Source organism: Streptomyces sp. NPDC107765, assembly GCF_055657085.1.
Genome location: NZ_JBVKBL010000021.1, coordinates 55,427 through 111,981, shown reverse-complemented (window position 1 = coordinate 111,981; position 56,555 = coordinate 55,427). Strand labels below are relative to the sequence as shown.

Annotated in this window: 52 protein-coding genes (2 of these 52 running past the window's edge); 36 read left to right on the top strand and 16 right to left on the bottom strand. The window is 73.3% G+C overall.

All coding sequences use genetic code 11. The features are described from left to right. From ACZ7MX_RS35710 to ACZ7MX_RS35670, 9 genes are all read left to right on the top strand, one after another. Window positions 1-229: the final stretch of an NUDIX domain-containing protein gene (locus ACZ7MX_RS35710; protein WP_472138352.1), read on the top strand. The gene continues 398 nt to the left of window position 1, outside the view; only the last 229 of its 627 coding nucleotides appear in the window; its start codon lies beyond the left edge, outside the window; it ends in the stop codon at window positions 227-229. Between the two features lie 163 nt (window positions 230-392). Then, window positions 393-2,468 (top strand): tetratricopeptide repeat protein, encoded by a 2,076-nt coding sequence (locus tag ACZ7MX_RS35705; protein WP_472138350.1) that lies wholly within the window; start codon window positions 393-395, stop codon window positions 2,466-2,468. 168 nt (window positions 2,469-2,636) lie between these two features. Next, complete coding sequence (gene ald / locus ACZ7MX_RS35700; RefSeq protein WP_362148916.1) at window positions 2,637-3,752, top strand: alanine dehydrogenase; 1,116 nt, start codon at window positions 2,637-2,639, stop codon at window positions 3,750-3,752. A gap of 489 nt (window positions 3,753-4,241) precedes the next feature. Further along, window positions 4,242-5,258 carry a ParA family protein gene (locus ACZ7MX_RS35695; protein ID WP_030416497.1) on the top strand — a complete coding sequence of 339 codons (1,017 nt, stop codon included), beginning with the start codon at window positions 4,242-4,244 and terminating at the stop codon, window positions 5,256-5,258. After that, entirely contained in the window at window positions 5,243-5,893 is a 651-nt protein-coding gene (locus ACZ7MX_RS35690; protein WP_472138348.1) for a hypothetical protein, read from the top strand. The genes ACZ7MX_RS35695 and ACZ7MX_RS35690 overlap by 16 nt, the downstream gene beginning before the upstream one ends. Before the next feature lie 82 nt (window positions 5,894-5,975). Next, a complete protein-coding gene (locus tag ACZ7MX_RS35685) occupies window positions 5,976-7,238 on the top strand; it encodes a segregation and condensation protein A (RefSeq protein WP_472138346.1) in 1,263 nt (420 codons plus the stop codon). Next, complete coding sequence (gene scpB, locus ACZ7MX_RS35680) at window positions 7,235-7,981, top strand: SMC-Scp complex subunit ScpB (RefSeq protein ID WP_472138344.1); 747 nt, start codon at window positions 7,235-7,237, stop codon at window positions 7,979-7,981. Before ACZ7MX_RS35685 ends, scpB begins: the two co-directional genes overlap by 4 nt. Beyond that, complete coding sequence (locus ACZ7MX_RS35675) at window positions 7,981-9,132, top strand: pseudouridine synthase (protein WP_472138342.1); 1,152 nt, start codon at window positions 7,981-7,983, stop codon at window positions 9,130-9,132. The genes scpB and ACZ7MX_RS35675 overlap by 1 nt, the downstream gene beginning before the upstream one ends. A 257-nt stretch (window positions 9,133-9,389) precedes the next feature. After that, entirely contained in the window at window positions 9,390-10,424 is a 1,035-nt protein-coding gene (locus tag ACZ7MX_RS35670) for an ADP-ribosylglycohydrolase family protein (protein WP_472138340.1), read from the top strand. A 511-nt stretch (window positions 10,425-10,935) separates the two neighbouring features. On the opposite strand, the gene ACZ7MX_RS35665 is transcribed toward ACZ7MX_RS35670, so the two are convergent. Continuing rightward, window positions 10,936-11,631 (bottom strand): nucleotidyltransferase domain-containing protein, encoded by a 696-nt coding sequence (locus ACZ7MX_RS35665; protein WP_472138339.1) that lies wholly within the window; start codon window positions 11,629-11,631, stop codon window positions 10,936-10,938. A 205-nt stretch (window positions 11,632-11,836) separates the two neighbouring features. Between ACZ7MX_RS35665 and aroH the strand changes: the two genes are divergently transcribed. From aroH to ACZ7MX_RS35635, 6 genes are all read left to right on the top strand, one after another. Continuing rightward, complete coding sequence (gene aroH, locus ACZ7MX_RS35660; RefSeq protein ID WP_472138337.1) at window positions 11,837-12,199, top strand: chorismate mutase; 363 nt, start codon at window positions 11,837-11,839, stop codon at window positions 12,197-12,199. Continuing rightward, window positions 12,196-13,281 carry a prephenate dehydrogenase gene (locus ACZ7MX_RS35655; RefSeq protein ID WP_472138335.1) on the top strand — a complete coding sequence of 362 codons (1,086 nt, stop codon included), beginning with the start codon at window positions 12,196-12,198 and terminating at the stop codon, window positions 13,279-13,281. Before aroH ends, ACZ7MX_RS35655 begins: the two co-directional genes overlap by 4 nt. A 109-nt stretch (window positions 13,282-13,390) precedes the next feature. Further along, the gene (gene cmk, locus ACZ7MX_RS35650; RefSeq protein ID WP_472138334.1) at window positions 13,391-14,122 is read left to right on the top strand and encodes a (d)CMP kinase; all 732 of its coding nucleotides are present in this window, start codon (window positions 13,391-13,393) and stop codon (window positions 14,120-14,122) included. A 110-nt stretch (window positions 14,123-14,232) separates the two neighbouring features. Next, complete coding sequence (locus ACZ7MX_RS35645; RefSeq protein WP_234442383.1) at window positions 14,233-14,820, top strand: lysophospholipid acyltransferase family protein; 588 nt, start codon at window positions 14,233-14,235, stop codon at window positions 14,818-14,820. A 69-nt stretch (window positions 14,821-14,889) separates the two neighbouring features. Further along, window positions 14,890-16,350 carry a ribosome biogenesis GTPase Der gene (der, locus tag ACZ7MX_RS35640; RefSeq protein WP_261952284.1) on the top strand — a complete coding sequence of 487 codons (1,461 nt, stop codon included), beginning with the start codon at window positions 14,890-14,892 and terminating at the stop codon, window positions 16,348-16,350. Window positions 16,351-16,356: 6 nt separating this feature from the next. Further along, window positions 16,357-16,533: a hypothetical protein gene (locus tag ACZ7MX_RS35635; protein WP_472138332.1), complete on the top strand. Its 177-nt coding sequence runs from the start codon at window positions 16,357-16,359 to the stop codon at window positions 16,531-16,533. Between the two features lie 21 nt (window positions 16,534-16,554). Here the strand turns inward: ACZ7MX_RS35635 and ACZ7MX_RS35630 are convergent, their stop codons facing one another. Next, entirely contained in the window at window positions 16,555-16,890 is a 336-nt protein-coding gene (locus ACZ7MX_RS35630) for a hypothetical protein (RefSeq protein ID WP_472138330.1), read from the bottom strand. Between the two features lie 117 nt (window positions 16,891-17,007). Then, window positions 17,008-17,814: a hypothetical protein gene (locus tag ACZ7MX_RS35625; protein ID WP_472138329.1), complete on the bottom strand. Its 807-nt coding sequence runs from the start codon at window positions 17,812-17,814 to the stop codon at window positions 17,008-17,010. A 284-nt stretch (window positions 17,815-18,098) separates the two neighbouring features. Between ACZ7MX_RS35625 and ACZ7MX_RS35620 the strand changes: the two genes are divergently transcribed. Beyond that, complete coding sequence (locus ACZ7MX_RS35620; protein WP_472138327.1) at window positions 18,099-19,193, top strand: LysM peptidoglycan-binding domain-containing protein; 1,095 nt, start codon at window positions 18,099-18,101, stop codon at window positions 19,191-19,193. Here ACZ7MX_RS35620 and ACZ7MX_RS35615 read toward each other — a convergent pair. Beyond that, window positions 19,139-19,420 (bottom strand): hypothetical protein, encoded by a 282-nt coding sequence (locus ACZ7MX_RS35615; RefSeq protein WP_472138325.1) that lies wholly within the window; start codon window positions 19,418-19,420, stop codon window positions 19,139-19,141. The two genes, ACZ7MX_RS35620 and ACZ7MX_RS35615, sit on opposite strands and share 55 nt — an antisense overlap. Window positions 19,421-19,913: 493 nt before the next feature. On the opposite strand from ACZ7MX_RS35615, the gene ACZ7MX_RS35610 reads away from it, so the two are divergent. From ACZ7MX_RS35610 to ACZ7MX_RS35600, 3 genes are all read left to right on the top strand, one after another. Next, window positions 19,914-21,173 (top strand): glycosyltransferase family 4 protein, encoded by a 1,260-nt coding sequence (locus ACZ7MX_RS35610; protein WP_472138324.1) that lies wholly within the window; start codon window positions 19,914-19,916, stop codon window positions 21,171-21,173. Next, the gene (locus ACZ7MX_RS35605; RefSeq protein ID WP_472138322.1) at window positions 21,170-22,156 is read left to right on the top strand and encodes a hypothetical protein; all 987 of its coding nucleotides are present in this window, start codon (window positions 21,170-21,172) and stop codon (window positions 22,154-22,156) included. Before ACZ7MX_RS35610 ends, ACZ7MX_RS35605 begins: the two co-directional genes overlap by 4 nt. Before the next feature lie 478 nt (window positions 22,157-22,634). Beyond that, window positions 22,635-22,850, top strand: a complete 216-nt coding sequence (locus ACZ7MX_RS35600) for an I78 family peptidase inhibitor (RefSeq protein ID WP_472138320.1) — start codon at window positions 22,635-22,637, stop codon at window positions 22,848-22,850. A 138-nt stretch (window positions 22,851-22,988) separates the two neighbouring features. Here ACZ7MX_RS35600 and ACZ7MX_RS35595 read toward each other — a convergent pair whose 3' ends face one another. Beyond that, complete coding sequence (locus ACZ7MX_RS35595) at window positions 22,989-24,026, bottom strand: phosphatase PAP2 family protein (RefSeq protein ID WP_472138318.1); 1,038 nt, start codon at window positions 24,024-24,026, stop codon at window positions 22,989-22,991. A 307-nt stretch (window positions 24,027-24,333) separates the two neighbouring features. Further along, window positions 24,334-25,527, bottom strand: coding sequence for a hypothetical protein (locus ACZ7MX_RS35590; RefSeq protein ID WP_472138316.1), 1,194 nt, complete (start codon window positions 25,525-25,527; stop codon window positions 24,334-24,336). A gap of 210 nt (window positions 25,528-25,737) precedes the next feature. Between ACZ7MX_RS35590 and ACZ7MX_RS35585 the strand changes: the two genes are divergently transcribed. Together ACZ7MX_RS35585 and ACZ7MX_RS35580 are read left to right on the top strand one after the other, a co-directional pair. Then, a complete protein-coding gene (locus ACZ7MX_RS35585; RefSeq protein WP_472138314.1) occupies window positions 25,738-27,384 on the top strand; it encodes an MFS transporter in 1,647 nt (548 codons plus the stop codon). 140 nt (window positions 27,385-27,524) lie between these two features. After that, the gene (locus ACZ7MX_RS35580) at window positions 27,525-28,730 is read left to right on the top strand and encodes an acyl-CoA dehydrogenase family protein (protein ID WP_472138313.1); all 1,206 of its coding nucleotides are present in this window, start codon (window positions 27,525-27,527) and stop codon (window positions 28,728-28,730) included. Window positions 28,731-28,820: 90 nt separating this feature from the next. Here ACZ7MX_RS35580 and ACZ7MX_RS35575 read toward each other — a convergent pair whose 3' ends face one another. The 4 genes from ACZ7MX_RS35575 to ACZ7MX_RS35560 form a co-directional block, all read right to left on the bottom strand. Next, window positions 28,821-29,270 carry a cell division protein SepF gene (locus ACZ7MX_RS35575; RefSeq protein ID WP_472138312.1) on the bottom strand — a complete coding sequence of 150 codons (450 nt, stop codon included), beginning with the start codon at window positions 29,268-29,270 and terminating at the stop codon, window positions 28,821-28,823. A 246-nt stretch (window positions 29,271-29,516) separates the two neighbouring features. After that, window positions 29,517-30,470, bottom strand: coding sequence for an ABC transporter substrate-binding protein (locus ACZ7MX_RS35570; RefSeq protein WP_472138311.1), 954 nt, complete (start codon window positions 30,468-30,470; stop codon window positions 29,517-29,519). Next, entirely contained in the window at window positions 30,467-30,973 is a 507-nt protein-coding gene (locus ACZ7MX_RS35565; protein WP_472138310.1) for a GNAT family N-acetyltransferase, read from the bottom strand. The genes ACZ7MX_RS35570 and ACZ7MX_RS35565 overlap by 4 nt, the downstream gene beginning before the upstream one ends. After that, a complete protein-coding gene (locus ACZ7MX_RS35560) occupies window positions 30,970-32,058 on the bottom strand; it encodes an LLM class flavin-dependent oxidoreductase (RefSeq protein ID WP_472138309.1) in 1,089 nt (362 codons plus the stop codon). Before ACZ7MX_RS35560 ends, ACZ7MX_RS35565 begins: the two co-directional genes overlap by 4 nt. A gap of 523 nt (window positions 32,059-32,581) precedes the next feature. Here ACZ7MX_RS35560 and ACZ7MX_RS35555 point away from each other — a divergent pair. The 11 genes from ACZ7MX_RS35555 to ACZ7MX_RS35505 all read left to right on the top strand — a co-directional run bounded on the left by ACZ7MX_RS35555 (window position 32,582) and on the right by ACZ7MX_RS35505 (window position 44,904). Next, a complete protein-coding gene (locus ACZ7MX_RS35555) occupies window positions 32,582-33,472 on the top strand; it encodes an amino acid ABC transporter permease (protein ID WP_472138307.1) in 891 nt (296 codons plus the stop codon). Next, window positions 33,469-35,304, top strand: coding sequence for an FAD/NAD(P)-binding protein (locus ACZ7MX_RS35550; protein WP_472138306.1), 1,836 nt, complete (start codon window positions 33,469-33,471; stop codon window positions 35,302-35,304). Before ACZ7MX_RS35555 ends, ACZ7MX_RS35550 begins: the two co-directional genes overlap by 4 nt. Beyond that, complete coding sequence (locus ACZ7MX_RS35545; protein ID WP_472138305.1) at window positions 35,288-36,187, top strand: amino acid ABC transporter permease; 900 nt, start codon at window positions 35,288-35,290, stop codon at window positions 36,185-36,187. The genes ACZ7MX_RS35550 and ACZ7MX_RS35545 overlap by 17 nt, the downstream gene beginning before the upstream one ends. Beyond that, entirely contained in the window at window positions 36,184-36,954 is a 771-nt protein-coding gene (locus ACZ7MX_RS35540) for an amino acid ABC transporter ATP-binding protein (protein ID WP_472138304.1), read from the top strand. Before ACZ7MX_RS35545 ends, ACZ7MX_RS35540 begins: the two co-directional genes overlap by 4 nt. Before the next feature lie 2 nt (window positions 36,955-36,956). Further along, window positions 36,957-37,949 carry an ABC transporter substrate-binding protein gene (locus ACZ7MX_RS35535; RefSeq protein ID WP_472138303.1) on the top strand — a complete coding sequence of 331 codons (993 nt, stop codon included), beginning with the start codon at window positions 36,957-36,959 and terminating at the stop codon, window positions 37,947-37,949. Window positions 37,950-37,975: 26 nt separating this feature from the next. Next, the gene (locus tag ACZ7MX_RS35530; protein ID WP_472138302.1) at window positions 37,976-39,001 is read left to right on the top strand and encodes an LLM class flavin-dependent oxidoreductase; all 1,026 of its coding nucleotides are present in this window, start codon (window positions 37,976-37,978) and stop codon (window positions 38,999-39,001) included. Next, the gene (locus tag ACZ7MX_RS35525) at window positions 38,998-40,350 is read left to right on the top strand and encodes an NtaA/DmoA family FMN-dependent monooxygenase (protein ID WP_472138300.1); all 1,353 of its coding nucleotides are present in this window, start codon (window positions 38,998-39,000) and stop codon (window positions 40,348-40,350) included. Before ACZ7MX_RS35530 ends, ACZ7MX_RS35525 begins: the two co-directional genes overlap by 4 nt. Beyond that, window positions 40,347-41,132: a DUF1684 domain-containing protein gene (locus tag ACZ7MX_RS35520; protein WP_472138298.1), complete on the top strand. Its 786-nt coding sequence runs from the start codon at window positions 40,347-40,349 to the stop codon at window positions 41,130-41,132. Before ACZ7MX_RS35525 ends, ACZ7MX_RS35520 begins: the two co-directional genes overlap by 4 nt. A 265-nt stretch (window positions 41,133-41,397) precedes the next feature. After that, the gene (locus ACZ7MX_RS35515; protein ID WP_472138402.1) at window positions 41,398-42,306 is read left to right on the top strand and encodes a S1 family peptidase; all 909 of its coding nucleotides are present in this window, start codon (window positions 41,398-41,400) and stop codon (window positions 42,304-42,306) included. A 177-nt stretch (window positions 42,307-42,483) separates the two neighbouring features. Further along, window positions 42,484-43,467 (top strand): slipin family protein, encoded by a 984-nt coding sequence (locus ACZ7MX_RS35510; RefSeq protein ID WP_472138296.1) that lies wholly within the window; start codon window positions 42,484-42,486, stop codon window positions 43,465-43,467. 363 nt (window positions 43,468-43,830) lie between these two features. Continuing rightward, window positions 43,831-44,904 (top strand): S1 family peptidase, encoded by a 1,074-nt coding sequence (locus tag ACZ7MX_RS35505; RefSeq protein WP_472138294.1) that lies wholly within the window; start codon window positions 43,831-43,833, stop codon window positions 44,902-44,904. Between the two features lie 92 nt (window positions 44,905-44,996). Here the strand turns inward: ACZ7MX_RS35505 and ACZ7MX_RS35500 are convergent, their stop codons facing one another. From ACZ7MX_RS35500 to ACZ7MX_RS35490, 3 genes are all read right to left on the bottom strand, one after another. Then, the gene (locus ACZ7MX_RS35500; protein WP_472138292.1) at window positions 44,997-45,806 is read right to left on the bottom strand and encodes a metallophosphoesterase family protein; all 810 of its coding nucleotides are present in this window, start codon (window positions 45,804-45,806) and stop codon (window positions 44,997-44,999) included. Between the two features lie 84 nt (window positions 45,807-45,890). Next, window positions 45,891-46,331 carry a subtilase-type protease inhibitor gene (locus ACZ7MX_RS35495; RefSeq protein ID WP_472138291.1) on the bottom strand — a complete coding sequence of 147 codons (441 nt, stop codon included), beginning with the start codon at window positions 46,329-46,331 and terminating at the stop codon, window positions 45,891-45,893. Between the two features lie 410 nt (window positions 46,332-46,741). After that, on the bottom strand, window positions 46,742-47,425 hold the full coding sequence (locus tag ACZ7MX_RS35490; protein WP_472138400.1) for a TetR family transcriptional regulator: 684 nt from the start codon (window positions 47,423-47,425) through the stop codon (window positions 46,742-46,744). Window positions 47,426-47,569: 144 nt separating this feature from the next. Here ACZ7MX_RS35490 and ACZ7MX_RS35485 point away from each other — a divergent pair, with 144 nt between their 5' ends. Further along, window positions 47,570-48,340 (top strand): SDR family NAD(P)-dependent oxidoreductase, encoded by a 771-nt coding sequence (locus ACZ7MX_RS35485; RefSeq protein WP_472138289.1) that lies wholly within the window; start codon window positions 47,570-47,572, stop codon window positions 48,338-48,340. A gap of 38 nt (window positions 48,341-48,378) precedes the next feature. On the opposite strand, the gene ACZ7MX_RS35480 is transcribed toward ACZ7MX_RS35485, so the two are convergent. Continuing rightward, window positions 48,379-49,443, bottom strand: a complete 1,065-nt coding sequence (locus ACZ7MX_RS35480; protein WP_472138288.1) for a DUF3533 domain-containing protein — start codon at window positions 49,441-49,443, stop codon at window positions 48,379-48,381. Between the two features lie 249 nt (window positions 49,444-49,692). Here ACZ7MX_RS35480 and ACZ7MX_RS35475 point away from each other — a divergent pair, with 249 nt between their 5' ends. Beyond that, window positions 49,693-53,241 carry a DNA polymerase III subunit alpha gene (locus ACZ7MX_RS35475; RefSeq protein ID WP_472138286.1) on the top strand — a complete coding sequence of 1,183 codons (3,549 nt, stop codon included), beginning with the start codon at window positions 49,693-49,695 and terminating at the stop codon, window positions 53,239-53,241. Continuing rightward, window positions 53,238-54,353 (top strand): DNA polymerase Y family protein, encoded by a 1,116-nt coding sequence (locus ACZ7MX_RS35470; protein WP_472138284.1) that lies wholly within the window; start codon window positions 53,238-53,240, stop codon window positions 54,351-54,353. Before ACZ7MX_RS35475 ends, ACZ7MX_RS35470 begins: the two co-directional genes overlap by 4 nt. Window positions 54,354-54,373: 20 nt before the next feature. On the opposite strand, the gene ACZ7MX_RS35465 is transcribed toward ACZ7MX_RS35470, so the two are convergent. Continuing rightward, entirely contained in the window at window positions 54,374-54,985 is a 612-nt protein-coding gene (locus tag ACZ7MX_RS35465; protein WP_472138398.1) for a pyridoxamine 5'-phosphate oxidase family protein, read from the bottom strand. Between the two features lie 428 nt (window positions 54,986-55,413). Here ACZ7MX_RS35465 and ACZ7MX_RS35460 point away from each other — a divergent pair, with 428 nt between their 5' ends. Beyond that, window positions 55,414-56,265, top strand: a complete 852-nt coding sequence (locus ACZ7MX_RS35460) for an esterase/lipase family protein (RefSeq protein WP_472138282.1) — start codon at window positions 55,414-55,416, stop codon at window positions 56,263-56,265. A gap of 114 nt (window positions 56,266-56,379) precedes the next feature. Here ACZ7MX_RS35460 and ACZ7MX_RS35455 read toward each other — a convergent pair whose 3' ends face one another. Beyond that, a protein-coding gene (locus ACZ7MX_RS35455) for a TetR/AcrR family transcriptional regulator (RefSeq protein ID WP_472138281.1) crosses the window boundary here: on the bottom strand, window positions 56,380-56,555 show its 3' end. 412 nt of this gene lie beyond the right edge of the window; 176 of the gene's 588 nt are visible here — the last part of the coding sequence; the start codon falls outside the window, past its right edge; the stop codon is at window positions 56,380-56,382.

Genomic DNA, 56,555 nt, shown 5'->3' with positions numbered 1-56,555 from the left:
CCTGTCCGAGGCCGAGGGGGAGCGCTTCGAGGTCGCCGAGGAGGAGGCCGACATGGAGCTGGCGCGGGTACCGCAGGAGGAGCTGGTGCGCGGGGTGCTCGCCGGTGAGCTGCACAACAACTGCCTGGTCGTGGGCGTGCTGGCACTCACCGCGGCGCAGCGCGGCGCGGGCCTGGACGCGCTGCGGCCGGCCGATGCGCCCTGGCCGGCCCGCCCGTTCGAGGACTGACCGCACCCCCTGCCGCGGTCCGCCGGCGGCCGGTCCCGATCCGGTCGGGTGACCCAACCGCCCTGCTCCGCACGGCACGTGACGCCCCGTGAACTACGCTCGTAAGGGTTCCCGCCCGCGCCTGCGGCGGGGGCGTACGCGCAGGTGGACGGGAGCGTGACCGGTGACGGACCAGGCGGTGGGCACAGGCCGGCTCGCGCCTAAGACGGCGACGGCCCCCGCCGCCGCGGGCCCCACCCCCGCGACCGGCTTCACCGGGCGCCGCCGTGAGCTCAAGGCGCTGCACGCCGACATCGCCAGAGCCGGACTGGACACCCTCTCGGGGCGCAAGGGCGCCCGCAGCCGGGTGCTGCTGATCGCCGGCCGCCCCGGCTCGGGCCGTACCGCACTCGCCGAGCAACTGCTCGGCGAGCTGGCCGGCGATCACCCCGACGGGGTGCTGCGCGCCGCGCTGACCGGACCGGGCGGGGAGGTCGCCGACACCGGACGCACCGCCCGTGAGCTGCTGACCGCCCTCGGTGCGGACGCCCCGCCGGGCGCCGACGGGGACGAGCTGGCCGAGCGGCTGCGCGGGGCGCTCGCCGGCCGCCGCGCGCTGCTCTTCCTCGACGACGCACCGGGCGCCGACGCCGTCGAACCGCTGCTCCCGGACGCCCCGGACTGCCTGGTCGTGGTCGTCTCCCAGGGCCCGCTGACCGGCATCCCGGACGTCCGCCCGTGCACCCTGGGCGGGCTGGACGGCGCGGCCTGCGTGGACATCCTGGAGCGGTACGCAGGTCCGACCCGGATCACCGTCGACCCGCGGACCGCCGACAGCGTCGCCGAGGAGTGCGGCGGCCAGCCCGCCGCGCTGGTCCTGGCCGGCGCCTGGCTCGCCGCCCGCCCCAAGTCGTCGGTGGCCGATCTGCACCAGGCGCTGCGGGCGGTCCCGGTGCCGCCGGACCTGCCCAGCGGCGCCCGCCCCCTCTACCGGGCCTTCCGGCTCTCCTACGAGGCGCTGCCGGCGACCGCCGCCCGGATATTGCGGCTGCTCACCCTCGCCCCGGCCGGCCTCGTGGATGCGCACACCGCCTCCGCGCTGGCCGGCTGCTCGATGCCGACGGCCGCCGCCGCACTCGCGGACTTCGCCGCGCTCGGCCTGCTGCGGCCGGTCGCGGCGGACCCTGACGCCCCGCCCGCCGGCACCGGGACCGCGGACGCCGCGCGGCACCCGCAGTACCGCGTCCCCGGCTGCCTCGACCCGCTGCTGCGCGAGCTGCTCGGGGAGCACGAGCGGCCGGCCGAGCTCCAGCTGGCCCGCGCCCGGGTGCTGGAGCGGACCGTACGGCTGCTGCAGTCGTGCCGGGCGATGACCGAGCCGGCCGGATCCACCGCCCGGCAGAAGGCCGCCGGACTGCCCCGGTCGCTGCGCTTCAGCTCCCGGGGCACCGCGGCGCACTGGCTGCGCAGCCGCCGCCCGGCGCTGCTCGCCGCCGCCCGCGCGGCCGCCGCGGACGGCCAACTCGACACCCTGGACCGGCGGTTGATGGCCGCGCTGACCCGTACCCTGCTCGCGCACCAGGGCGCCGAGGCGGCCGCGCCGGACCTCTATACGGTGCACGGCCTCGTGCTGCGGGCCGCCGAGCGGCGCGGGCTGGCGCGCGAGCGGGCCGCCGCGCTGCTGAACCTCGCGGACCTGGACAGCGGTGCGGGGCGGACGGCCCAGGCGCTCGGCCGTTACCGGGGTGCACTGGAGGCGGCACGGTCGGTGGCGGACCCGGTGGCCACCGTCCGGGCCATGGAGTCGCTGGGCGGTACCTACGCCGAGCTGGGGGACGGGGTGCGGGCCGCCGACTGGTACGGGCGGGCGCTGGAGCTGCGGCTGGCGCGCGGCGAGGCGGCGGACGCGGCGCGGGTGCACGGACGGATCGGCGGGGCGCTGATGGCGTCCGGCCGGTGGGCGGAGGCGCTCAAGCAGTGGCGGGCGGCTGCCCGGACGTACCGCAGGCTGGGCGATCTCGCCGGCCAGGCGCGGGCGACCGGGGAGGCGGCACGGGTCCAGGAGTACGCCGGACGCCCCGAGGAGGCGCTGCGGACCTGTCTGGAGGCCCTGGAACTGGTCCGGAAGACGGACGACGGACGGCTCCAGGCGGCCCTCCAGCTGCGGATCGCGGACACCCTCGAACGGCTCGGGGACCCAAGCGCGGCAGGGCTCCACCGCGCCGCCGGGGAGCGACTCCTGGAAGATCACCCGGAGTGACCTACGAAATCGGTGGTACCTCTCTCAAGATTTAATGCTTTGCAAGGCTAGACAACGGGAGCTCCTTCAATAGACTGGCTGGGCCGCGTACGGCGCGGTCAGTTCCGTCATGCATCGCATGAGGGGATAATTCCTCCTGCACCCTCTCTTTCAAGGACCGTGATCGACGTGAAGGTCGGCATCCCCCGCGAGGTCAAGAACAACGAGTTCCGCGTGGCCATCACGCCCGCCGGAGTCAACGAACTCGTCCGCCACGGCCACCAGGTCTTCATCGAGAAGGACGCCGGCCTCGGCTCCTCCATCACCAATGAGGAGTACGTCTCCGCCGGTGCCACCATCCTGGACACCGCTGACGAGGTCTGGGGCACCGCTGACCTGCTGCTGAAGGTCAAGGAGCCGATCGCGGAGGAGTACCACCGCCTCCGTAAGGACCAGACCCTCTTCACCTACCTGCACCTGGCCGCCTCTCGTGAGTGCACGGACGCCCTCCTGGAGTCCGGCACCACCGCCATCGCCTACGAGACCGTCGAGACGGCCGGCCGCCAGCTGCCGCTGCTCGCCCCGATGTCCGAGGTCGCGGGCCGGATCGCCCCGCAGGTCGGCGCCTACCACCTGATGCGCCAGGCCGGCGGCCGCGGTGTGCTGCCCGGTGGTGTCCCCGGTGTCGCCGCGGGCAAGGCCGTCGTCATCGGCGGTGGCGTCTCCGGCTGGAACGCGGTGCAGATCGCCGTGGGCCTCGGCTTCCACGTCACCCTGCTCGACAAGGACATCAACAAGCTCCGCGAGGCCGACAAGATCTTCGGCACCAAGGTGCAGACGATCGTCTCCAACGCCTACGAGCTGGAGAAGGCCGTCGTCGAGGCCGACCTCGTCGTCGGTGCCGTCCTGATCCCGGGCGCCAAGGCCCCCAAGCTCGTCACCAACGAGCTCGTCGCCAAGATGAAGCCGGGCAGTGTCCTTGTCGACATCGCGATCGACCAGGGCGGCTGCTTCGAGGACTCCCGTCCCACCACGCACGCCGAGCCGACCTTCGAGGTGCACAACTCGGTCTTCTACTGCGTCGCCAACATGCCGGGCGCGGTGCCGAACACCTCCACCTACGCGCTCACCAACGCCACGCTGCCCTACATCGTGGAGCTGGCGAACCGCGGCTGGGTCGAGGCGCTGCGCCGTGACCCGGCGCTGGCCAAGGGCCTGAACACCCACGACGGCAAGGTCGTTTACGGCCCGGTCGCCGAGGCCCACGGTCTCGAGTGCACCGAACTGCGCACCCTCCTGGGCTGAGACGTCAACGAAGCGCGTCAACGCTGAGCATCCGGCCGGGCCTTGTCGACAGGGCCCGGCCGGTGGCGTGTGTGACGCACGGTGCACGCCGTTCCGGAACGTCGTCTCTCAACTCGCCGTGAACGTAACCCTTTAACCGATTCGCGCACCCCCGAAACATCGGTCCGATCCCGCTTGCGCCCTTGACATCAAGGGGTCCGGTTACCGACACATCGTGCCGGGTCCGGTGGATTGTGTTGCTGCGGACGCCCGACACGCCATAGAGTCGCCAACCGTCGGCATGGTGCCACGCTGACCTATCGATAAAGTTTCCTGGTCACGTCCAAGGAGGTAAGACGACTTGTGAATGAGTCGACATTTACTCCCGGGGGTGGTCAACCAGGAGCGGTTGCACGGGGCCAGGGTCCCTCGGGGTTCGAGGCTGTCGGCTCCGTCGCGATCCACACCTTCGCGGCCCATCAGAGCATTTCCACGACAGCCCACCAGAGCATGGACGGCCATCACGTGAACGCCATGGCCGGCGACCGGGGCAGTGGAGAACCCGCCCGTTTCGCCGACTACGACGACCTGCCCGAGGGGCACTTCTACGATCCGGACGCGGAGTACGAGCCGGACCCCGAATACGCCGCGACGCTCGCGCCGGACGCCGCGCGCCAGCGCCGTGAACGCGTCGGCCCGACCGGACGCCCGCTCCCTTACTTCCCCATCCCGGGACCGCTGTCGGACCACGGCCCGGCCAAGATCATCGCGATGTGCAACCAGAAGGGCGGGGTCGGCAAGACCACCTCGACCATCAACCTGGGCGCCGCACTCGCCGAATACGGACGACGGGTGCTGCTCGTCGACTTCGACCCGCAGGGCGCCCTGTCGGTCGGCCTCGGCGTCAACCCGATGGAACTCGACCTGACGGTCTACAACCTGCTCATGGAGCGGGGCATGTCGGCCGACGAGGTCCTGCTGAAGACCGCGGTCCCCAACATGGACCTGCTGCCCAGCAATATCGATTTGTCAGCGGCAGAAGTGCAGTTGGTCAGCGAGGTCGCCCGCGAGTCGACCCTCCAGCGCGCCCTCAAGCCGCTGCTGGCCGACTACGACTACATCGTCATCGACTGCCAGCCCTCGCTCGGCCTGCTCACCGTCAACGCCCTGACGGCGGCTCACAAGGTCATCGTGCCGCTGGAGTGCGAGTTCTTCGCGCTGCGCGGTGTCGCGCTGCTCACCGAGACCATCGAGAAGGTCCAGGAGCGGCTCAACCCGGAGCTGGAGCTCGACGGCATCCTCGCGACGATGTACGACTCCCGCACCGTGCACAGCCGCGAGGTCCTCGCGCGTGTCGTCGAGGCCTTCGACGACCACGTCTACCACACCGTCATCGGCCGTACGGTCCGCTTCCCCGAGACCACCGTCGCGGGCGAGCCGATCACCACGTACGCCTCCAACTCCGTCGGTGCCGCCGCCTATCGCCAGCTCGCCAGGGAGGTGCTCGCCCGGTGTCACGCCGAGTGAGTCTGCCGGGAGCCGACGAACTGTTCCGCACCACCGGGGGAGTGGCACTGCAGCCCTCCACCCCCCGCCGTACGCCGGGGGGTTCGGCGGCCGCGGCCAACGGCGAGGCACCCCGGGTGCCGGCGCCGGCCGGCGAGCCGGACCCGGCCGCGGAGGGGCCGGAGGCGGCCCCCGCACGCCGGCGACGCACGGAGAACGACGGTACGGACGCACCGGCCACGGCCGGTGACGGCGGACCGGCCACCCCGCCCCCGGTGCCCCCGGTCGCCCCCGCGGCCGGGCACAGCGGCCGCGAGGCGGACGGCGCCGGCGGCGCGTCCCACCGCACCCGCGCCTCCCGGCAGGGCGCTCCGGAGGCCGGCGGCGCAGCCACCGCACCGGCCACCGGCCGCCGGGGCACCCGGGGCGCCAACCGCCGCCCCAGCGGCCGGGAACGGCACGACGAGAAGATCACCGTCTATGTCTCCGCCGAGGAGCTCATGGACCTCGAACACGCGCGGCTGGTGCTGCGCGGCGAGCACGGCCTCGCCGTCGACCGCGGCCGGATCGTCCGCGAGGCGGTCGCCGTGGTCCTCGCCGACCTGGAGTCGCGCGGCGACGCCAGCATCCTGGTGCGGCGGCTGCGCGGCCGCTGAGGACCACCGGCTCCGCCGCGCGGCGCGTCCGCCGCGGTGCTGAAACGTCACACCACTCGGCGCGGGATAGCCTGCCACCGCGATGCCGAACCATGACGAAACCCCTGCCCCCCGCGCCCGCCGACGACTCGGGCGCGGGCCGGGCGGGGAGCAGACACCTGCGGGGCCGGCGCCCGCGGTGCAGGCGCCCGCGGTGCAGGTGCCCGCGGTGCCGGTGGGGTCTCCCGAGCAGCTTGCGGCCGACGATCCTGCTGGGCCCGACGGGGGACCGCCGGTCGGCGGCCGGGACGGGCTTACCGAGGGGACCGGTGACGGGTCTGGTGGCGGAACCGCTGGCGGGACCTCCGTAGAGGCGGCCGAGGAGACTCCCGGCCGTACGTCCGTAGAAGCCGAGGTCGGAGCCGGAGCCGGGGCCGGCAGAGAGGCCGGCGGTGACGGGAAGTTCACGCTCCGGCTCGACAACTTCGAGGGGCCCTTCGATCTGCTGCTCCAGCTGATCTCCAAGCACAAGCTGGACGTCACCGAGGTCGCGCTGTCCAAGGTGACCGATGAATTCATGGCGCACATCCGAGCCATGGGACCGGACTGGGACCTCGACCAGACCACCGAATTCCTGGTCGTCGCCGCGACCCTGCTCGACCTGAAGGCGGCCCGGCTGCTGCCCGCCGCCGAGGTGGAGGACGAGGCGGACCTCGCGCTCCTGGAGGCCCGCGACCTGCTCTTCGCCCGGCTGCTCCAGTACCGCGCGTACAAACGGATCGCCGACATCTTCAGCGACCGGCTGGCCGTCGAGGCGCGGCGCTACCCGCGCACCGTCGGGCTGGAACCGCAGCACGCGGAACTGCTCCCCGAGGTCGTGATCAGCATCGGCGCCGAGGGGTTCGCCAAGCTCGCGGTGAAGGCGATGCAGCCCAAGGCCAAGCCACAGGTCTACGTCGACCACATCCACGCGCCCCTGGTGAGCGTGCGGGAGCAGGCCGAGGTGCTGCTGGCGCGGCTGCGGGAGGCCGGCGGGGCCAGCTTCCAGCAGCTGGTCGCGGACGCCCCCGACACCCTCACGGTCGTCGCGCGTTTCCTGGCCCTTCTGGAGCTCTACCGCGAGCGGGTGGTGGCATTGGACCAGGAGGAGGCGCTCGGGGCGCTCACGGTGCGCTGGACGGGCGCGGAGGGGGCCGTACCGGTCGTCACCGACGAGTTCGACCAGGAACCGGGCCAGCGGGAACCAGGTCGACACGAATCGGGACAGCAGGAACCAGGCCGGCCCGAAGCGGACCGGCAGGAACGGCAACCGGAGCGGCAGCAGGTACCCGGGCGGGCCGGGCGAGCGGAAGAGGAGCAGGCATGAGCGGCGTGGCCGAGGGCGACGCGTACGGCGTGGAGGCGTACGACGTCGAGGCGCACAACGTCGACGCGTACGACGTCACGGAGGCCGGGGCGGACGGCGAGGGGCCGGCGGAGCGCCCGGGGCCGCCGGCCGGGGCGCTGGGCGTCGCCGAGCTGGAGCTCAAGCCGGCGTTGGAGGCGGTCCTCATGGTCGTCGACGAGCCGGCTACCGAGGAGCACCTGGCCAGGGTCCTGCAGCGGCCCCGCCGCGCGGTCGCGCTGGCGCTGCGCGAGCTGTCCGACGACTACGCCCGCGAGGGCCGCGGATTCGATCTCCGGCTGGTCGCCGGCGGCTGGCGGTTCTACTCCCGGGCCGAGTACGCGGACGCCGTGGAGAGCTTCGTCCTGGACGGCCAGCAGGCCCGGCTCACCCAGGCCGCCTTGGAGACACTGGCGGTGGTCGCGTACCGTCAGCCGGTCAGCCGTTCCCGCGTCTCGGCCGTACGCGGCGTGAACTGTGACGGTGTGATGCGCACGCTCCTCCAGCGCGGCCTGGTGGAGGAGGCGGGGACGGAACCTGAAACAGGTGCGATCCTGTACAGGACGACGAACTACTTTTTGGAGCGGATGGGCCTGCGCGGCCTGGACGAGCTCCCTGAGCTCGCACCGTTCCTCCCGGAGGCGGACGCGGTCGAGGGCGACTCCCCGGAAGGTATCCCGTCGTTCGACGTAGACGACAGCGGCGACTCTCAGACGGATCATTGATGCGAAGCAGCGGCAGGAACAGCAGGGACAGCGGACGCGGCAACTACCGCGGCGCGGGTGGGGGCGGCTCCCAGCCGAAGGCCGGGGGAAAGAGGGACGACAAGCAGCAGCGCGCCGGCCGACCCCGTCCCGAGGAGCGCCGCTACGACGTGGGCGGATCCGGGAGCGCGGGCGGCTCCAAGGACGAGCGCCGGAGCGGTGGCCCCAAGGCGGGCGGCAGCCGGGGCGCGGCGGCCCGGGGCGGCGCCAAGGGCGGCCCGCGGACCGGTGCGGCCCCCAAGACGGGGCGCCCCGGTGCCAAGGGCGGCCCCCAGCGCGGCCGCGGCCAGGCGCCCGCACGGCCGCGGGAGTACGACGCCCAGGTCGAGGAGCGCAACCGCGCCCGGCACGACAAGCCGCAGATCAAGACCCCCAAGACGTTCGGCGAGCAGGAGGGCGAGCGGCTCCAGAAGGTGCTGGCCCGGGCCGGCATGGGCTCGCGGCGGGCCTGCGAGGAGCTGATCGACCAGGCACGGGTCGAGGTCAACGGCAAGATCGTCACGGAGCAGGGCCTCCGGGTCGACCCGGAGAAGGACGAGATCAAGGTCGACGGCCTGACGGTCGCCACCCAGTCCTACCTGTTCTTCGCGCTCAACAAGCCGGCCGGTGTCGTCTCCACGATGGAGGACCCCGACGGCCGCCAGTGCCTGGGTGACTACGTCACCAACCGCGAGACCCGGCTCTTCCACGTCGGCCGTCTCGACACCGAGACCGAGGGCATCATCCTGCTCACCAACCACGGCGAGCTGGCCCACCGCCTGACCCACCCGCGCTACGGCGTCAAGAAGACCTACCTGGCGGCCATCCAGGGCCCCCTCCCGCGCGACCTGGGCAAGCAGCTCAAGGACGGCATCCAGCTGGAGGACGGCTACGCCCGCGCCGACCACTTCCGGGTCGTCCAGCAGACCGGCAAGAACTACCTCGTCGAGGTGACCCTCCACGAGGGCCGCAAGCACATCGTGCGCCGCATGCTGGCCGAGGCCGGCTTCCCGGTCGACAAGCTGGTACGTACGGCCTTCGGCCCGATCTCCCTGGGCGACCAGAAGTCGGGCTGGCTGCGCCGCATGACCAACACGGAGGTCGGCATGCTGATGCGCGAGGTCGAGCTCTGACCCACCCACGGCCCACCGGGCCCGCCCGCCTCCAAGGCGGGTCGGGCCCGTTCTCGGTTTTCGGGGCGGTCGGGCCCCTGCCTGGGGTGGGGGGTGTGCCTGGGTTTCGCGGCGGAGTGCCGGCATCGGATGCACGCGGGTCAGCGAAGGAACGCCCCTCACCAGGGGCGCCGAGCGCGCCAACTGGCTTGCTATGTCGGCCCACCACCCCTTAACGTCATCATGACGATTAAGGGGTGGTTTTTTCCATGGGGAACATGAGCTCCACAAGCTCGGCATCCGGCAAGGGCACGGGCAAGGGCGCGGCCACCGGCGCGCTGGTCGGGCTGGCGCTCGGCGATGCGCTGGGCCTGCCGACCGAGTTCCACGACGTACCGGCGATCGAGGCCACATGCGGCCCCTGGCGGCAAATGGCACTGCCCGACCCCGCCTTCGTCACCGACGACACCCAGATGACGCTGGCACTGGGACGCGGCCTCCGCGCGGCCATGGACGCCGGCGAGCTGACGCCGGAGCGGCTCGTCGGCCCGGTGCGCACCGAGTACGTCGCCTGGTGGCGCTCACCCGACAACAACCGCGCACCCGGCAACACCTGCCTGCGCGCCTGTCAGCTGCTCAGCGACGAGGACCGCCACTGGGCCGAGGCGAGCCAGATCGGCTCCAAGGGGTGCGGCGCCAACATGCGGGTCGCGCCCATCGGGCTCGCCCCGGGACTGAGCCAGCACCAGCGTTCCGGCGCCGCCCAGCTCCAGTCCGCGCTGACCCACGGCCACCCGACCGCACTCGCCGCGAGCGACCTCACCGCGTACGCCGTGCGCGCCCTCGCCGACGGTGCGACCCCCGCGGAGCTGCCCGCCCTGCTCCGTACGTACGCGCACGACCGGCGGACCGTCTATCGGGAGGACTGGCTCGGGGACCTGTGGCAGCGCGGCCAGGACGCCTCCGCGGTCGCGTTCATCGCCCGCGGCTGGGACGACTGCCTCGGCGTCCTGGACCGACTGGACGCGGCACTCGCCGCCCCGGACCGGGAGGCCGACCCCTGCCTGGCCACCGGCGCCGGCTGGATCGCCGAGGAAGCGCTGGCCACCGGCCTGCTCTGCTTCCTGCTCTTCCCCACCGAACCGCTCACCGCCCTGCGCCGGGCCGCCTGCACCTCGGGCGACTCCGACTCGATCGCCTGCCTCACCGGTGCGTTCGCCGGCGCCCATCTGGGCGCCGACGCCTGGCCCGCGGACTGGTCCGCCCGCATCGAGTACCGCAGCGAACTCCTTTCCCTCGCGGAGGGGTTCTGACCCCACGTACCCGTCTGTCCCGCCGCGGGGCTTGCTCGCCGTTGCGCGCTTGGCGGCGCCTCCCACGTACCCGTCCGTCCCGCCGCGGGGCTCGCTCGCCGTTGCGCCTGCGGCGGGCTGGGTGGGTGTCGGGTGCGGTGACGGGCCTCCGGGGCCGGTTGTGTGGACTGCTGACGCTTTACGTCCACACAACCGGCCCCTCCGGCCCGTCCCCTCCCGTTGGGGAGGAAGTTAAGGCCGGTGGGGGTGCGGGTGATGCCCACGTGCGCGCGGGCAACGGATGACGCCCGCCCCCAACCAGCTCTCACCACCCCCTCACGGGAGGGGCTGGACCGGAGGACGAAGTCTGGAGGGCCGGCACCGCACCCGACACACAAACGCCCGCCGCCAGGCGCAACGGCGAGACGACCCGCGGCGCCGCAGACAGCCACGTGCGGGGGCGCCGCAAAGCGCAACGGCGAGAAACCACCACGGCGGGACGGCCAAGTACGTGGGAGGCTCCTCCAAAGCCTCACCCAAGCGCTGAGGAACGACGAGCCCGGAACAAGAAGTCCGCCACCCGGGCCCGGTCCGGTTCCGGTGGGAGAGGGGAACCGGACACCGCCGCGTCGGCCTCCTCGGCCAGGCGGGCCATCCGTCGTTCGACCGCCTCCCAGGTCAGCTCGCCCCGCCGGACCGCCAGCAGCTCGGTGCGGTGGTCACCGACGTCCAGCGTGAGCGCGCCCGTACGCAGCAGATCGCGGGCGCTCGCCAGCAGGCGCAGCAGATGCATGGCGTGCTTCCAACGGGGCGCTCCGTGGCGTCGGAGGTCCGCCCGCAGTTGCTTGAGCTGGCCGGTGGCGTAGCCCGTGAACGTGCGGTGGACCTGGCGGGAGAGGAACGCCGCGCGCAGCGACAGCAGCTCGTGGCCGGTGGCGTCGATGCGCTCCACGAAGGGGGAGTGCAGGCACTCCAGGGCGGTGGGGTTGGCCCGCAGCGCCAGTTGGCAGAAGCGTTCCAGCTCCCAGGAGAACTCCTCCTCGCGCGGCCCCTCCACATGGGTCGGCGGCTTCTCGAAGCCCCAGAACAGGCGGGTGGGGGCGAGAAACACCCCGCGCCGGTCGGTGTCGCTGCTCCCGGTCGCCAGCCCGAAGGCCCGCGAGCCCATCACGCAGGCGTAGACGGTGTGCTCGGTGACCAGGGCGTGGTCTGCGGCGGCTGCGGACATGGCGGCGATTGTGGCTGGTGGGAGGGGGAATGTCACCAGGTTTGCGGCGGACGGCCGGGACCGGGCCGGTGCGTTCCGGCCGGGTCCGCCGCGGGCGTGGGCGGGCGGACGGCCGTCGCGTACGCGATGTCGGTGCGGCTGGTTACGCTGAGCAGTGAAGCGCACGGATGTGTGGCGTGGCCTGAGGACACAGGGGAGCAGTGACGTGGCGGTACGAGCGGTCCGCGGGGCCGTCCAGCTGGAGCGGGACGACGCGGAGCACATGCAGGAGCAGGTCGGTGAGCTGCTCACCGCCCTCCTGGAGCGCAACGGACTGCTCGCGGACGACCTGATCAGCGTGTGGTTCACGGCCACCCCGGATCTGCACAGCGACTTCCCGGCCGCCGCCGCGCGCGCCCTGGGCATCACGGACGTCCCCCTGATCTGCGCACAGGAGCTCGACGTCGACGGCGCCATGGAGCGCGTGGTGCGGGTGCTCGCCCATGTGGAGACCGAGCTGTCCAAGGCCGGCATCGCCCACGTCTACCTCGGCGCCGCCGGGGCGCTGCGAAAGGACATCGCGCAGTGAGGACCGCACTCGTCATCGGAACCGGCCTGATCGGCACCTCGGCCGCGCTCGCCCTCGGCGCGCGCGGCGTGCAGGTCTACCTGGAGGACCACGACCAGGCCCAGGCCCTGACCGCCGCCGCGCTCGGCGCGGGCACCGCCGAGGCGCCCCCGGGGCCGGTCGATCTGGCCGTGGTGGCCGTGCCGCCGGCCCATGTGGCGTCGGCGCTCGCCGATGCCGTACGGCGCGGGGTGGCCCGCGGGTACATCGACGTGGCCAGCGTCAAGGGCGGCCCGCGCCGTGAGCTGGAGGCGATGGGCTGCGACCTGAGCGCCTACCTCGGCACGCACCCGATGGCCGGCAAGGAGCGCTCCGGCCCGCTGGCCGCCACCGCCGACCTCTTCGAGGGCCGCCCCTGGGTGCTCACCCCGGCCCCCGGCGGCGACACCGAGGTGCTCAACCTCGCCCTGGAGCTGGTAGCGCTCTGCCGGGCCGTCCCGGTCGTGATGGACGCGGACGCCCACGACCGCGCCGTCGCCCTGGTCTCGCACACCCCCCAGCTGCTCTCCAGCCTGGTCGCCGCCCGCCTCAAGGGCGCCGACGAGACCGCCGTCCGGCTCTGTGGCCAGGGCATCCGGGACGTGACCCGGATCGCGGCCTCCGACCCGGCGATGTGGATCGACATCCTCTCCGCGAACCCGGGCCCGGTCGCGGACGTGCTCGCCGAGATCGCCGCCGACCTGGACGAGACCGTCCGGTCCCTGCGCTCCCTGGAGTCCGCCGACGAGGAGAAGCGCGGCGGCGGCGCCAGCGGCATCGAGGACGTCCTGCGGCGCGGCAACGCCGGCCGCGAGCGGGTCCCCGGCAAGCACGGCGCCGCCCCGGCCGCGTACGAGATCGTCGCCGTGTACATCGGCGACCAGCCCGGCGAGCTGGCCCGGATCTTCGCCGACGCCGGCCGTGCCGGGGTCAACATCGAGGACGTCCGCATCGAGCACGCCACCGGTCAGCAGGCCGGTTTCATCCAGCTGATGGTCGAGCCGAAGGCGGTTCCGGTGCTGACCGCCGAGCTGCGGGAGCGGGGCTGGTCCATCCGGCAGTGACGTCCCGGGTCCGCCCGGCCGGGACGCGGTGGACGGTGCCGTCCGGGTGAGCCAGTAACCTTGGGCGAGGCCCTTATGGCCCTTGGACCCCGCCCCGTGTACCAGAAAGGTGTTCGTCACCGTGGAAACCGCCGCCCGGACCGCCCCGGCTGCAGTGATTGTCGCCATCGACGGCCCCGCAGGCACGGGCAAGTCCAGCACGTCCAAGGCCGTCGCCGCCAAGCTGGGCCTCGGCTACCTCGACACCGGCGCCCAGTACCGCGCGATCACGTGGTGGATGCTCAACAACGGCATCGACGTGAACGACGCCACGGCGGTGGCCGACGCCGCCGTCAAGCCCGTGATCGTCTCCGGTACGGACCCGGCCGCCCCGACCATCACGGTCGACGGCCTGGACGCCGCCGGCCCGATCCGTACCCAGGAGGTCACCGCCGCGGTCAGCGCCGTCAGCGCGGTCCCCGAGGTGCGGGCCCTGATCACCGACCTGCAGCGCTCCATCGCCACCACGGCCCCGAACGGCATCGTCGTCGAGGGCCGGGACATCGGCATCACGGTCCTGCCGGACGCCGACCTCAAGGTCTTCCTCACCGCCTCGCCCGAGGCCCGGGCGGCCCGCCGCAGCGGCGAGCTCAAGGGCAAGGAGGCCGCGGACCTGGCGGCCACCCGCGAGGCGCTGATCAAGCGGGACGCCGCGGACTCCTCCCGTAAGACCTCGCCGCTGGCCAAGGCGGACGACGCGGTCGAGGTGGACACCACCGAGCTCACCCTCGACCAGGTCATCGAGTGCGTGGTCACCCTCATCGAGGGCGCCGGCGCCGAAAAGGCGGGACTCGCCCGGTGACCGACACGGGGGCGCCGAGCCCCACCGGCGCCGGGGCCGGGGCCGGCCAGCCGTCCGGAGTCCCGAGCGCCTCCGGTGCCGCGGTCGGCCGGCGGATCGGCATCGGCCTGATGTACGGCCTGTGGCGGCCCCGGGTGCTGGGCGCCTGGCGGGTGCCGTCCACCGGCCCGGTGATCCTCGCCGTCAACCACTCGCACGGCATCGACGGCCCGATGCTGATGGGCACCGCGCCGCGGCCGGTGCACTTCCTGATCAAGAAGGAAGCCTTCGTCGGCCCGCTGGACCCGTTCCTGCGGGGCATCGGGCAGCTGAAGGTGGACCGCAGCACCGCCGACCGCAAGGCGATCACCGACGCGCTCGCGGTGCTGGCGCACGGCGGGGTGCTGGGGATCTTCCCGGAGGGCACCCGCGGCGCGGGCGACTTCGCGTCCCTGCGGGCGGGCCTGGCGTACTTCGCGGTGCGCTCCGGCGCCCCCGTCGTGCCGGTGGCGGTGCTCGGCGGCGCGGAGCGCCGCAGCCGGCTGACACCGGCCGTGCCGCCGCTGCGCAGCCGCGTCGACGTCGTCTTCGGCGACGCCTTCGAAGCGGGCGACGGCAGCGGCCGGCGCACCCGTAAGGCGCTCGACGAGGCGACCGTACGGATCCAGGAGCGGCTGACCGCCCACCTGGCAGCGGCCAGGCGCCTGACCGGGCGCTGACCGAAACTTGAGTAGTGGGCCGCGGACGAGCGGCCCACCGATCACGATGATGAACGAGGAACGGACTTCATGAACGACCAGATCCCCACCGGCGACGAGCACGGTGCGCTTGGCGACGCCGAGTACGCGGAGTTCATGGAGCTCGCCGCGCAGGAGGGCTTCGACCTCGAGGAGGTCGAGGGCGACATCGCCGCGGCCGGCCACGGCCCGCTGCCCGTCCTCGCCGTCATCGGCCGCCCCAACGTCGGTAAGTCGACACTGGTGAACCGCATCATCGGCCGCCGCGAGGCGGTCGTCGAGGACAAGCCGGGCGTCACCCGCGACCGGGTCACCTACGAGGCCGACTGGAACGGCCGCCGCTTCAAGGTCGTCGACACCGGCGGCTGGGAGCAGGACGTCCTCGGCATCGACGCGTCCGTGGCCATGCAGGCCGAGTTCGCCATCGAGGCCGCCGACGCGGTGGTCTTCGTCGTCGACGCCAAGGTCGGCGCGACCGACACCGACGAGGCCGTCGTCAAGCTGCTGCGCCGCGCCGGCAAGCCGGTCGTGCTGGTCGCCAACAAGGTCGACGGCCCGTCCGGCGAGGCCGATGCGGCCATGCTGTGGTCGCTGGGCCTCGGCGAGCCGCACCCGGTCTCCGCGCTGCACGGCCGGGGCACCGGCGACATGCTCGACGCGGCGCTGGAGGCGCTGCCCGAGGCGCCCGCGCAGACCTTCGGCCAGGCCGTCGGCGGGCCGCGCCGGGTCGCGCTGATCGGCCGTCCGAACGTGGGCAAGTCCTCGCTGCTGAACAAGGTCGCCGGCGAGGAGCGGGTGGTCGTCAACGAACTGGCCGGCACCACCCGCGACCCGGTCGACGAGCTGATCCAACTCGGCGGCAAGACCTGGAAGTTCGTGGACACCGCCGGTATCCGCCGCCGGGTGCACCTCCAGGAGGGCGCGGACTACTACGCCTCGCTGCGCACCGCCGCGGCCGTGGAGAAGGCCGAGGTCGCGGTCGTCCTGATCGACGCGGGCGAGTCCATCAGCGTCCAGGACCAGCGGATCATCACGATGGCCGTGGAGGCCGGCCGGGCCCTGGTCATCGCCTACAACAAGTGGGACAACCTCGACGAGGAGCGCCGCTTCTACCTGGAGCGGGAGATCGAGCGGGACCTCGTCCAGGTCCCGTGGGCGATGCGGGTGAACGTCTCCGCGCGCACCGGCCGCCACATGGAGAAGCTGGTCCCGGCCATCGAGACCGCGCTGGCCGGCTGGGAGACCCGTATCCCCACCGGCCGCCTGAACGCCTTCCTCGGCGAGATCGTCGCCTCCCACCCGCACCCGATCCGCGGCGGCAAGCAGCCCCGCATCCTCTTCGGCACCCAGGCCGGCACCAAGCCGCCCCGCTTCGTCCTCTTCGCCTCCGGCTTCCTCGAGGCCGGCTACCGCCGCTTCATCGAGCGCCGCCTCCGTGAGGAGTTCGGTTTCGAGGGCACCCCGATCCACATCTCGGTGCGGGTCCGTGAGAAGCGCAGCAAGAAGAAGTAGCGGCTGTTGCGGTTGTCCCGTGGGGAGGTGTGGTCCCGGCTGCGTGGGGGTGGCTGGGGGGCCGGGGGTTATCCCCCGGGGTGGTGCAGTATCGAGCGCCGCCTCCGTGAGGAGTTCGGTTTCGAGGGCACCCCGATCCACATCTCGGTGCGGGTCCGGGAGAAGCGCAGCAAGAAGAAGTAGCGGCTGCGGGGCCCCGGGCCCTCAGGGGTGGCGGGGGTGGGCGTCCCGGGGGCTCGGGGGGAGGGCCGGGAGGTGGCTGCGGTACGGCTGGCGGCCGACGACCTCCCAGTGGCCCGTGGACGCCGACGCACGGCTCCAATTCCCGGTGCCGCCCAGCACTTCCGAGGTCTCCGGCTCGTCCGTGCGGTCCCCGGGCAGGGCCCGGAAGGAGCGGCGGTACTCGGCGTACAACGCGTCGTAGATCGGCGTGACGGAACCACGGTCGGCCGGGCGCGTCGTCCCGTGCTCGTGCGACGGGCGCATGCCGGGGATCGGGTGGGCGTACGGGACGCGGGAGGAGGGGTCGTATGCGTGCACGTATGTGCCAACGACCCCGATGGCCGCGGGATGCGGCCTGCGCGCGGAAATGGCTGATCGCGGGGGCAGGACCGGCCGAAACGACGGTCCTGCCCCCGCGATCGGGTGCCGGGTCGGTCAGGTGCCGGCCAGCGGCATGGCCGCGGCGACCAGCTTGCCCTGCGCGGCGGCCTGCTCCAGCGCCTGCCGCATGAGGTCCTCGCGCGGCTGGTGACCGATGGTGCCCGCGGGCGCGGCGTACATCAGCACGGTCTGGGCCTTGTTGGCCGCGGTGCGCCAGCCGTCCGACACGGCCAGCGGCTGGTGAGCCTGCCACCAGGCGGCCTGGCTGCCGCCGCTGCCCGGCTGCAGCACGGCGTGCAGCTTGCCCATCGCCAGCAGGGCGGACCAGCCCGGAATGGCGGCGGGGAGCGTGTTCATGTCCGACACCGGCTGGAAGCCCTGCTCCAGGAGCAGCGGCAGGAAGTCGTCGTCCAGGCCGACCGAGCCGGGGCGGGCGATCGGGCCGTCCGGTTCGACGACCAGGGCCGGGCGCAGATCGTCCTCGACGAGTACCAGACCGCAGGTGATCCCGAGGGTGGCCTGGCGTTCGCTCGTGGGGATCGGCGCGGCCGGCGCGGTCTGCGCTCCGGGGTGGGGGGCGGCGTCCTCTCCGGTGATGGAGCGCACGGCTCCCTGGAGCTGCTCCTCCGATACCGGGACGACCTGCGAGGGGATGCAGGTGGCATGGGCGAACGCGAGCACCGCGGTCTCCTCGCCCACGAACAGGACGGTGCTGGTGCGCTCCTGCTCGCTGTCTCCGGGGGTCCGGCAGGAGGTGCAGTCGTAGCTGCCGGGGGCGTCGCCACCGGCCAGCAGGCGGTCGGCTTCTTCGTCGCCGATCTCGGCGCGAACGTCGTCGCTGACGTCGAGCATGCGCGGCACGGGTGGCTCCTCGATCTCTGTGCGTCTGCCGGGCGGTCTCCCGGCTCGTACAAGGACAACGGGCGACCTGCGGCAGGGGTCACGCGACGACGGGAACAGAATCGAACCATTCCCCGCACAGAGGAGAACTACGGAAAGTCACCCGTTGGGCGATCACGTACGGACATGTTCTGGGCAACGCATGGCGCAGTCGGGCGCCTTCCGTACACCGGAGCGGGTGGGAGCGGGACCTCGCGGGCGCGGCGCGCGAGCCGGCCGGGGGTGCCTGCTTACCGTCACCGGCTATGTCGGACAACTCTTCGGCCGCACGGCGTGTCGTGGGAACCGTCGGGTCGCTCACCGCGGCGGCCGCCGCTCTCGTCCTCGGTCTGTGCCCGCCCGGCGCCGCCGCCGAGCTCCCGTACGACGGCGGCGGCGCGCCCGCGCCGGTGCGGGCCCGGCACGCCTGCGCCGGCAACGACTGGCCATGGGGCTGCCTCGCCGAGTGCGAGAGCAGCGGCGACTGGCACATCAACACCGGCAACACCTTCTACGGCGGCCTGCAGTTCTGGCAGCCCACCTGGGAGGCGTTCGGCGGGCTGGCCTTCGCGCGGCGGGCCGACCTCGCGACCCGTAAGGAGCAGATCCAGGTCGCGAAGAAGGTGCAGGCCGCGCAGGGCTGGGGCGCCTGGCCGGTCTGCGCCAGGCGCTACGGGCTGATCAGCGAGGACCGGACCTATGTCGTCCGGCGCGGCGACACGCTGGGCACGATCGCCCGCAGCCTGCACGTCAAGGGCGGCTGGCGGGCGCTCTACAAGGCCAACCGCGAGGTCCTCGGCGGCGATCCGCACCGGCTGAAGGCCGGCCTCACGCTCCGGATCCCGGGAACGCCGGAGCCTCCGGAAACCGTTCCGGCCCGCCAGCCCACCGACCCAGCCCCGGTGACACCGAGCCGGAACGAGAACGGTGTGGTGCCGCCGGTGGCCAAGGCGGTTGACGTGGTGCCCCCGGTGGCTGAAACGGTCGACCTGGTGCCACCGCTGACCAAGATGGTCGACGCCGTGTCGCCCGGGAGCCCGACGGGCGGTCCGCCGCCTCAAGGGGACCGGTCCGGCGGTGTGGCGCCATCAGGGCTCCCGACGGGCGGTGCGGTGCCGTCGGAGAGCACGACGGCCGGTTCGGCGTCTCAGCAAGTCCCGGTGAGCGGTGCGGCGCCGTCGGAGGCCCCGGCAAGCGGCCCACCGCCTCGGGGCGACGCCCGGGCTGCCGGTCCGCCGTCTCAGGGAGACGTCCGGCCCGCCGGTCCGTCGTCTCAGGGCGACGTCCGGCCCGCCGGTCCGCCGTCTCAGGGCAGCCAGACCGTCAAGTCGGTCGTGAAGACTCCGGAGTCGCAGGAGTAGGCGGGCCAGTGGCCCTGGCGGCGGCCGGCCTCGCCGGTGGCGCGGCATTCGGTCCGGCCGGCGAGGGAGTTGGAGTAGGTGTCGTACCGGGCCCAGTGGCCCGAGGGGGGCCGGGGTGCCGGTGCGCCGCCGTCCTGGTCGGCCGCGCTCGCCGGGCCGGCCACCACGAGGCCGCCGACCGCCAGTAACGCGGCCGCCACCGCGGTGCCCCATCGTCCGATCCTCACCGGTACCTCCTCGGCGGCCCGGCACCTCCCCCGGTGCGGGCCGGACCGTCGCGGTTCGGCTGCTCCCCCGTTCGAGCAGACGAAGTGCCCCACCGTGCCCCGGCGTCGGACGCCGGGCGCCGCAACGGCCCCGTACAGGCTTCCGGTTGGGGCGGGGCCCCGGCAAGGCGGAGCCCGGGCCGGATCCGGACAGAATCGGGGGGCGGCCGCGGCGGAGAATGACCGACACGCAGGGGGCGGAGTGCGGCCGTCCGCCGCCGCCACGCCGTATGCGCCAACGCGGCGGGGGGCGACGGGGTTTGCGGCGGTGAGGTTCCGTTTCGCCGCTACCGATGGCCTAACTGTTTCGGCACATCTTGGCGAAACTCCCCAACCCGGAACCAGCTTGTGCGGTCTTCGCGTTCAGAAAAGGGATGCCTTGCGCGGGGGAGGGGTGCGCGCGGCGACCGCAGGGAGAGCGGGACGACCGGAAGACCATGGGGACACAGGGACGATGCACATCTCCTTCCTGATTCACAACGCCTACGGCATCGGGGGGACGATCCGTACGACGTGCACGCTGGCGCGTACGCTCGCCGAGCAGCACGACGTCGAGATCGTGTCCGCCCTGCGCCACCGCGACACCCCCGTCTTCGACCCCGGGCCGCGGGTCGCGCTGCGGCACCTCGTCGACCTCAGGGAATCCGGCCCCCGCTACGACGGCGGCGACCCGGCGCACGCCCGGCCCGCCAAGGTCTTCCCGGCCGCGGAGCGCCGCTACGACCAGTACAGCGAGCTCACCGACCGGCGAATAGCCCAGCATCTGCGCCGGATCGAGGCCGACGTGGTGGTCGGCACCCGGCCCGGACTGAACGTGCACCTCGCCCGGCAGACGCGGCGCGGCCCGGTCCGTATCGGCCAGGAACATCTGACCCTCGACACCCACAGCCGGGCGCTCAAACTGGCGCTGCGCGGTGCCTATCCGCGGCTGGACGCGGTCACCACCGTCACGGAGGCCGATGCCCGCGCCTACCGCAGCGGGCTGCGGCTGCCGGGCGTCCGCGTCGAGGCGGTGCCCAACGGCGTGCCCGCGCCCGCGCTGCCGCCCGCCGACGGCACCGGGAAGATCGTCGTCGCGGCCGGCCGGCTCGCCCCCGTCAAGCGGTACGACGTCCTGGTCCGGGCCTTCGCCCGGGTCGTCGCCGAGCGCCCGGACTGGCGGCTGAGGATCTACGGCGGCGGGGCCGAGAAGGCCGCGCTGCGGTCGCTGATCGACGAGCTCGGGCTGTACAACCACGTCTTCCTGATGGGCCCGGCCCACCCGCTGGAGGCCGAGTGGGCCAAGGGCTCGATCGCCGCGGTCTCCTCCAGCATGGAGGCGTTCGGCATGACGATCGTCGAGGCCATGCGGTGCGGACTGCCCGTCGTCGCCACCAACTGCCCGCACGGCCCCGGCGAGATCATCAGCGACGGGGTGGACGGCCGCCTGGTGCCGGTCGGTGACCCGGAGGCGATGGCCGGCGCGCTGCTGACGCTGATCGGCGACGACGACGCCCGCCGCCGGATGGGCGCCGCCGCCCTCGCCGCCTCCGCCCGCTTCGACCCTGCCCGGATCGCCGCGCGCCATGAGGCGCTCTTCGGCGAACTGCTGGCGCGCCGACGCGCCAGCTGGCTGCACGGCGGTCTGCACCGCGCCCGGGGAGCGCTGCTCAGCGGCGCCTACGCGACCAAGGACGCGGCCCGCGCCGCACTGAGAGGGGTGCGCACGGCATGACCGCGTCGCGCCAGTTGACCTGGACACCGGACGAGACGAAGGAGTCGGCCGCCATCGATCAGGAAGCCACGGCCGGGAGAGGCGGGGCACCCGACGGACGCGAACGGCGGGCCGGGCGGCGGAAGCGGGCGGACGGCACGGCCGCGCCCGCCGAGCTGCGGGCCGACTGCATCGCGGACTCCGCGGGCGGCCTCACCTTCGACCTGACCGCCCCGCAGGGCACCGCGCCCGCCTGGAGCGCGGCGTTGGTGCTGCGGCGGCGCGGCGACGGCGCGGACGACGAGGTCCGGCTGCCGCTCGGCCCGAACGGCGCCGGCCGGCTGCGGGCCGTGCTGCCCAGCACCGTCGCGCTCGCCGAGGGCCGCTGGAACGCCTACGCGGACCTCGGCGAGGGCGACGCGCTGCGGCGCCTGCAGCCCGGCGTCAACGACCTGCGGTCGCTGGTGGACCGCCGTCCGCTGGCCGGTATCGGCCGGCTCGGGGTCCGCATCCCGTACGCGACCAAGCTCGGCAACCTCGCGCTGCGCAGCTGGCTGCGCGGGCCGCACGCGGAGGCCGGGGACATCCTCGTCACGCCGGACGGCATGACGGTCTCCGGGCGGCTCTACGGCGCGGCCCCGGCCGCCGGTGCCCTGGCGGAGGCACGTGCCCGGCGCGCTGCCGGCTCCCCGGAGACGGCTTCGGCGCCGGTCACCGTCCCGCTGACCGTCGACGGCCCGGAGTTCTGCTTCACGCTGCCCTACGAGGAGCTGGCCGCCCGCTGGGAGCTCGGCACCGAGCCCTGGGACCTGTGGCTGCGTCCCGCGGAGGGCGCCCACCCGGTCCGGATCGCCCGGCTCCTCGACGACGTCGCGGACAAGAAGCAGGTGTTCAGCTACCCGGCGCTGGCGGTGTCCGCCGGCGCGGCGCAGCTCCGCATCGGCCCGTATTACACGCTCGACAACGACCTGGCCGTCCGGGTCGCGGGTCCGGACGCGGGCTGAGCCGGACGCGCACCGGGGCGGGGCCACGGAAGCCCGGCCGGCAGGACGCCGGCCGGGCTTCCGCACGTCCGCACACGCCCGTCAGGCCCGTCCGCCGGCACCGCACTGCCCCGCCGCCCGGCCGGGCGATGTGCGGGAAATGTGTATGGAGTGTGGTGCGGGCGCCAAATTCCCGGCGGCCGGGAATGGGCGTCCGATAAGGGGGAATCCGGTGCCGCGGCGGATTAATTTTCGGCCGGTGTTGCCCGGTGTCCGGAGCGGCCGTGTCCGTTTCGTATCCGATCACGGCGGAATTCCGCCGGTTTTATTTTTCCACCCGGTTGCGCCGTCACCCGGCGCGTACGGGTGACGGAAGTTCCGGCAAACGCCACAACGGCGGCTGTGACACAAGTGTGACCAATGACGGACCGGGAAGTCACCGGGATGTGCGCCGGACGGGCCTTCCACGGGCCCGGTACGGGCGCCTACGGTGGCTGTCATGAGTGACGTACCCGACTTTCCGACCAACCCCGAGGACGACGTCCGGACCTATGTCGGTCTGGCGCAGCAGGACGCCGAGGAGCGGGCCCGAGGGCGCGGCTGGAGCACCGTCCGCGCGCTGCCGCCCGGCACGGTGATCACCATGGAGTACGTCGCAGGCCGGCTCAACTTCGAGGTCAAGGACAACGTGGTGCACCGCTGCTGGCCGGGCTGAGCGCCGGCGGCACGACGCACCCGGAACGACGGCGGAACGACGACACAACGACGCAGGCCCCGGCCGCTCGAAGGGAGCGGCCGGGGCCTGCGCTGCGGGGTGGGGTGTGCGTACCGGGCCCCGCGGCTGGTGGGGCGGTCAGCCGCCGGTGTTGCGGCCGCGCACGGACGTGGGGCCGACCGGGGTCGTGCGCGGGACGCGGTCCGCGTGCGGTGGCCGCCGGCTGCCCGCGGGAGTGACCGGGGTGCGCTCCGACCGGATGGTGTACGGGCGCGACGCGTGATGCGGCCAGCCGTCCGGGGTGCGGGTGGCCGGGCGGCCGCCCGTGGTGGCGCCGATGGTCTCGCGGACCAGCACCTCGCCGTCCGGGGCGAGGCGCTGCCGGGAGAGGCCGGGGGCCAGCGAGCCGGCCGGCAGCGGGCCGCGCAGCGAATCGGGGCGCAGCCGCAGCCACAGCCGCAGCAGGATGCCCATGAGGCGGTCCTCGAACCAGGTGACCCCGGGCTCCAGCCAGGGCATGGTCAGCAGCACCAGCAGGCCGGCGGCCCAGCCGAGCAGCACGTCACTGACCCAGTGGGTGCCGAGATAGACGGTCGTCATGCCGACGCCCAGTGCGCCCAGCGCGGCGATCACCGACAGCGTGCGGCGGCGCAGCGGGGTGGTCGCCAGGTAGGCCAGCACGCCCCAGGTGACCACGGCGTTCGCGGTGTGACCCGAGGGGAATATGTCGCCGCCCAGCCACATCTCGTTGGCGCCGACCGTCGTCGCGTAGTGCGGACCGAGCCGCCCCATGCCCAGCTTCGCGGCGCCCACCGTGATGTTCAGCAGCAGCAGTGAGGCGCCGAGCACCAGCAGCGGGTGGAGGTTGCGCTGGCGCCAGCAGCGCCAGCCCAGCCAGGCCGCCACCGCCACCGCGGTCGGGCCGCGCTGGCCGAGCACCACGAAGTAGTCGAGGAAGGCGTGGATCGCAGGCCATTGCTTGTACGGCCTGAAGAACATGACCTGCCAGTCGAAGGTGATCAGCCAGGAAGTGGTCAGCACTCCGACCACGATCGCCACGTACACCGCCAGGGTGCCGCCGAACAGCCACAGGCGGGTCCGGGTCATCTGGGGTGGCCGGGCGCGATCGGTCGGGCGCTCCTCCATCTGGTCGAGCTTCTTCTCATCGGTACGCACTCAATCGACGTTACCGCCTGTGATGTAGGCGCTTGGTCAAACTGTGCGCTTTGTAATGACGATGTGATGTGGAATGGGTCTCAATCGGGGCTTCGGCGGCGGGATTTGGAAGGGAATTCCGTGGGATTCTCAATCCCTTCCGGACGTCCGCGTGTCGGTCCGTCGAGCGCCTTATCTGCTTTTCTCCCGAGGGAGTTTATCGGCTATTTGCCGGGGCGTTGGGCGATGTTTCCTCGCCGCCGGGATCGCGGAAGAGGATCATCCGGCTGCCGGCCGGAAGAAGTTGATCTTTGTGGTCGCGGCCGGATCACGGCGGGCCCGATCCGTTCAGCCAGAACGCCCCGTAGACCGCGGAGCCCGCCGCCACGGCCCCGACGACCAGCCAGGACCAGGCCGGCCGCGACCGGGCCAGTGCCGCCGCCGGCGGCAGCAGCAACGGGTAGGCCGGCATCATCAGCCGCGGCTTGGAGCCGAAGTAGCCCTTGGCGGTCAGGGCCAGCAGCAGCACCAGCCCGCCGTAGACCGCCAGCGGCAGCGGCTGGCCGCGCCGCACCCCGTGGACGTACAGCCAGATCACCAGTCCGACGCCGGCCAGTAGCCCGAGACCGGCCGCGAGGGACGGGCCGGTGAGCTGCTGACCGATGAACTCCGCGAACGCGACGCCGCCGTCGAAGCCGTTGCCCCAGCCGCCCTGGACGTCCAGATAGCCGGTGGCCGAGCCCTGCCGGATTCCCACCCATACGAAGTAGCCGCACCAGCCGAGCGGCGCGAGCAGCACCCCGGCCGCCATACCGGGGTGGGAGCGGAGCGCCGCGCGCAGCCGGACGCCCGCCGCCCGCTCGCGCCACAGGGTCACCGCCGCGGTGATCCACACCGCCGCGACCACCGCCGCGCCCACCGGCCGGGTCAGCCCGGCCAGCGACGCCAGCACGCCCGCCGTCACCCAGCGCCCGGTCAGCACGGCGTGGACGCCCCAGGCCGCGAGCGCGGTGAACAGCGCCTCCGAGTACGCCATCGACTGCACGATCCCGACCGGCAGCGCGGCCCACAGCGCCGCCAGCGCGATCCCGGCCCGCGGCCCGTGCAGCCGCTCACCAGTGGCGTACAGCGCCCAGGCCGCGGCCAGCGACGCCGACCAGGCCACCGCCATCCCGGCGTCCGCGGCCGACAGCGGCGTGAGCGCCGACAGGCCGCGCTCCAGCCACGGGAGCAGCGGGAAGAACGCCAGGTTGGAGTGCAGATCGCCGTTGGCCAGCCGGACGCTGTAGCCGTAGCCCTGCTCGGCGACCCGGGTGTACCAGAGCGAGTCCCAGCGGGCGGTGAGCAGGGTGTGCCAGTCCTTGCCGTTCGCGGCCGACCAGATGCCGAGCACCAGCAGCCCGAGCAGCCGGACCGCGGCGTACGCCGCCAGCGCGGGCGCGGCCCGGCGCAGTGCGGCGACCACGGCGGCGCCGTCCCGTGCGGTCCGGCCGGGAACCGCGGCCGAGGCAAGATCGTTCATCTGGACGATTATCCAGGTCTCCGGAAATGCCGGACGACGGGCGGAGGGGGAACGTCCGGCACTGCGATGCGCGTCTCATCGTGAGGTGAGCCACGCGGCACTCTCGGGGACTCGCGTAGTCTGACGTCCTTACTCGCCCGTGCCGCCGGTTCCCCCGGGGCGTTTTCGCGCCCTGATCCGTGGCCGCGAGAGCATGACTGGAGGTGCTGCATGTCCGGGACGACCACGTCCGGCAAGGGACGGACGGCTGGTGTTCCCCGGCTTCCAGGCGGCGGTGTGAACCGCTGGACCGTGCTGATCGTGCTCTGCGTGAGTCTGCTCTTCGTCGCGCTGGACACCACGATCCTCTACGTCGCCGTGCCCTCGGTCACCGAGGACCTGCGGCCGGGACCGGTCGAGCTGCTCTGGATCGTCGACATCTACCCGCTGATCGCGGCCTCGTTGCTGATCCTCTTCGGCACGCTCGGCGACCGCGTCGGCCGCCGCCGCGTCCTCCTGCTCGGTTACGGCCTGTTCGGCCTGGCCTCGGCCGTCGCCGCGCTCGCCCCCAATCCGCAGATCCTGATGACGGCGCGCGCCCTGCTCGGCATCGGCGGCGCGATGATCATGCCCGCGACGCTGTCGATCCTCCGGCAGGTCTTCCCCGACCGGCGGGAGCGCGCGGTCGCCATCGGCGTGTGGAGCGCGGTGGCCGCGGTCGGCGCCGCGGTCGGCCCGGTCCTCGGCGGCTTCCTCGTCGAGAACTTCTGGTGGGGCTCGGTCTTCCTGATCAACATCCCGATGATGTCGGCGATGCTCCTGATAGGGCGGTGGCTGCTGCCGGAGTCGCGCGGCGAGCGCAACGGCCCCTGGGACGTGATCGGCGCGGTCGTCGCGGCGCTCGGCGTGCTGGGCGTCGTGCTCGGCGTCAAGCGGATCGGCAGCGGCGCGGCCCTCGTGGGGCCGACCACGCTGTTGCCCATCGCGCTCGGCGTCGCCCTGCTGCTGCTCTTCGTACGGCGCCAGCGCCGGCGCACGCACCCGCTGATCGACATGCGGCTGTTCGCCCGGCCGGCGTTCGGCACCTCCGTCGGCTGCATCGTGCTGGCCATGCTCGCCCTGGTCGGCCTCCAGCTGATCGCCGTCCAGTACCTCCAGCTCGTCCTGGGGCTGAGCCCCCTGGAGACCGGGCTGCGGATGCTGCCCCTGGTCTTCGCCGCGATGGCCGCCGGCCTCACCGGCTCGAAGCTGCTGCAGGCCCTCGGCCCGCGGGCGATGGTCTCGCTCGGTTTCGTGCTCACCGCCGCCGCGGTGCTCTGCCTGACCGCGATGACCAGCCACGACCGCCCGTGGCTGCTGGCCGGCGGCTTCGTGCTGCTCGGCTTCGGCTTCCAGTCCACGCTGTTCGGCGCCTACGAGTCGATGCTCAGCGAGGCCCCGGCCGAGCAGTCGGGCGGCGCCGCGGCCCTCGGCGAGACCTCCTACCAGCTCGGTGCCGGCATCGGCGTCGCGCTGCTCGGCAGCGTCATGAACGCCGCCTACGCCCCCGGCCTGACGCACGTCGACGGCGTTCCCGCGAAGACGTCCGCGTCCGCCGCGCACTCCCTGGGCGAGGCGTACAAGGTCGCCGCGGGCCTGGGCGAGAGCGCCAAGGAGGCGCTGCGGATCGCGGCCCGCGACTCCTTCGTCCGCGGGCTGCACATCACCCTGGTCGCCAGCGCCGTGCTGCTGCTGGTCGGTGCGGGCATCGCACTGCGGCTGCCGCGCCGGGCCGCGGAGTCCACCGAGCGGGCCGAGGGCGACACCGGCACCGCGGAGGGTGCCCCGGCGGGCGCCGGGCGCGGCACCGGCAAACCCGCCCCGGCCGCCGGCCGCTGAGCCTTCGGCCCCTCCCGCTTTCCGTCCCGCCGCGCGGCTCGGGCCCTTGCCGCGCGGCACCGCGGGCCGTACCGTCGGACGCGCTGCATAACTACCACTGCTAGTTTTATTCGCGCGCGCTGCACCGCCGGAGGCCCGCCATGTCAGCCAAGCCGCCCTCAGCTTCTTCGCCAGTCCCGCCGTTCGACCCCGGCGACCCGCTGGGCATCGACGACCTGCTCACCGACGAGGACCGCGCGGTCCGCGGCACCGTCCGCCGGTGGGCCGCCGACCGGGTCCTGCCGCACATCGCGGAGTGGTACGAGGCGGGCGAACTCCCCGGCATCCGCGAACTGGCCCGGGAACTCGGCGCGATCGGCGCCCTCGGCATGTCCCTGACCGGCTACGGCTGCGCCGGCGCCTCCGCCGTCCAGTACGGCCTGGCCTGCCTGGAACTGGAGGCCGCCGACTCCGGCATCCGCTCGCTGGTCTCCGTACAGGGCTCGCTCGCCATGTACGCCATCTGGCGCTTCGGCTCCGAGGAGCAGAAGCAGCAGTGGCTGCCGGGGATGGCGGCCGGCGAGACCATCGGCTGCTTCGGCCTGACCGAGCCGGACCACGGCTCCGACCCGGCCGCGATGCGGACGTACGCCAAGCGCGACGGCTCGGACTGGGTCCTCAACGGCCGCAAGATGTGGATCACCAACGGCTCGGTGGCCGGCGTCGCGGTGGTGTGGGCCCGGACCGACGACGGCATCCGCGGCTTCGTCGTACCCACCGACGCACCGGGCTTCTCGGCCCCCGAGATCAAGCACAAGTGGTCCCTGCGCGCCTCGGTGACCAGCGAACTCGTCCTGGACGAGGTGCGGTTGCCGGCGGACGCGGTGCTCCCCGGCGTCACCGGTCTGCGCGGCCCGCTCGGCTGCCTGAGCCACGCCCGCTACGGCATCGTCTGGGGCTCCATGGGCGCGGCCCGCGCCAGCTTCGAGGCGGCGCTCGACTACGCCCGCACCCGGGAGCAGTTCGGCAAGCCGATCGGTGGCTTCCAGCTGACCCAGGCCAAGCTCGCCGACATGGCCGTCGAACTGCACAAGGGGATCCTGCTGGCCCACCACCTGGGGCTGCGGATGGACGCCGGGCGGCTGCGCCCCGAGCAGATCAGCTTCGGCAAGCTGAACAACGTCCGGGAGGCGATCGAGATCTGCCGCACGGCCCGGACGATCCTCGGCGCCAACGGGATCTCGCTGGAGTACCCCGTCATGCGGCATGCCACCAACCTCGAATCGGTGCTCACCTACGAGGGCACCGTCGAGATGCACCAGCTGGTGCTGGGCAAGGCGCTCACCGGGCTGGATGCCTTCCGGTGAGCGGCCCGCAGGCGCCGGCACCGTCCGTCCGGTGACCGGCCCTGCACTCAACAACTCCGGTGGCCCCCGGCCGGGAGCGCCGGGCGTAGCTCAACTCTGGTTGAAGAAGCCGCCGTTGCGGTGGTCGCGGTTCTCGCCGCTGAGCACCCGGTAGTCGGCGGGGGTGAGCAGGAAGACCCGGGTGGCGACCCGCTCGATCGAACCGCGCAGGCCGAAGGTGAGGCCGGCCGCGAAGTCCACGACCCGCTTGGCGTCGGCGGGCTCCATGGACGTCAGGTTGACGATCACCGGGACGCCCTCCCGGAACAGCTCGCCGATGCCACGGGCGTCCCGGAAGCTCTCCGGGGTGACCGTCGCGATGCGGGTGCCCTGGTCCTGAGCGGCCTCGTCGGCCACCTGGACCCGGGGGTCGGTCACCCAGGGGTTGCCACCCGGGCCGGCGGCATCGGGTCCCTCGGCGTAGTCGTCGTCGTAGTAGCGCTCGTCATCATTGTCGTCGACGAGGCCAAGCCAGGCACTCGCCTTGCGCACCGATCCCATTGACGCCTCCTCTCACCCGTGGTCTGCGTGTGTTCCTGCCCCTATCGTCGTCCATCAGGCCGACAGAGTGCCAAGTGGATAGCGGCCGCACGGGGGGTTCGTGACACATCTGGTGCAAAGAGGGTGGCGCGCCATCAGCTTCCGCGCCCTACAACGGAACTGACTGTATGAAGAGCATAACGATCGGTATCCGACCGAGTGGTGACGTCAAGTGGCCGGGCCGGGCCGGGGCCCGACCCGCCCGGTCTACTTGATCTCCGGCGGGCTGATCTGCGACGTCTTGATCGCCGAGGCCCCGGTGCCCCACTTCTTCAGGATCCGGTCGTAGGTGCCGTCCTTCTTCAGATGGTTGACCGCGGCCCGGAAGGCCGGCGCCAGCGGGGTGCCCTTCTTGAACGCGAAGCCGACGTCGAGCCGTTTGAACTCATTGAGGAACTTCAGACCGGGCTGCTGTTCGACGGCGTACCGCAGCCCGTTGATGGTGCTCATCACCACGTCGCTGCGGCCCTGCTGGAGGGAGATCCACAGCGCCCCCTGCTCGGCGAAGGTCCTGACGTCGTACGGCTTCTTGCCGGCCTCCGTGCACAGGTGCCGGTTCTGCTCCAGCGTCGCCTCGAAGGTGGTGCCCGCGCCGGTGGCGACGGTCAGTCCGCACAGCTGCTTCAGCGAGGTGACCTTCTTCAGCGGGCTGTCCTTGCGGGCCGCGAAGCCCTGGCCGTCGTTGACGTACGTGACGAAGTCGAGGGTCCTGCGGCGCTCGTCGGTGACGCCGAAATTGCCGGTGCCCACGTCGTACTTGCCGCTGCCGAGGGCCGGCAGGATCGCCTCGAAGCTCGCCACCTCGCGGTGGATCCGCAGCCCGAGGGCCTTGCCGACCGCGTCCGCGAAGTCGATGTCCTGGCCGGCCAGGGTGGTGCCGTCGGGCAGGTAGGTGGCGCCGGGCGGGGTGCCGACACTGGCGGCGAGCGCGAGGGTGCCGCGCTTGCGGACCTCGGCGGGCAGCAGTTTCGCCGCGGCCGGGTCCTCGGTGACGCCGGAGACCACGTCGGTGGTGGGGATCCTGGCGTGCGCGGCGGCCGGCCCGGTGGCGCCGGTGCCGTCCGACGGGTCGCCCGAGCCGCAGGCGGTGAGCGCCAGGACCGCGGTGGCCAGCAGGGCCGTGGCGCGCAGTGCGGTGGTGCGGGGCGTGGTGGGGGTCATGGGCGCGGGGTCTCCAGGTGCTTCTCGAACGGCAGCGGGCCGATCGACTCCGGGTCGGCGGACAGGTCGAACAGCGGCCGGTAGCCCGCGGCGAGGTAGAGGCCCTTGGCCTCGGGCTGGCGCGGACCGGTGGTCAGGTGGATGCGGGTGTAGCCGCGGGCCGCGGCGTGCTGCTCCAGGGCGGCGAGGACCTTCCGGCCCAGTCCGCGCCGGCGGTGCGCGGAGTGCGTCCAGATCCGTTTGAGTTCGGCGGTCCGGGCGTCGAGGCGGCGGTACGCGCCGCCGGCCACCGGCTCGCCGTCCGCGAGCAGCAGCAGGAACGCGCCGCCGGGCGGGGCGAACTCCTCCGCCGGGTACTCCAGGCCGAGGTCGACCGGCTTCTCGTAGCGCGTGCGGTATTCGTGGGTCAGCTCGTCCAGCAGCGGGCGGGCCAGGGGATCGGTGACGGTGGTGTGCCGCACCGTCAGGCGGCCGTGCTCCAGGGGCCGGGGCGTGGTGGTCATCGGGCCGCCTCCGTGGCCGGCTCCGGTGCCGCGGCGGGCGCGGGCGACGGCCAGGGCAGCGGGTCGGGCAGCTCGTGGCGCAGTTGCGGCAGCACCTCGGCGGCGGTCAGCCGCAGCACCTCGGCCTTGCGGGCGAACGGCAGCCCGGCGCTGTCCACGGAGAAGAACTGCAGCGCATGGCCGTAGGCGAGGTGCTGCGACAGGATCTTGTCGACGATCCGCGCGGGCGAACCGACCAGCGCAGGCCCGTGGTCGGCGGCCTCGTCCAGGGTGCGGAACGGGGTGTTGTTGCCCGGCACGTCGCGCGCGGCGACCGCCGTCTCGTAGTACGGCGCGAACTCCCGGCGGGCGGTGCGGTCGTCGGCCGCCGCGTAGAGCGTGCCGCCCGAGCCGACCAGCGCGGCCGCCGGATCGTGCCCGTAGTCCGCCCAGCGGGCCCGGTAGTGGTCGATCAGCTTGGCGTAATTGGCCACCGGCTGGATGACGTTGGCCGCGAGGACCGGATCGCCCCAGAGCGCCGCCAGCTCCACCGAACGCTCGCTGGTGGCGCTGCCGTGCCAGATGGTGGGCGGCCGCCGGAACGGGCGGGGCAGCACCGTGGCGTCCTTCAGCGGCGGCCGGAACCGGCCCGACCAGGTGACGTGCTCCTCGCTCCACAGCCGGCGCAGCAGTTCGTAGTTCTCCTCCTGGAGCGCGTACTGGTCGTCCGGATCGCGGTGGAAGAGGTGCCAGGGCTCGGGCGCGTTGCCCTTGCCGATGGTCAGCTCCAGCCGGCCGCCGGAGAGCTGGTCGACGGTGGCGTAGTCCTCCGCGACGCGTACCGGGTCGAGGGTGGACAGCACGGTGACGGTGGTGAACAGCCGGATCCGGTGGGTCCGGGCGGCGATCGCGCCCAGCACCGCGGGCGGAGAGCTGGACAGGAACGGCGCACCGTGCCGCTCCCCGACGCCGAACGCGTCGAACCCCAACTCCTCGGCCAGCACCGCAAGTTCGACGACCTCGCGGAGCCGGTCGTGGGGGGAGAGGAGGCGTCCGGACAGCGCGTCCGGGACGTTGTCGATCAAAGTCATGACGCCGAAGCGCATACCGCGCCCTTCTGCGAGCGGGACGGAGGGAGGAAGGAAAGGGAGGAAGGAAAGGGAGGAAGGAAGGGAGAAGAAAGGAAGCAGGAAAGGAAGCAGGGGCCCCGGGTGGGGAGGAAAGCGTGGCGAAGCGGGTGGAGCGAGGGGAGGGGTCGCCGGAGAAGCGGCGTGGCGTGTGAAGGCGCGCGGCGGAAGGAGAAGCAGAACCGCGGAAGGGGCCCGGCCTTATCGGCGACGGGCCGCAGGGCAGGGGGTCAGCTCAACAGGACGACGACCACACACGACCGAAGTCGATGTGGTCGCGGGTGACCAGCCGATGCCATGCGTACATGCCGACAAGTGGAACAGGCATCCGTTTCCACGTCAACCACGGCGTGATCCCTCGCTCACAGTGCGGACAGGCTTGACAACCAGACGCATTGACCCCATAGCCTCAAGGGCCGGTCGTGCTGAGGGGCGCGGCCCGCTCGTTCGTGTGAAGGCGCCGGAGCCCGTGCTCGCTCTCGGCATCCACGGAGCCTTCGCCATGCCCTTGGTCGACCCCGTTTCCGACACCCTCGACGCCCCGGCCGCCCCCGCCGCGGTACCCCCCGACACCCCCGACTCCCCGGACCCCGCCGCGCTGCGCATCGTGCCGCGCCGGCGCACCGGCCGGCGGGCCGCGGCCGCCGTCGTCCTCGTCCTGCTGGCGCTGGCCCTCGTCTCCGTCGTCCGCAACGACGCCTTCCAATGGGACGTGGTCGCCGACTACTTCCTGACCACCGCCGTCCTGCGCGGCCTGGGGCTGACGCTCTGGCTGACCGTGGCCGTCATGGTGCTGGGCTTCGCGCTGGGCACCCTGCTCGCGGCCATGCGGCTGTCGGACAACCCCGTGCTGCGCGGCGTCAGTTGGGGCTACGTCTGGCTCTTCCGGTCGATGCCGATCCTGGTGCAGCTGCTGTTCTGGTTCAACATCGGGGCGCTCTACCCGACGATCCTCGGCGTGCGGACCGTCAACCTGCTCGGCCCGGTCAGCATCGCGGTCATCGGGCTGACCCTGCACGAGGCCGCCTACGCCGCCGAAGTGGTCCGCGGCGGCATCCTGTCGGTCGACAAGGGACAGCTGGAGGCCGCCCAGTCGCTGGGGCTGGGCGCCTGGCGGCGGCTGCGCCGGATCGTGCTGCCGCAGGCCATGCGGGCGATCGTGCCACCGGCCGGCAACATGCTGATCGGCACCCTCAAGGGCACCTCCATCGTCAGCGTCATCGCCGTCCAGGACCTGCTCTACTCCGTGCAGCTGGTCTACCACCGCACCTACCAGGTCGTCCCGCTGCTGCTGGTCGCCACCCTCTGGTACATCGTGGTCACCTCCGTGCTCAGCGCCGGCCAGTTCTTCGTCGAGCGGCACTACGCCCGCGGTACGGCCGGTGCCCGGTGAACGCCTCGCTCGTCCTCGTCGGGGCCGGCCCGCGCGGAACCGGCGTCCTGGAACGGCTGGCCGCCAACCTCCCTGAGCTGTACGGCGACCGGCCCCTGGACATCCACCTCGTCGATCCGCACCCGCCCGGCGGCGGCCGCATCTGGCGCCACGACCAGTCCCCGCTGCTGTGGATGAACTCCATGGCCGAGGACGTCACGATGTTCACCGACGGGACGGTGGAGCAGGCCGGCCCGGTGCGGCCGGGGCCCACGCTCGCCGAGTGGACCGGGGCCGACGGGCAGGCGTTCCTGAGCCGGCAGCGGCAGGGCGCGTATCTGCGCTGGGTGTACGAGCGGTCGGTGGCCGCGCTGCCGCCCACCGTCACCGTCCATGAGCACCGGGACACCGCGGTACGGGTCTCCGGCTCGCGCGACGGCCGGCAGCAGGTGTGGCTGGCCGGCCGCCCGGCCCCGCTCCTGGCCGACCTCGTCGTCCTCACGCTCGGCCACCTCGACGCCGAACTCCCGCCGGAACAGGCGGAGTTGGCGGAATTCGCGGTCCGGAACGGGCTCACCTACCTGCCACCCGCCTTCACCGCCGACAGCGATCTGCGCGCCCTCCGGCCCGGCGAACGGGTGCTGGTGCGCGGTTTCGGGCTGGCCTTCATCGACCTGATGGTGCTGCTGACCGAGGGCCGCGGCGGCACGTACACCACCGGCGCGGACGGGCGGCTGACCTACCGGCCCTCGGGCCGCGAGCCCGTCCTGCACGTCGGTTCGCGGCGCGGCGTCCCGTACCACTCCAAGATCGGCTATCCGCCGAGCGGTGAACGGCCGCCGCTGCCCCGGTTCTTCGGGCCCGCCGAGGTGGACGAACTCCTCGCCCGGCCCGGCGGGATCAGCTTCCGGCGCGACGTCTGGCCGCTGATCGACAAGGAGCTGGGCTTCGCCCACTACCACCGGCTGTTCACCGCGCACGCCGACCGCACCCGGATGGCCTGGGCCGACTTCGAGGAGAAGTACGCCGCCGTCGACCCGGGCAGCGCCGCCCTCCAGGCCCTGGTCGGCGCGGCCGTCCCGGATCCCGCCGACCGGCTGGACCTGGCGGCGCTGGACCGTCCGCTGGACGGCCTGCGCCACCCCGACGCCGAGGCGCTGCAGGAGGGGCTGCGCGGCTACATCGAGGCCGACCTCGCCCGCCGCCACGACCCCGCGCACAGCCCCGACCTCGCGGTCTTCCTCGCACTGCTGTCGGTCTACGGCCAGCTGGTCCGGCTCGGCGACCTCGGCACCTGGTGGCACGGCTTCTTCAGCTACCTCGCCTCCGGCCCGCCGGGACCGCGGCTGCGGCAACTGCTCGCCCTCTCCCGGGCCGGTGTGGTGCGCTTCCTCGGCGCGGACACCACCGTCACCGCCGACCCGCGGCGCGGGCTGTTCCGCGCCGAAAGCCCCAGCGTGCCGGGGGAGTCGGTGACGGCCCGGGCGCTGGTCGAGGCCCGGCTGCCGGAGCCCACCGTGGCGCACACCCGCGACGCCCTGCTCCGCTCCCTGTACGCCGAGGGCGCGGCCGCGACCCCGGCCGGACTGCTGGCGGTCGACCCCGCCGACGGCCGGATCCTGGACCGGGCCGGCGTCCCGCATCCGCGCCGCTTCGCCCTCGGCCCGCACACCGACGCCCGGGCCGGCGGCGCGTTCTCCCGTCCCGGTACCAACGCCCCCGCCTTCCGGCAGAACGACGCCACCGCGCGGGTACTGCTCACCTTCCTCCGCGACCGGGCCGCCCGGCCCGCCCCCGTCCCCACTCCCCGTACCGCACCCACCCCCGAGGACACCCATGCCGCTGACCACTGAACCACCCGCCCCACGGACGGCCCCCGAGCGGGCCGGACCACCGGCCGCCGACGATCCGGCCGCCCTGAAGGTCGTCCCCGTACGCCACCCCTGGCGGTGGGCCGCGATCGCGGTGACCGCCGTGCTGATCGCGCAGTTCGTGCACGGACTGGTCACCAACCCGGCCTGGGAATGGCCGGTGTTCGCCCAGTTCTTCACCGCGGAGACGGTCCTCAAGGCGGTCTGGATCACCCTTCAGCTGACCGTCTACGGCACCGCCCTCGGCTTCGCCCTGGGCATCGTGCTGGCCTTCATGCGGCTGTCCGCCAGCCCCTTCCTGCGCTGGGTCGCCTTCGGCTACATCTGGGCCTTCCGCTCCATCCCGCTCATCGTCCAGCTGCTGTTCTGGTTCAACCTCGCCTACCTCTACAAGCGGCTGGACTTCGGCATCCCCTTCGGGCCAGGCTTCTTCCACTTCGACACCATGGGGCTGGTCGGGGCGATGGGCGCGGCGGTGCTGGGCCTGGCCCTGCACCAGGCCGCGTACGCCGCCGAGATCGTGCGCGGCGGGGTGCTCGCGGTGGACGGCGGACAGCTGGAGGCGGCCGCCGCGCTCGGCATCCCCCGGCTGCGCCAGCTGCGCCGCATCGTGCTGCCGCAGGCCGCACGGTCGATCCTGCCCAACGCCACCAACGAGGTCATCTCCCTCTTCAAGGGCACCTCGATCGTCTCCGTCATGGCGATCGGCGAACTCTTCTACCAGGTCCAGGTCATCTACGGACGGAACGGCAGGGTCGTGCCCCTGCTGATGGTCGCCACCGCCTGGTACGTCCTGCTCACCACCGTGCTCTCCGTCCTCCAGCACTACGTGGAACGCCACTTCGCCAAGGGAGCCACCCGATGAGCACGCAGACCGTGATGGTCGACGTCCGCTCGGTCCACAAGAGCTACGGCCCGCTCGACGTCCTCAAGGGGGTGGACCTGACGGTCCGGGCCGGAGAGGTCACCGTCGTCCTCGGCCCGTCCGGCTCCGGCAAATCCACCCTGCTGCGCACCATCAACCACCTGGAGAAGGTCGACGGCGGCTCGGTGAGCGTGGCCGGCGCGTTGGTCGGCTACCGCCGCTCCGGCAACAAGCTGCACGAGCTGCGGGAACGGGAGATCCTCAAGCAGCGCACCGGTATCGGCTTCGTCTTCCAGAACTTCCACCTCTTCCCGCACCTGACCGTGCTGGCGAACATCACCGAGGCCCCGGTCTCCGCGCTGCGCCGCCCGAAGAAGGAGGCCGAGGCGGCCGCCCGGGCGCTGCTCGACCGGGTCGGGCTCGCCGACAAGGCGGACGCCTACCCCCGGCAGCTCTCCGGCGGCCAGCAGCAGCGGGTGGCCATCGCCCGGGCGCTCGCCCTCGAACCGAAGCTGCTGCTCTTCGACGAGCCGACCTCCGCGCTCGACCCGGAGCTGGTCGGTGAAGTCCTCGACGTCATCAGGGACCTGGCCCGCGGGGGCACCACGATGATCATCGTCACCCATGAGATCGGCTTCGCCCGCGAGGTCGCCGACACCGTCGTCTTCATGGACGGCGGACGGATCGTCGAACAGGGCCCGCCCGGCCAGGTCCTCGACCACCCGCGCCACGAGCGCACCGCGTCCTTCCTTTCCAAGGTCCTGTGAACATGAGGAGACATCCGTTGCACCGCCGCACCCTGACCACCGCCCTCACCCTCGCCGCCGGCTCCGTACTGCTCACCGCCTGCGGCGGCGCGGCCGCGGGCAGCGGCGACGACGCCGGGAACGCCGTCACCGGCGCCCATGGCGTCAAGATCAACATCGGCCCGGACCAGCACCGGATCCACGGCGTCAAGGACCCGAAGATCGCCGCCCTGGTGCCCGCCCGGGTCCGCGGGACCGGTGAGCTGCGGATCGGCGTGAGCGCCGACGGCAGCCCCCCGCTGACCTTCCACGCCACCGACGACAAGACCCTCATCGGCGTCGAGGACGACATCGCCACCCTCGTCGCCGACACCCTCGGCCTCAAGCCCCGCTTCGAGCCGCTCTCGTGGGAGAACCTCTTCGTCGGCCTGGACAGCGGCAAGCTCGACGGGGTCTTCTCCAACGTCACCGTCACCGAGGAGCGCAAGGACAAGTACGACTTCGCCACCTACCGGCTCGACCAGCTGGCGATGGAGGCGAAGAAGGGCAGCGGCTGGAAGGTCCGCGGCCCCAAGGACGTCGCGGGCAGGACGATCGCGGTCGACTCCGGCACCAACCAGGAGAAGATCCTCGTCGACTGGAGCAGGCAGAACGAGAAGGCCGGCCGCAAGCCGGTCGACATCAAGTACTTCCACAAGCCCTCCGACACCTACCTCGCCCTCCAGTCCGGCCGGCTGGACGGCTTCTTCGGCCCGAACCCGACCGCCGCGTACCACGTCAACACCGCCGGCCAGACCGAGATCGTCGGCACCTTCTCCGGCGGCGGCAGCGTCCGGGGCGAGATCGCCGCCACCACGAAGAAGGGCAGCGGACTCGTCAGGGCCTATGCCGCGGCGCTGCAGAAGGTCATCGACGACGGCCGCTACGGAAAGGTGCTGGCCCGCTGGGGGCTCACCGGTGAGGCCCTCAAGTCCTCGCGGATCAACCCGCCCGGCCTGCCCAGGACCGCCAACTGACCGGCGCCGGACCGGAAAGGAACCCCATGTCCCACCCCCTGCACCTGGCCGTCGCGCTGGACACCCCGCAGCCGTCCGGCCGTGCCGCCCACGACACAGCCCACGACGCCGCCCACGTCGTCGCGCTCGCCCGGCTCGCCGAGCGCGGCGGCCTCACCTTCGTGACCCTCGGCGACGGCTTCGGCCGCCCCGGCCTCGACGCCCCGGCCGTGCTCGCCCGGGTCGCGCCCGCCACCGAACGCATCGGGCTGATCCCCACCGTCACCACCACCCACACCGAGCCGTTCCACGTCTCCACCACGGTCGCCACCCTGGACTGGGTCAGCCGCGGCCGGGCCGGCTGGGCCGTCGAGGTCTCCACCACCGAGGCCGACGCCGCGCTCTTCGGCCGCCGGCCGGCTGCCCCGCCCGCCGAGGTCTGGGCCGAGGCCGGCGAGGTCGCCGACGTCGCCGCCCGGCTGTGGGACAGCTGGGAGGACGACGCGGAGATCCGCGACCGCGCCACCGGCCGGTTCATCGACCGGGACAAGCTCCACCACGTCGACTTCACCGGCCGTACCTTCTCCGTCCGCGGCCCCTCGATCGTGCCCCGGCCCCCGCAGGGCCGCCCGGTCATCGCGGTGGATGCCACCGACGGGCCGGCGCGCGAGGTGGCCGCGGCCCACGCCGACCTCGCCCTGGTCCGCGTCGAGGACCCGGCCACCGCCCGGGCCGTCCGTGAGGAACTGCGCGACCGCGCCCGCGCGCACGGCCGCGACCCCGGCCAGCTGCTGGTCTTCGCCTCGCTGCCGGTCGAGCTCGACGACGCGGCCGACGGGGCCGGGCTCGCCGACCTGATCGCGGACTGGCGGGCGGCCGGCGCCGCCGACGGCTTCCACCTGCGCCCCGCCGATCCCGGCCGGGACCTCGCACGGCTCGTCGAGGCCACCGTCCCGGTCCTCCGGGCGCGCGGTCTGCTCGGGCACCCCGGCCACCCGGGCGCCACGCTGCGCGAGCACCTCGGCCTGCCCCGCCCGGCCAGCCGCTACGCCCTCGCCAGGGAGACCGCATGACCCCGACGACCCCCACGACCCCCACAGCCCCGCCCCCGCGCAAGCAGATCCGGCTCGCCGCCCACTTCCCGGGCGTCAACAACACCACCGTCTGGGCCGATCCGAGGTCCGGCAGCCAGATCGACTTCGCCTCCTTCGAGCATCTCGCCCGCACCGCCGAGCGCGGCCTGTTCGACTTCTTCTTCCTCGCCGAGGGGCTGCGGGTCCGCGAGCACAAGGGGCGGATCCACGACCTCGACGTGGTCGGCCGGCCCGAGTCGCTCACCGTGCTGGCCGCCCTGGCGGCGGTCACCGAGCACCTGGGACTGGCCGCCACGGTCAACACCACCTTCAACGAGCCGTACGAACTCGCCCGCCGGCTCGCCTCCCTCGACCACCTCAGTGGCGGCCGGGCGGCCTGGAACGTGGTCACCACCTCCGACGCCTTCACCGGCGAGAACTTCCGCCGCGGCGGCTACCTCGACCGCGCCGACCGGTACACCCGGGCGGCCGAATTCATCGCGGTGGCACGGGAGTTGTGGGATTCCTGGCCGGACGGGGAGGCGCCCCGGCCGGTCGACCACCGCGGCGAACACTTCACCGTCCGCGGCGGGTTCACCGTGCCGCGCAGCCCGCAGGGCCATCCCGTCATCATCCAGGCCGGCGACTCCTCCGAGGGCCGGGAGTTCGCCGCCGCCACCGCGGACGTCATCTTCACCCGGCACAGCGGCCTCGAAGCCGGCCGGGCCTTCTACGCCGACGTCAAGCGCCGGCTCGCGGCGTACGGCCGGCAGCCGGACCACCTCGCGATCATGCCGGGGGTCACCTTCGTCCTCGGCGACACCGCCGCCGAGGCCCAGGAACACGCCGCCGGGATCCGCCGGCAGCAGGTCTCCCCGCAGAACGCGCTGCTCGCGGCCGAGCAGATCTGGGGCGTGGACCTCTCCGGGTACGACCCCGACGGGCCGCTGCCGGACTTCGATCCGGACCCCGGCAGCGAGCTGGCCCAGGGCCGGGTCCGGATCGCCGACCCGAAGGCGATCGCCGACAAGTGGCGGGCGCTGTCCCGCGCCAAGGGGCTGTCGCTGCGCGAGACGGTCATCGAGACCACCGGCCGGCAGTCCTTCATCGGCACCCCGGAGGATGTCGCGGCGCAGATGGACACCTTCGTGCAGACCGGCGCCGCCGACGGGTTCATCCTGGTGCCGCATCTGACGCCGGGCGGTCTCGACCCGTTCGTCGACCGGGTGGTACCCCTCCTCCAGGAGCGCGGGGTCTTCCGCACGGAGTACACCGGTACGACGCTGCGCTCCCACCTGGGGCTGCCGCCGCAGCCCGGCCGCGCAGCAGGAAAGGGACCCACTGCATGAGCACCGACGCACGCGAGGAGTGGCAGGACTGGCGCGAGCGGCGCCGCGCCGCGATCAGCGGGCCGTACGGCCCGCTCGCCCTGGCCGGCACCCACTGGCTGGCGGACCGTCCCGACGGCCGGATCGAGGGGCTGCCGGGCCACTGGACCGCGCTGGACGACGCGGTCGTGCTGCGGGCCGGCCCGGACGACGGACTCACCGTCGACGGCAGGCCGGCCGCCGGTGAGATCCGGCTCGGCCCGGACACGGACCCCGTCTCGACGCGGGTGACGTCCGGCGAGCGGCATCTGCTGGTGCTGCGCCGCGACGGCGACTGGGCGGTACGCGACTTCGACCCGGAGTCGGCGGCCCGCCGGTCGTTCGCCGGCATCGACGTCTACGAATACGACGAGCGCTGGGTGCGGCCGGGTCTCTTCCGGCCGTACGCGCAGGGCCGCACGATCCAGGTGCGCCACGCCGACGGGCAGCGGCGGGGCCTGGGGCTCGCCGGGGAGCTCGCGTTCACCCTCGAAGGGGACGAGCACACCCTGCAGGTCGCGGTCGAGGGCGACGGCTCGCTGTGGGCGGTGCTCGCCGACGCCACCAGCGGCACCGACAGCTACCGCTTCCGGTTCCTACGGCCGCCCGCGCCCGCCGCGGACGGCACCGTCACGGTCGACCTCAACCGGATCCTGCTGCCGCCGTGCGCGTTCGCCGACCACTTCCTGTGCCCCTTCCCGCCGCCCGGCAACACCCTGCCGGTCGCCCTGCGCGCGGGGGAGCGGAATCCCGCCGTCCGCTGACCCGTCCCAGGACCGACCGAGGAGGTCACCCCGTGCCCCGGCAGCCGTCAACGCGGCCGCCGGGGCGCGGTGTTGAGGTGTCGGGCGCATTTCCGGCGCGAGACATGCGTGAAGCCCTCTTGCGCTCGACGGGTGGTGCGCCGGAGACTCCCGCTCAGCGCTTGTCAGGGGCACGCAAAAAATGAACGTGCGGATTCCGCGTGCCCTTCGGCTGCGCCTCACCGGGCTGCCCACCGGCGGCCCCCCGATCCCCTCGGAGGAATCAGTGAGGAACGAGCGCACCACCCCCCGCAGCGGCGCGGCGAGACGCACCCGGCTGATCGCCGTGGCGTCCGGACTGGTGGCCGCCTGCGCCATCGCCGTCCCGACCGCCCAGGCCCAGAACCCCGCCCCCGCACAGACGTTCAGCGCCGCCCGGCTCACCGCTGCCGGTGACGCGGTCCGCGCGGCGGACGTCGCCGGCACCGCCTGGCGGGTCGACCCCGCGACCCACACCCTGGTCGTCACCGCCGACCGCACCGTCTCCCGGGCGGAGATCGCGAAGATCCAGCGGGCCGCCGGCGCCAACGCCGGTGCGCTCCGCATCGAACGGACCGCCGGCACCTTCCGCAAGTTCCTCTCCGGCGGCGACGCCATCTACACACCGAGCTGGCGCTGCTCGCTGGGCTTCAACGTCCGCAGCGGCAGCACCTACTACTTCCTGACGGCCGGTCACTGCACCGAGGGCAAGCCGCCGTGGTACACCAGCTCCTCGGACACCACGAGCATCGGCCCGACGGCCGGCACCAGCTTCCCGGGCAACGACTACGGCATCGTGAAGTACACCAACACGTCCCTGTCGCACCCGGGCACCGTCGGCAGCCAGGACATCACCAGCGCCGGCACCCCGAGCGTCGGCCAGTCCGTCACCCGCCGCGGCTCCACCACCGGCATCCACAGCGGCAAGGTCACCGCCCTGAACGCCACCGTCAACTACGGCAGCGGCGACATCGTCTCCGGGCTCATCCAGACCACCGTCTGCGCCGAACCCGGTGACAGCGGCGGCCCGCTCTACTCCGGGACCAAGGCCCTGGGCCTGACCTCCGGCGGCAGCGGCGACTGCACGTCCGGTGGCACCACCTTCTTCCAGCCCGTCACCGAGGCGCTCAGCGCGTACGGCGTGAGCGTCTACTGACCGGACGGGACGTGTACGTCTCCTGACCGGACAGGACCGGCCGGGCCCCCGTCAGCCGGCGGACGGGGACCCGGCCGGCACCCCCTCGCCCGCGCCTCGACCGCCTTCCGGACCCGGGCATACCATGGAAAAGCAGCCCGAACACGGACGGCATACGGCACACCTCAGGGGGCCGTGATGGTCGAAGAACTGGTGACGGCCGGAGTGGGACTGGCATGCGCCGGCGCGGTGTATTTCATGGCGGCGGCACGGGTGGTCAGGCAGTACGAGCGCGGTGTGGTGCTCCGGCTGGGCAAGCTGACCTCCGCGGTCCGGCCCCCGGGCTTCACCATGATCATCCCGGGCATCGACCGGATGCGTAAGGTCAACATGCAGATCGTCACGATGCCGGTGCCCGCCCAGGAGGGCATCACCCGCGACAACGTCACGGTCCGGGTCGACGCGGTGGTCTACTTCAAGGTCGTGGACGCCGCCGATGCGGTCATCCGGGTCGAGGACTACCGCTTCGCGGTCTCCCAGATGGCCCAGACCTCCCTCCGGTCGATCATCGGCAAGAGCGAGCTGGACGACCTGCTGTCGAACCGCGAGAAGCTCAACCAGGGCCTGGAGCTGATGATGGACAGCCCGGCCATCGGCTGGGGCGTGACCGTCGACCGGGTGGAGATCAAGGACGTCTCGCTGCCGGAGACGATGAAGCGGTCGATGGCCCGCCAGGCGGAGGCCACCCGCGACCGGCGGGCCCGGGTGATCAACGCCGATGCCGAGCTGCAGGCGTCGAAGAAGCTGGCCGAGGCCGCGGCCGCGATGTCCGACCAGCCCGCCGCGCTGCAACTGCGGCTGCTGCAGACCGTGGTGGCGGTCGCCGCCGAGAAGAACTCCACCCTCGTCCTGCCGTTCCCCGTCGAGCTGCTGCGGTTCCTGGAGCGCTCCACGCAGCAGGGCCAGGTGCCGGCCGGCCCGCCGGAGGCCGCGGCCCGGCGGGAGCCGGCGCGCCGCCCGGACGGCGCGACCGCCGCGGAGGAGCCGCTGCCGGGCGAGGAGCGGCTGGAAGTGCTCCCGGACGCCGAGCACCCGGCCGACCTGCCCGTCGACCCGCCGGGCGACGGGCCGGTGAACCTCGCCGCCGACGTGCCGGTGGACCTCCCGGAAGACCTCCGCTGAGCCGGTCCGCCCGCCCCCTGCCCCCGCCGCTCCCCGGCGGGGGCGTTTTCCGGCCGGACCGAACCCTCACATACGCGCCCGCCCGGGGCGACGCGCACCCCGGTTGATGTCCGCACTCAGGAGCGCGGTCCGCGGATATCGGTGTGACGGCGATGTGGCGAAACCGTGAACTCCCGTACGGGAGACCGGAACTCGGTCTTGTGCACGACTGAGACGGGTGGGAATACTCGGCCCCGCACGTTGGCATGAACGCGACCCCCCGAGGCGCCGCGCCGCGGGGCGGCCCCGTTCGTGCCGATCTCACTCTCCGGGCCCGTGCGACTCCCCACAGTCCGGGCCCTTCCCCCCACGGGAGGCTCTGAGTTGAAGCACCGACGCATACCCAACCGGCGCGCCGTTCTGGCAGGTGCCGGAGCGCTCGCCCTCGCCGCCACCGCCACCGTCACCCTCGCCAACGCCCAGGCGTCCCCGGCCCCCACCACCCCCACGGTGGCCAGGCTCACGTCCGCCGCGGCCACCACCCTGGCGTCCCAGCTCAAGACCGGCACGGCCGGCGCGTACTACGACGCGCAGGCGAAGAAGCTGGTGGTCAACGTCGTCAGTGAGACGGCGGCCAAGGCCGTCCGGGCGAAGGGCGCCGAGGCCAGACTCGTCAAGCACACCCTCGCCCAGCTCGACGCGGCCCGGCAGACGCTGAAGTCCAGGGCCACCATCCCCGGCACGGCCTGGGGCATCGACCCGCGCAGCAACAAGGTCGTGGTGACCGCCGACCGCACGGTCACCGGCAGCAAGCTGGACCGGCTCACCGAGGTCACCCGCAGCCTCGGCGACAGGATCGAACTCCGGCGCAGCAAGGGTGAGTTCAAGCCCTTCATCGGTGCCGGTGACGCGATCTGGGGGAGCGGCGCCCGCTGCTCGCTCGGCTTCAACGTCGTCAAGGACGGCCAGCCCTACTTCCTCACGGCCGGCCACTGCGGCAACGCCGTCAAGAGCTGGTCGGACAAGCAGGGCGGCTCGGAGATCGCGACCACCGAGGACTCCAAGTTCCCCGGCGACGACTACTCCCTCGCCAAGTACACCGGGAACACCGAGCACCCGAGCGAGGTCGACCTCTACAACGGCAGCACCCAGAAGATCACCAAGGCCGCCGACGCCACCGTCGGTGAGAAGGTGCAGCGCAGCGGCAGCACCACCCAGGTCCACGACGGCACCGTCAAGGCCCTGAACGCCAGCGTCAACTACCAGGAGGGCACGGTCGAAGGGCTGATCCAGACCGACGTCTGCGCCGAGCCCGGCGACAGCGGCGGCGCGCTCTTCGACGGCGAGTCCGCGATCGGCCTCACCTCCGGCGGCAGCGGCGACTGCTCCGCCGGCGGCGAGACCTTCTTCCAGCCGGTCCCGGAGGCCCTGAAGGCCTACGGCGCGCAGATCGGCTGATCCGCGGCCGCAGTCCCGGATCCGTCCCGGCCTGCTCCCGGGGTGCCGGCCTCCGGACACGTCCGCCGTCCGGGGGCCGGCGCCCCGCGGGGTCAGCCCGCCGCCCGCCCGTCGCCCGGCCCGAACGCGGCCAGCGCCTCCTCGGCCGAAACCCGGGCCCGTACGTACGTATCCGCCCAGTCGGCCGCCGACGGGAAGCCCGAATCCCGGGCGATCCGGGCGCAGGCCGCGTCGTAGTCGAAGGGGGTGTGCCGCAGGGTGACCGCGCCGCCGCCGGGCCCCAGCAGCGCCCAGTGCGCACCGGCCCTGCCGTACGGCATGCCGACGCTGCCGGGGTTGACCACCAGCCGCCCGTGGGTGAGCCGGACGTACGGCATGTGGGTGTGTCCGCAGACCACGGTCCGTACCGCGTCGGGCAGCTCCGCCAGCACCTCGGCCCAGCGCTCGGGCCGCGAGTCGACGAGCACCATCTCCTCGTCGTCCCGGGGTGTGGCGTGGCAGAACAGGACCGGTCCGAGCCCGGGCACCTCCAGCGTGACGGAGGTGGGCAGCGACCGGAGGAACTCCCGTTCCTCCGGCCCGAGTCGGCCGGCCGCCCAGGCGCTGACCGGGTCCGCCGGGCCGTCTTCCCCGCGGCCCGGCGGATCGGCGGTCAGCTCCCGGTCGGCGTTGCCGCGGACCCACACCGCGCGCTCCCCGAGGGAACGCAGTGCGGCGAGGGTCTCGCGGGGCAGCGGCCCGGCGAGCAGATCGCCGGTCAGCACGATCCGCTCGGCGGCGCGGACGTCCGGCTCGGCGAGCACCGCTTCCAGCGCCGGCAGCACACCGTGGACGTCGGAGAGCACGGCGACCCCGGTCCCGTCCGAAGACCGTTGCGGGGGCCGGATGTTGATGTCGGTCATGGGCCGAGCCTATGCACCGGCGGTCCCCGCACGTGGCGGTCCCCGGGCACCACCCACCGGTGCCCGGGGACCTGGGTGCGGCGCTCAGAACTCGAAGACCGAGCTCAGGCCGGCGCGCATCACACAGGAGTTGGCGTAGGTGTAGGTGTACGACACCCGCTTGCCCTGCCACACGCCGTCGGCGGTGACGACGATCGGGGCCCACTCCTTGGTGCACAGCCGGTCCGACTTGGGGCTGGTGATGGTGTTGAAGTCACCGGCCGCGGCCCGCAGTTCGGCGCAGGCGGCCTTCGGCGCCGGGTGGCTGCCGGAGGCCACCGGCATACAGGTGAGCGACACCGCGCGCTGGACGGTGGCGTTCGCGCGGCTGTCGCCCTGGCCGACCGTCAGCACCAGTTCCGACGGCGCGTAGAGACCGCCGCTGCGCGCGGGCTGTGCTGGGGCGGCGACGGCTTGGGCGCTGGTGGCCAGCGTGCCGAGGACCAGCGCCGTACCGAGCGCTATCGCCCCAGTGGTGTACCGCATGACGAACACTCCTTTGCTCGAAGGTGCAGATACCGGACGGGAGTTTGGTCGAAACAGGTCCCGAAAGCACCTTGAGTGAGCCTCCGCCGATCGCTTTGAGTCGTTGGGTGAAAGCTGAGAGTAATGGCGCGAACCTGACGGGAGGGGTTCGGGGGAGCGTACGGGAAGCGCGGTGCGGCCAGCCGGGATGCCCCGTGCATCGTGCGGGGGGCAAGGGCCACGATGACCGGGAGGGAAGCAATCCGGCCGCCGACCGGTCGTTCGGGCGGGTTTTGATCTCCGTCGATTGGCCGAAGAGGGGGGCCGGAGGCTGCCTCCGTACGGCCTGAGCCGCGCTTCGAGGTAACAGGCGGACGGCGGCGGGCCGCCTTACCCGCCGCGTTTTCGTACGCAATCGGGGCGCGGGCGCCTCAATCCCGGGGCGCGGACCGCCCGTTCGGCGGCCCGTCCAGCTCCGGCAGTCCCGCCGTCAGCGCCCGCATGCCGCGGGCCACCAACTCGCCGGGCCCTAGCGGCCCGTCCATCGGCCCGTCCTTGGCCGCCCACTCCTCCACCGCGACCCGCAGCGCGGTGTTCGCCGCGGCCGCGGCCAGCCGGACCCCCAGCGCGTCCGCGCCCGTCATCCGCGCCAGGACCGGCCGCAACGCCTCCTCGGCGTCGTGGTGGACCCGGTGCCAGACCGCGCGCAGCGCCGGATCGCCGGGCATCGCCCGCAGCAGCCCGCGGGTCCGGCGCAGCGCCTCCCCGGCCGGCTCGTCGGCGGGGGTCAGTGCCCGGCGGGCGGCCCGCTCCAGCGCCTCGCGGACCGTGGGTGCTTCCGGCCCGGCAGGCGGTGCGGCCAGGTCGTCGATCCACTGCCGCACCCCGACGGAGAGCAGCGGCGCCACCGCGTCCTCCTTGGTGCGGAAGTAGCGGTAGAAGGTGCGCAGCGCGACGCCGGAGGCCCGGGCGATCTCCTCGGCGGTGACCGCGGCGCCGCGTTCGGCGAACAGGTCCGCCGCGCAACGGGCGATCTCCAGCTGGGTCGCGGCCTTGCGCCGCTCGGTGAGCGAGGGGCGGGCGGCGGCGGCCGCGGGACGGGGCTCGGTGGGCACGGACTCGGCGGGCATGGGCTCAGCTTACGAAGCGTGGCGGCAGATCGGCACATCGCGCGTGTTTGGCACACTGTGCCATTACGGCGTACCGTGCACGGCGATCGTCGCAGCGCCGATCGTCGCCATCGCGAAGGGAGCATCACCATGAACCGCTTCGAAGGACGCCGGGTCCTGATCACCGGGGCCGGCTCCGGTATCGGGCAGGCCACCGTCCACCGGATCCTCGCCGAGGGCGGCCGGGTGGTCGCGGCGGACGTCGACGCCGCGGGCCTGGCGGCCACCGCCGCCCGGGCCGCCGCGGACGGGGCCGCGGGCCGGCTGCGGACCGCGGTGCTGGACATAGCCGACGAGGCGGCGGTCCGCTCCGGCGTCGCCACCGCGGTGACCGGCCTCGGTGGCCTGGACGTGCTGGTCAACGCGGCCGGCATCCTGCGCTCCGCGCACACCCACGAGACCAGCCTGGCGCTCTTCAACCGGATCATCACGACCAACCTGACCGGCACGTTCCTGATGATCCGCGAGGCACTGCCCGCCCTCCTGGAGGGCACGTCCCCGGTCGTGGTCAACTTCAGCTCCACCTCGGCCTCGTTCGCGCACCCGTACATGGCGGCGTACGCGGCGAGCAAGGGCGGCATCCAGTCCATGACCCACGCGATCGCCGCCGAATACGGCAAGCAGGGGCTGCGCGCGGTGTGTGTCGCACCGGGCTCCATCGCCAGCGGGATGACCAGCGGCCGCGGCCCGGGTCTGCCCGAGGACGCCGACATGTCGCTGTTCACCAAGCTCGCTCCGGCCATCGGCGAGGGCTTCGCGGGCCCGGAGACGGTCGCCGGCGTCATCGCGATGCTCGCCTCGCAGGACGGCGCGTTCATCACCGGCACGGAGATCCGGATCGACGGCGGCACGCACATGTGACGTGTCCGGGCCGGTGCCCGGTGCCCGGTGTCGGTGGTTCAGGCCGGCAGTCGTTCCTCCTCTGGGGGCCGGCGCCTCGGGCGGTCCTTCTTCAGGAAGACCGACAGCAGCAGCGTGAGCACCGTGCCGCCCACCGCCCAGGCGACGAGCACCAGCAGCGGGCCGGTCACCGCGGCCCCGTCGAAGTAGGCGAGCGAGCGCGCCGCCCAGGTGCCCGCGCCCGGGGGGAGGGCCGGGCCGATGGCGCGCCAGAACGGGGGCAGCAGCGGATACGGGTAGGCACCGCCCGCGCTCGGATTGCCCAGGATGACGATCAGCAGGATCGCCAGGCCGATGCCGATGATGCCCAGCAGGGCCTGGCAGGCCAGCGTCGTGGCGCCCACCGCGAAGACCACCAGCGCGCCCAGCCCCCACAGCCCCGCGAAGGTGCCGGGCAGCGCGCCCAGGACCGGGCCGACGACGATCGCGCCGGCCAGCCCGGCGGCGATCGCGTACAGCGCGAGGGCGGCCAGCCGGATGACGGCCCGGTGCCCGTTGGACGGCCGCGCCCCGGCGCTGATCGCGAGGATCGCGGCGCACAGGTAGCCGCCGACGCACCAGCCGACGACCAGGTAGAAGGACGACAGGCTGCGGCTGTCGCCCGGGGCGGCGGGGGTGACGTCGACCGTCCGGACGGTGCGCCCCTGAGCCTTCTCGGCCGCCCGGACGACCAGTTCGACCGCCTGGGACAGTGAGGCGCCGCCGCCGCTGGCGACCAGCAGCCGGTCGGTGGTCCCGCGCGGAGTGACGATCAGCGCCCCGTCGATGGTCCGGTCGGCGAGCCGCTGCCGGGCCAGGCGCTCGGAGCGCAGCGCGCGCGGGTCCAGCGGGGAGCCGGGCAGCCGGTCCAGTCGCGTCACCACCTGCCGGGCGGCCGGCCCGGGAGCGACCACGCCGAGCGGTACGTCCGTCGGCCGGGGGTGGTGGAAGGCGCCGGTGTACGAGGTGATGAACGCGATCATCAGGCCCAGGACGCCGAGCACCAGCAGCGAGGCGTGCGGCGTCACGGCGCTCTTCACCTCGCCGAGGAAGGTGGTGCGGGTGCCGTCGTCCGTGGTGGCCATCCGTCACTCCTCGCCGCAGGTTCGCCCACCGGCATCCGGCCCACCGGAAGACGGCTTTTGCCCCCATATCTTGAGATCTACGACGGGTGGGTGCAGAACGGATGGGCTGAACGGCGGAGGGGGCGAAGACGATCTTCCGGGGTGCCCCGGCGTGTCGTTCGTACGAATGTTCGACAAGCGGGTTATGGTGGAGGTGAGGAACGAAGGACACAAGGTCAGCCGGGGGGCGGTGAGGTGCAGGAGGTGCGGATGCCCGGGTTCACGCATCTGCACACCGCTTCGGGGTTCTCCCTGCGCTACGGCGCGTCCCATCCGGAGCGGCTGGCCGAGCGCGCCGCCGAACGCGGGATGGACGCCCTCGCCCTGACCGACCGGGACGGCCTCTCCGGGGCCGTACGGTTCGCCCGGGCCGCCGCGGAGGCCGGCATCCGCCCGCTCTTCGGCGCGGAACTGGCCGTCGCGGAGCACACCCCGGACCCCCCGGCCGCCACCACCCGCCGGCGCACCCCGGTGCGCGGCGGCGCCTTCATCGACGAGTCCGCCGCCCGCGCCGTCTTCCTGGCCCGCGACGGAGCGGCCGGCTGGGCCGCCCTGTGCCGGCTGGTCTCGGCCGCCCACGCGGGCGGCGGCGACCGGCCCGTCCTCTCCTGGCCCGAGCTGGAATCCGCCGCGGACGGACTCACCGTGCTGCTCGGCCCGGACTCCGACATCGGCCGGGCGCTGGCCGCCGGCCGCCCCGACCGCGCCGCCCGGCTCGTCGCCCCCTGGCGCGAGCGGTACGGCGAGGCGCTGCGACTGGAGGTCGTCGACCACGCCCGGCCCGGCAGCGGCCCCGGCTCCACCCGGCTGGCCGCCCGCACCCTCGGCTTCGCCGTCGACCAGGGCATCCGCGCCGTCCTGACCAACGCGGTCCGCTACGCCGACCCCGGCCAGGGCCCGGTCGCCGACGTCCTGGACTCCGCCCGCCGCCTGGTGCCGGTCGACCCGCACCGCCCCGAGTCCTGGGACGGCGGCGAGCGCTGGCTCAAGGACGCCGCCGCGATGGGCCGCACCGCCGAGCGGGTCGCCGAGGCGGCCGGCTTCCGGCGCGGCCTGGCCCACCAGCTGCTCGCCATGACCGAGCAGACCGCGGGGGAGTGCCTCGTCGACCCCCAGGACGACATCGGGCTCGGCCGGATCCACTTCCCCGAACCCCACCTGGTCGGCGCGGAACGCCGCACCGCCGCCCGGGTGCTGCGCTCGCGCTGCGCCGCCGGCATGGTCCTGCGCGGCCACGACCGCGACCGGGTCCGCTGGGCCCGGCTGGAGGACGAGCTGCGCACGATAGAACAGCTCGGCTATCCCTCGTACTTCCTGACCGTCGCCCAGGTCGTCGACGACATCCGGCAGCGCGGCATCCGTGTCGCGGCCCGCGGGTCCGGCGCCGGTTCCCTGGTCAACCACCTCCTCGGCATCGCACACGCCGACCCGGTCGAGCACGGGCTGCTGATGGAGCGCTTCCTGTCGACGCGGCGGGCCGCGCTGCCGGACATCGACATCGACGTGGAGTCCGCCCGCCGGCTGGAGGTCTACCGCGCGATCTTCGACCGCTTCGGCGCCGAACGGGTCGCCACCGTCTCCATGCCCGAGACCTACCGCGTCCGGCACGCCGTACGGGACGTGGGTGCCGCGCTGGGCATGGACCCGGCGCGGGTCGACCGGCTCGCCAAGGCGTTCCCGCACATCCGCGCCCGCGACGCCCGGGCCGCGCTGACCGAGCTGCCGGAGCTGCGCGGGGTCCGGGAGGACGGCGGCGAACGGCTGTGGGAACTGGTCGAGGCGCTGGACGCCCTGCCGCGCGGTATCGCCATGCACCCGTGCGGGGTGCTGCTCTCCGACGCCACGCTGCTGGACCGCACGCCCGTCGTGCCGACCAGCGGCGAGGGCTTCGCGATGTCCCAGTTCGACAAGGACGACGTGGAGGAGATGGGGCTGCTCAAACTCGACGTGCTGGGCGTGCGCATGCAGTCCGCGATGGCGCACGCGGTCGCCGAGATCGGCCGGGCCACCGGCCGCCGGCTCGACCTCGACGACCCCGCGCAGGTCCCGGCCGGCGACCCGGCGACCTACGACCTGATCCGCTCCACCGAGACGCTCGGCTGCTTCCAGATCGAGTCGCCGGGCCAGCGCGATCTGATCGGCCGGCTGCAGCCCGCCACCTTCCACGACCTGGTGGTCGACATCTCACTGTTCCGCCCCGGCCCGGTCGCCGCCGACATGGTCCGGCCCTTCATCGCCGCCCGGCACGGCCGTGCACCGGTCCGTTACCCGCACCCGGACCTGGAGGGGCCGCTGCGCGAGACCTACGGCGTGGTGGTCTTCCACGAGCAGGTCATCGAGGTGCTGCGGATCATGACCGGCTGCGGCCGGGACGAGGCGGACGAGATGCGGCGCGCACTGTCCGAGCCGGAGCTGCAGGGCCGGGTGCGCGCCTGGTTCGCCCGGCGCGCCGAACGGCGCGGCTACGCACCCGAGGTGATCACGCGGACCTGGGAGATCGTCGAGGCCTTCGGCTCGTACGGCTTCTGCAAGGCGCACGCGGTGGCCTTCGCGGTGCCCACCTACCAGTCCGCCTGGCTCAAGGCCCACCACCCCGCGGCCTTCTACGCCGGGCTGCTCACCCACGAGCCGGGGATGTATCCCAAGCGGCTGCTGCTCGCGGACGCCCGGCGGCGCGGGGTGCCGGTGCTGCCGCTGGACGTGAACCGCTCGGCGGTCACCCACCGGATCGAACTGGTGTCCGGTCGGGAGGATGCCGGGGACGCCTGGGGGCTGCGGCTCGCGCTTTCCGACGTCCACGGCATGAGCGAGGCCGAGGCGCAGCGGATCGCGGCCGGGCAGCCCTACCACTCCCTCCAGGACCTGTGGCAGCGCGCCCGGCCGTCCCGCCCGATCGCCGAACGCCTCGCCCGGGTGGGCGCGTTGGACGCCTTCGGCGCGAACCGGCGGGACCTGCTGCTGTACGTCTCCGAGCTGCACCACCACGGACGGCAGGCGACCGGCGGTCAGCTGTCGCTGGACACGGACCTGGAGGAACGGCGGGCCGACCCCGTCGAGCCCGCGGGGCTGCCCGACCTCAGCGACGTCGAACGGCTCAGCGCCGAGCTCGGCGTCCTCGGCATGGACGCCTCCCGCCATCTGATGGCCGACCACCGGGAGTTCCTGACCGAACTGGGTGCCCTGCCGGCCCGGCTGCTGCGCAATGCCAGGAACGGCGAGACGGTGCTGGTCGCCGGGGCCAAGGCGGCCACCCAGACCCCGCCGGTCCGCTCCGGCCGCCGGGTCATCTTCACCACCCTCGACGACAGCACCGGCCTGGTCGACTGCGCCTTCTTCGACGACTCCCACGAAGCCTGCGCCCACACCGTCTTCCACTCCTGGCTGCTGCTGGTGCGCGGCACGGTCCAGCGGCGCGGGCCGCGCAGCCTCAGCGTGGTCGGCAGTGCCGCCTGGAACCTCGCCGAACTGGCCGAACTCCGCCGTGAGGGCGGCCTGGAGGCGGTCGCCGCCCGGCTCGCCGCGGAACCGGACCGGCCCGCGGCCGGGCAGGGCACAGCAGCCGGCCCGGGCGCCGGCGAAGAGCCCGGAGAGGGGCCCGGCGAAGGGGCGGAGCCCGAACCGGCCGGCGCCGGGCCGGGCCGCACCATCCGGCTGGAGACCGGCTACGAGCTGCACCCCTGGGCCGACCTCCAACCCCCGGGCGAACGCGCCGCCACCGGGCGGAAGTTGTGGCACGCCAGCCCCGGGAGCGCGGGATGACTCCGGCGACCCGGCCCCCCGGCACGCCGCCGCGGCCCACCGGCGCCGCGCGGCCGCCCGGCATGCTCCACGTCCGCTTCCGCAACGCCCACGACACCCCGGTGAGCGCCGGGCAGTTCGAGCAACTCCTCGGCCTGCTGGCGCAGTTCACACCGATGGTCGAGGCGCTGCCGCCGGACGCCGCACTGGCGGACGTCCGCGGTGCGCTGCGCTACTTCGACCGCGACGCGGCGGGCATCGCCGAGCTGATCCGGCTGCGCGCACTGGCCTGGCACGGCGTACGGTGCACCATCGGGATCGCCGCCAACCCGCTGCTCGCCCGGATGGCGGCGCAGGCCGCGGCGCCCGGCGAGATCCGGACCGTCCCCGCCGACGCCGAAGCCGTCACCGCCTTCCTCGACCGCCGGCCCGCCTCGGCGCTGCACGGCGTCGGACCGGCGACCGCCCGCGCGCTCTCCGCCTACGGACTCGACAGCGTCGGCCGGATCGCCGCCGCACCACCCGGGACCGTGCAGCGGATCCTCGGCGCCCGGACCGGCCGGGTCGTCCAGGACCGGGCCCGCGGCATCGATCCCACGCCGGTGGTCCCCAATGCCGTCGCCCGCTCGATGGGCGCGGAACACCGCTTCGCCCACGACGAGTTGGACCCGGACCGGCGCCGCCGGGCGCTGCTCTCGCTCGCCGACGACCTCGGCGCACGGCTGCGCACGACCGGGCAGGTGGCCCGCGCGCTCACCCTCACCGTCCGCTACGCCGACCGCTCCACGACGACCCGCACCCGCCGGCTCGCCGAACCGACCGCCCACGGCCCCGCGCTGACCGAGGCGGCCTATGCGCTGCACGCCGCGCTCGGACTGCAGCGGGCCCGGGTGCGGTCCGTGGCACTGCGGGCCGAGGACCTGTGCCGCGCCGAACTCGCCGCGCGGCAGCTGAGCTTCGACCCGTCCGACGACAAGGCCCACCGCATCGAGGCGGCCGTCGACCGGGCCCGGGCCCGCTTCGGCGCCGGCGCCGTACGCCCCGCGGCGACCCTCGGCCCGGCCGCCCGCCGCACACCCCCGCCCAGGCACGGCACCACCAAGCCCCCCGGCCCGGGCGCCGGCCAGCACTGAGCCCACCGGCCGGGAGCGGTCTAGCCGTAGAGCCGCTCCGCGTACCGCGGGCCGTAGTGCTCCTCCAGCTCCGCCAGCGACCGGTCCTGGGCCTCGACGCCCCTGACGATCCGCGCCCGCGAGGGCACCGCATCCGGCTCCCAGGTCTCCGGCCGCCACAACTCCGAGCGCAGGAACGCCTTGGAGCAGTGGTAGAAGACCTCCTCGACCTCCACCAGCAGCGCCAGCCGCGGGCGGTTGCCCTTGACGACCAGCCGGTCGAAGAACGGGGCGTCCCGCAGCAGCCGGGCGCGGCCGTTGATCCGCAGGGTGTCGCCGCGCCCCGGAAGGACGTAATTCAGCCCGATGTGCGGATTGGCGAGGACGTTCACGAAGCCGTCCATGCGCTTGTTGCCGGGGCGGTCGGGGATGACGAGGGTGGTGTCGTCCAGGACGAGGGTGAAACCCGCCGGGTCGCCCTTGGGTGAGACGTCGCACCGGCCCTCGGCGTCCGAGGTGGCTATCACGCAGAACGGTGAGCGGGCCAGCCACTGGCGGTCGAGGTCGTGCAGCCGGTGGCGGGTCTTGTTGGCGGCATGGGAATTCGGATGGCCCATCAGCTCGCGCAGCTCCGCCTCCGACGAGACCTCCACGATGCCCGTCAGATCCACCGTCCCCGGATGCTCCGCCGTTCCCGGATGCTCCGCCGTTCCCGCATGCCCCGCCGTTCCCGTGCCGTCCGCCGTCGTCTCCATCGGTGTCTCCCCTCCGTCACCTGCCTGGTCAACGCGGTATCGACGGTACGCGACGGGTCTGACAACCGGTCCGTCCGGAACATCTGAGTGAGGTATACGACACGGCGGGCACGGCTGCACGGAACGGGAGGTTCGACCCCCGTGCGTCCGGTGGAGGTTGTGTGCGCTTTCCTTCACCGTCACACGACTGGTCCTTCTTGCTTACCCAGCCGTAACTTACTTGCCAGTCAACTGCGTTGGCCCTTGCGATCCGGATCGCAGGTGATCGGCTCACCGAGCACCTCGGAATCCCCTCACCCCTCACACCCCCTCGCAAGGAGCACCGTATGAAGCTGCGCTGGTCCCGAACGCTCACCCTGCTGCCCACCCTCGCCCTCGCCCTGGGCTTCGCCACCGCTCCCGCTTCAGCCGACGCCCCCACCGTCCGCAGCGGCTGGAACGACTTCTCGTGCAAGCCCTCCACCGCCCACCCGCGGCCGGTGGTCCTGGTACACGGCACCCTCGGCAACTCCGTGGACAACTGGCTCGGTCTCGCGCCCTACTTGGTGGCCCGCGGCTACTGCGTCTTCTCCCTGGACTACGGCCAGCTCCCCGGCGTACCGCTCTTCTACGGCCTGGGCCCAGTCGACGCCTCCGCCGGGCAGCTCGCCACCTACGTCGACCGGGTGCTCGCCGCCACCGGGACGCGCAAGGCCGACCTCGTCGGCCACTCCCAGGGCGGCATGATGGCGCGCGTCTACCTGAAGTTCCACGGCGGCGCGGACAAGGTGAACGCGCTGGTCGGGCTGGCCCCCGACAACCACGGCACCGATCTGGACGGGCTGACCCGCCTGCTGGACCACTTCCCCGGCGCCAAGCAGTACCTGAGCAAGGCGACCCCCGGGCTGACCGACCAGATCGTCGGCTCGGACGTGCTCAACCGCCTCAATGCGGGCGGCGACACCGTCCCCGGGGTGCACTACACCGTGATCGCGACCAAGTACGACGAGGTCGTCACGCCCTACCGGAGCGGCTACCTCGACGGCCCCGACGTGCGCAACGTCCTGCTCCAGGACCTGTGCGCGGTCGACCTCTCCGAGCACGTCGCCATCGGCACCCTCGACCCCGTGGCCTTCCACGAGACGGCCAACGCCCTCGACCCGGCCCACGCCACCCCGACCACCTGTCTCAACGGCTGACGACCACCTGTCTCAACGGCTGACGGCCGGCTGCCTCAACGGCTGACGGCGGCCCGGCCCGGCTCCCCGCCCGCGCGCGGGGGCCGGGCCGTACGCCTTCCCCGCGGCGTGGTCTCAGCCCACGGTCAGCAGGGCGTCGGTGCACTGCTCGGCCAGCTCCTCGGCGTGCGGGGGCAACGGCTCCCCGCCGCGCAGATGGCGGCGCACCAGGGACAGCGGCAGGTCGACGACGGCGAGCGAGACCCGCTCCAGGCCCAGCTCGCCGTGCAGGCCCAGCGCGCCCGCGAGCG

Bases quoted from the DNA above. Each gene is read 5' to 3' on its own strand.
- ACZ7MX_RS35520 (WP_472138298.1), top strand. From the start codon at position 40,347: ATGAGCACCGACGCACGCGAGGAGTGGCAGGACTGGCGCGAGCGGCGC.
- ACZ7MX_RS35590 (WP_472138316.1), bottom strand. From the start codon at position 25,527: ATGAACGATCTTGCCTCGGCCGCGGTTCCCGGCCGGACCGCACGGGAC.
- ACZ7MX_RS35485 (WP_472138289.1), top strand. From the start codon at position 47,570: ATGAACCGCTTCGAAGGACGCCGGGTCCTGATCACCGGGGCCGGCTCC.
- ACZ7MX_RS35500 (WP_472138292.1), bottom strand. From the start codon at position 45,806: ATGACCGACATCAACATCCGGCCCCCGCAACGGTCTTCGGACGGGACC.
- ACZ7MX_RS35670 (WP_472138340.1), top strand. From the start codon at position 9,390: ATGAGCTCCACAAGCTCGGCATCCGGCAAGGGCACGGGCAAGGGCGCG.
- ACZ7MX_RS35580 (WP_472138313.1), top strand. From the start codon at position 27,525: ATGTCAGCCAAGCCGCCCTCAGCTTCTTCGCCAGTCCCGCCGTTCGAC.
- ACZ7MX_RS35495 (WP_472138291.1), bottom strand. From the start codon at position 46,331: ATGCGGTACACCACTGGGGCGATAGCGCTCGGTACGGCGCTGGTCCTC.
- ACZ7MX_RS35605 (WP_472138322.1), top strand. From the start codon at position 21,170: ATGACCGCGTCGCGCCAGTTGACCTGGACACCGGACGAGACGAAGGAG.
- ACZ7MX_RS35560 (WP_472138309.1), bottom strand. From the start codon at position 32,058: ATGCGCTTCGGCGTCATGACTTTGATCGACAACGTCCCGGACGCGCTG.
- ACZ7MX_RS35675 (WP_472138342.1), top strand. From the start codon at position 7,981: ATGCGAAGCAGCGGCAGGAACAGCAGGGACAGCGGACGCGGCAACTAC.
- ACZ7MX_RS35665 (WP_472138339.1), bottom strand. From the start codon at position 11,631: ATGTCCGCAGCCGCCGCAGACCACGCCCTGGTCACCGAGCACACCGTC.
- ACZ7MX_RS35460 (WP_472138282.1), top strand. From the start codon at position 55,414: ATGAAGCTGCGCTGGTCCCGAACGCTCACCCTGCTGCCCACCCTCGCC.
- ACZ7MX_RS35620 (WP_472138327.1), top strand. From the start codon at position 18,099: ATGTCGGACAACTCTTCGGCCGCACGGCGTGTCGTGGGAACCGTCGGG.
- ACZ7MX_RS35600 (WP_472138320.1), top strand. From the start codon at position 22,635: ATGAGTGACGTACCCGACTTTCCGACCAACCCCGAGGACGACGTCCGG.
- ACZ7MX_RS35480 (WP_472138288.1), bottom strand. From the start codon at position 49,443: ATGGCCACCACGGACGACGGCACCCGCACCACCTTCCTCGGCGAGGTG.
- ACZ7MX_RS35470 (WP_472138284.1), top strand. From the start codon at position 53,238: ATGACTCCGGCGACCCGGCCCCCCGGCACGCCGCCGCGGCCCACCGGC.
- ACZ7MX_RS35610 (WP_472138324.1), top strand. From the start codon at position 19,914: ATGCACATCTCCTTCCTGATTCACAACGCCTACGGCATCGGGGGGACG.
- ACZ7MX_RS35510 (WP_472138296.1), top strand. From the start codon at position 42,484: ATGGTCGAAGAACTGGTGACGGCCGGAGTGGGACTGGCATGCGCCGGC.
- ACZ7MX_RS35525 (WP_472138300.1), top strand. From the start codon at position 38,998: ATGACCCCGACGACCCCCACGACCCCCACAGCCCCGCCCCCGCGCAAG.
- ACZ7MX_RS35570 (WP_472138311.1), bottom strand. From the start codon at position 30,470: ATGACCCCCACCACGCCCCGCACCACCGCACTGCGCGCCACGGCCCTG.
- ACZ7MX_RS35695 (WP_030416497.1), top strand. From the start codon at position 4,242: ATGGACGGCCATCACGTGAACGCCATGGCCGGCGACCGGGGCAGTGGA.
- ACZ7MX_RS35585 (WP_472138314.1), top strand. From the start codon at position 25,738: ATGTCCGGGACGACCACGTCCGGCAAGGGACGGACGGCTGGTGTTCCC.
- ACZ7MX_RS35535 (WP_472138303.1), top strand. From the start codon at position 36,957: ATGAGGAGACATCCGTTGCACCGCCGCACCCTGACCACCGCCCTCACC.
- ACZ7MX_RS35555 (WP_472138307.1), top strand. From the start codon at position 32,582: ATGCCCTTGGTCGACCCCGTTTCCGACACCCTCGACGCCCCGGCCGCC.
- der (WP_261952284.1), top strand. From the start codon at position 14,890: ATGAACGACCAGATCCCCACCGGCGACGAGCACGGTGCGCTTGGCGAC.
- ACZ7MX_RS35645 (WP_234442383.1), top strand. From the start codon at position 14,233: ATGTACGGCCTGTGGCGGCCCCGGGTGCTGGGCGCCTGGCGGGTGCCG.
- ACZ7MX_RS35530 (WP_472138302.1), top strand. From the start codon at position 37,976: ATGTCCCACCCCCTGCACCTGGCCGTCGCGCTGGACACCCCGCAGCCG.
- scpB (WP_472138344.1), top strand. From the start codon at position 7,235: ATGAGCGGCGTGGCCGAGGGCGACGCGTACGGCGTGGAGGCGTACGAC.
- ACZ7MX_RS35475 (WP_472138286.1), top strand. From the start codon at position 49,693: ATGCCCGGGTTCACGCATCTGCACACCGCTTCGGGGTTCTCCCTGCGC.
- ACZ7MX_RS35545 (WP_472138305.1), top strand. From the start codon at position 35,288: ATGCCGCTGACCACTGAACCACCCGCCCCACGGACGGCCCCCGAGCGG.
- ACZ7MX_RS35540 (WP_472138304.1), top strand. From the start codon at position 36,184: ATGAGCACGCAGACCGTGATGGTCGACGTCCGCTCGGTCCACAAGAGC.
- ACZ7MX_RS35565 (WP_472138310.1), bottom strand. From the start codon at position 30,973: ATGACCACCACGCCCCGGCCCCTGGAGCACGGCCGCCTGACGGTGCGG.
- ACZ7MX_RS35575 (WP_472138312.1), bottom strand. From the start codon at position 29,270: ATGGGATCGGTGCGCAAGGCGAGTGCCTGGCTTGGCCTCGTCGACGAC.
- ACZ7MX_RS35685 (WP_472138346.1), top strand. From the start codon at position 5,976: ATGCCGAACCATGACGAAACCCCTGCCCCCCGCGCCCGCCGACGACTC.